Source organism: Pseudomonas sp. Marseille-Q0931 (genome assembly GCF_940789645.1).
GTDB lineage: Bacteria > Pseudomonadota > Gammaproteobacteria > Pseudomonadales > Pseudomonadaceae > Aquipseudomonas.
This window is the reverse complement of the sequence record NZ_CALNWT010000014.1, coordinates 111,807-168,263: the sequence shown is the minus strand read 5'-3', so window position 1 is coordinate 168,263 and position 56,457 is coordinate 111,807. Positions and strand designations below refer to the sequence as shown.

Here is a 56,457-nt window from a genome sequence, read left to right as displayed (position 1 = left end):
CTCCGCTTTGTGCAGGGGATGGTTGTCGGTTTGCTGAGGTTTGGTACGCAGCAGCGACAGCACCCAGACGAAGAAGATCGGCACGAAGATCACCCCAAGCATGGTTGCGCTGAGCATTCCGCCCAGTACCCCGGTGCCCAGCGCGCGCTGGCTGGCGGCGCCGGCGCCGGTGGCGATAGCCAGCGGCACCACGCCGAGCATGAAGGCCATGGAGGTCATGATGATCGGACGGAAACGCAGGCGCGCGGCTTCGATGGCAGCCTCGCGCAGCGAGTAGCCGTCCTCCCACAGGTCCTTGGCGAACTCGACGATCAGGATGGCGTTCTTCGCCGCCAGGCCGATCACGGTGATCAGGCCGACCTTGAAGTACACGTCATTGGGCAGGCCGATGGCGGTCACCGCCAGCACCGCGCCAAGGGCGCCGACCGGCACGATCAGCATCACCGTCAGCGGGATCGCCCAGCTCTCGTAGAGCGCCACCAGCAGCAGAAACACCACGGTGATGGCCAAGGCGAAGAGCATCACGGCCTGGCCGCTGGCGACCCGCTCCTGATAGGACAGGCCGGTCCATTCGTAACCGATGCCTTCCGGCAGTTCGGCGGCGATGCGCTCCAGTTCGGCCATGGCTTCGCCGGTGCTGACGCCCGGCGCGGCGTCACCGGCAATGCGGATAGACGGATAGCCGTTGTAACGGGCGATCTGCACCGGGCCTTCTTCCCATAGAGTGGTGACGAAGGCGCTGAGCGGCACCAGGCCGCCGCTGTCGTTGGGCACGTGCAGCTTGAGCACGCTCTCCGGCGTCATCCGTTCTGCCTGTTCGGCTTGTACCACCACGCGCTGCTGGCGGCCGGCATTGGAGAAGTCGTTGATCACCGAGGAGCCGAAGGCGGTGGACAGCGCACTGCTGACCGACTCGAAGCTGACACCGAGGGTGCGCGCCTGCTCCCGGTCGATTACCAGGCGCAACTGGGGGGCCTCGGCCAGGCCTTCCATCATCGCGTAGAGGAACTTCGGATTGCCGTTGACCTTGCCCAGCACCTCGTCGCGGGCGGCGAGCAACGCCTCGCGGCCAAGGCCGGCGCGATCCTGCAGGCGCAGGGCGAAGCCGCCGGAGTTGCCCAGGCCCTCGATCGGCGGTGGCGGCACGGCCATCATGGCGCCGTCGTCGAGGTTGGCGAAGTGCTCGTTCACTGCAGCCGATTCGGCCTCTGGTGATTGGGTGGCGTCACGCTCCGACCAGTCCTTAAGCAGCGGGAAGGCGATGGCGGCGTTCTCGCCCATGCCGGAGAAGCTGAAGCCGAGTACCAGAAAGGAGGTCTCGATGGCTTCGCGGCCCATCAAGAATTCCTCCAGTTCCTCGCCGGCTGCCGAGGTGCGCTCGCGGGTCGCGCCCGGCGGCAGCTGGATGTCGACGATCATGTAGCCCTGGTCTTCCACCGGCACGAAGGATTCCGGCAGGCGCAGGTAGAAGAAGCCCATCAGCACCACGATGCCCAGGTAGATGAACATCACGCGTCCAGCACGCGGCACCAGCGTGCCGTTGAGTTTCGTGTAGCGCCCGGTGAGCCCGGTGAACTTGCGGTTGAACCAGCCGAAGAAGCCGCGCTTTTCATGATGGCCGTCGGCAATCGGCTTGAGCAGGGTGGCGCACAGCGCCGGGGTGAAGGTCAGCGCGAGGAAACCCGAGAACAGGATCGACACCGCCAGCGACAGCGAGAACTGCTGATAGATCACACCCACCGAGCCGGACATGAACGCCAGTGGCAGGAACACCGCTGACAGCACCAGGGTGATGCCGATGATCGCTCCGGACACCTGGCCCATCGCCTTGATGGTCGCCGGCACCGGCGCCAGGCCTTCCTCGGCCATGATCCGCTCGACGTTCTCCACCACCACAATGGCATCGTCCACCAGGATGCCGATGGCCAGGACCATGCCGAACATGGTCATCATGTTCACCGAGAAGCCCAGCAGGTACATGAAGGTCAGCGTACCCAGCAGGCACACCGGCACGACGATGGACGGGATCAGTGTGTAGCGCACGTTCTGCAGGAACAGGAACATCACCAGGAACACCAGCACCATGGCCTCGACCAGGGTCATGATGACCTTGTCGATGGCCACGTCGACGAAGCGCGAGGTGTCGTAGGGCACCGAGAACTCGACGTTGTCCGGGAAGTTCACCGACAGTTCGTTGAGGCGCTGTTTGACCGCCTCGGCGGTCTGGATCGCGTTGGCCCCCGGCGACAGCTGCACGGCGGCGGCGACGGCCGGCTTGCCGTCCTGGCGCGAGCCGAAGTTGTAGTCCTGGCTGCCGACCTCGATGCGTGCCACGTCGCCCAGGGTCAGGCGCGAGCCGTCTCGGTTGGCGCGCAGCACGATGGCGGCGAATTCCTCGGGGTTGTCCAAAGTGCCCTTGACCGCCAGGGTCGCGGTCAACTCCTGTTCGCTGGAACCCGGCGTGCTGCCGAAGGCGCCGGCCGGCACCTGGATATTCTGTGCGCGGATGGCGTTGTTCACGTCATCGATGGACAGCCCGAAGCCGACCAGCTTCTGCGGATCGATCCACACGCGCATGGCCGCTTCGGAGGCGAAGAACTGCAGCTTGCCGACGCCGGGCACCCGGCGGATTTCATTGTTGATGTTGCGCGCGGCGTAGTCGGCCAGTGCCGTGGTGTTGTCGTCCTTGCCGCCATCCTTGTAGCTCAGCGCGTAAATCAGCAGGAAGCCCGCGGTGGCCTGCTCGGTCTGGATGCCCAGGGTGAGCACCGCTTGCGGCATGCGCGCCTCGGCCTTCTTCAGGCGGTTCTGCACGTCGACCTGGGCCAGTTCCGGGTCGGTGCCCGGCTGGAAGGTGACGGTGATCTCGGCAATGCCGTTGGCGTTGCTGGTGGACTCGAAATACAGCAGATTCTTCGCGCCGTTGAGTTCTTCCTCGATGACGCTGGTCACCGAGTCGGTCAGCACCTGCGCCGAGGCGCCGGGGTAGGTGGCGGTCACGGTGATCTGCGGTGGTGCCACGTTGGGGTACTGCGCCACCGGCAGAAACGGGATGGCCAGCAGGCCGGCCAGCGAGATGAACAGGGCGACGACCCAAGCGAAGTTGGGGCGCCGGATGAAAAACAGGGACATGAGGTTCTCTCCGGCTTACTGCGCCTGGGATTGAGGTGCGGTGGCGGCGTCTTCTTCGCGTGGAGCGACCTTGCTGCCCGGACGGATCGCCGCCAGGGAGCTGACGATCACCTTGTCGCCGGCCTCGAGGCCTTCGGTGATCTGCCAGCGCGAGCCGTGCATGGCACCGGTGGTGACCTGGCGAACCTCGACGGTGTCGTCTTCGCCGAGCAGCATCATGCTGGCCTGGCCGTCGGCGGCACGCTGCACCGCGCGCTGCGGCACCAGGATGGCGTTCTGGTTAAGCCCCTGCGGCGTCAGCACGCGTACATACATGCCCGGCAGCAGCACGCCCTGCGGGTTGTCGAAGCGGCCGCGCAACGCGATCTGCCCGGTACTGCGGTCCACCGAAATGTCGGTGAACAGCAGGGTGCCCTTGCTCTCGATATCGGTGCCGTCGACGCGCAGCGCCAGCGGCTGGTCGCCTGCGCCGGATACCTTGCCTTCGGCGATGGCTGCGCGCAGGCGCAAAGCGTCGGCGGCTGGCTGGGTGAAGTCGGCATAGACCGGATCGAGCTGATGGATGCGGGCGAGCAGGGTGGCTTCGCCCTGGCCAACCAGCGCTCCCTCGGTGACCTGAGCGCGACCGATGCGCCCGGCAATCGGCGCGCGAACTTGGGCATAGCCGAGATCCAGACGCGCGGTTTCCACGTTGGCCTGTGCCGAGCGCTTGTCGGCCTGGGCGCTTTGCAGCGCGGCCTTGGCTGCGTCGAAATCCTGCTGGCTGACGGCGTCGATTTTCACCAGCGGCTCGTAGCGCTTGACCGTGGCCTGTGCCTGGAACAGCTGTGCCTCGGCGCGGGCCAGTTCGCCCTGGGCGCGCGACAGGGCTGCCTTGAAGGGCGCCGGGTCGATCTGGAACAGCAGGTCGCCAGCCTTGACGTCGGTGCCTTCCTCGAAGGTGCGCTTGAGCACGATGCCGGCGACCCGCGCACGCACTTCGGCTACGCGCACCGGCTCGATGCGCCCCGGCAGTTCGGCGACGACGGTAAAGGGTTCGGTCCTGACGGTCAGCACGTCGACTTCGCGGGGCGGCGCCTCACCGCTTTCCTGCTCTTGCTGACCGCAGCCAGCGAGGCCGATTGCTGCCAGAAGGGTGACCATTGAAAAAACGTAACGCCCGCGAATCCTGCTCATGCCTGTCACCTGGAATTCAGATCCATTTGTCCTCGAAGGCGCGAATAATCGTGCCTTGCTTAAATTGAGTCAATATTGACTCATTCGGGTCTACTGTGAGCAAATTTGTATTCCCCTGTTGAAAATGGGGGCTCTTTCTGCACAATGCGCGCTGCCTAACCGGGAGGGCTTCGATGTCCAATGACGAAAAACTGCTCAAGGCGCTGGCCGTCGCCCTCGTCGATCGTCCACGCGCGACGCTGAAGGAGCTGGCCGAAGCTGCGGGTGTGAGCAAGGCCACCCTGCACCGTTTCTGTGGCACGCGCGATGCCCTGATCGAACGCCTGATGAACCATAGCCAGGCGGCGCTCAGCCAGGTGATCGAAGAGGCCGATCTGCAGGGCGCCGAGGTCGGGCAGGCGCTGCGCAGCCTGATCGAGAACCATCTCAGGCATCGCGAGCTGCTGGTGTTCATGATTTTCCAGTATCGCCCCGACAGCCTCGATCCGGACAAGGACGGCGCGCGCTGGATCGCCTACACCGACGCACTGGACAGCTTCTTCCTGCGTTGCCAGCAGGAGGGTTTTTTGCGCATCGATATCACCGCCGAACTGCTCACCGAGCTGTTCGTCTCGCTGGTCTATGGGGTGGTCGATGCCGAGCGCCGGGGCCGTGCCGCCAGCGCGCGCTCGCTGGCCGTACTGGAGCAGTTCTTCCTCAAGGGCGCCGGTCAGCCGAAGCCCTGATAGGTCTGTCACCAGGGCAGAGGCTGCCCGTCGTAGGCGTGGAAGCTGCCGCTGTGTTCGGGGCCGAGGCTGTCGATCACGCGCAGTATCTCGGCTGCTGCTTGCTCGGCCGGGCGTGCAGCGGCGGCGCCGCGAAAGGGGTGCGATAGCGGCGAAATCACCGTGCCGGGATGCAGGCTGAGCAGGCGCGCTCCGGGTTTGCTGCGTGCCAGTTCGATGGCGGCGGTCTTGATCAGCATGTTCAGCGCGGCCTTGGAGGCGCGATAGGCGTACCAGCCACCGAGACGGTTGTCGCCGATGCTGCCAACCTTGGCCGAGAGCATTGCCATGGCGCCCTGTTTGTCGAGCAGGGGCAGGAAGTGACGCAGCACCAGCGCCGGGCCCAGCGCGTTGACCTGGAACACCGCCTGCAGGGCGTCGGCCTCTATGGCGGCCAGGCTCTTTTCCGGGGCGATCCCGTCGCGATGCAGTAGCCCGGCAGCATGCAGAATCAGCTGGTAGGGCGCTTCATCGGCCAGCGCCGCTGCCGCTTCGGCGATGCTGGCGGGGGTTTCCAGGTCGAGCGCTGGCGAGCTGCTGCGGCTCAGCTCTCGTACACCGGCACAGTTGTCGTCGGCGCGCAGAAGCTGGCAGAACGCCTGGCCGATGGCACCACTGGCGCCGATCACCAGCGCCCGGTAGCCGGTGCCCAGGCTGTTGAGTCTCATGGCTGGGCGCCGCGGCGGAAGAACAGGGTGATCTGCCCCAGCTCGATGCCGAACTTGCTCATGCTCGAACGATTGATCAGGGTGTCGTCGTCCATCAGGTACATCCAGTCGTCAAGGTAGACCACGTAGGTGCTGTCATCCACCGGCAGGTTCAGGTGATAACGCCAGCGCAGGGCATTGCCGGCCACCTCGCCGACGGCCTGCCCGACCACATCGTCGGCCGTGCCTGTCCAGCGGCCCGGGCCGTCCGGGGTCAGCGTCCAGACCCGGCGCTGGCGGGTGCCGTCGCTGTACAGGAAGCGCTCGTCGAGGATCAGCTTGTCGCCCTCGCGGCGGCTGTCGATGTCGACCTGGAAGCGCTTGATCACTTCACCGGAGCGGTCCTGAAACATGCCCCAGGCCTGTACCGGGCCGGAGAAGAAGGTGGGCAGATCGAGTGTCGGCCGCTCGTTGGCGTAACGCTCGACCGGGACCTGGCCGCAGCTGGTCAGCAGCAGGCTGCTCAGTAGGATCAGCATTAGTCTCATGGGAACCTCAGCGGTTGAGGCCGAGCAACGCCGCCCGCAGCTTGGGGCTGCGGGTTTGCGGGTCGAGCCAGATGGAAAAGAAGGCGCGGGCGAATTCGGGGTCGTCGATGACATGCTGCAGCTTGCCGTCTACATAGAACCGGCAGCCCTCGTCGGGTAGGAACAGGCCGGTGATGCGCGTGCCGTCCTGCACATCGACGAAAGCCTGGCGCATCTGCTGCGTCCAGTCGTCCTGTTGCTCGGGGTCCAGTGGCTGGCCGTTGATGCGGCGAATCTCATCGAGGCTGGTGCCGACCAGGGTTTCCCGGCTGATGCTGCGGCGATAAGTCAGCTCCAGCGCGAAGGGCTGCTGGAAGTCGACGCGCCGCTCCGGGCTCCACAGCTTGGCGTTGTACACGGAGAAGCCGAACCAGCTGAAATCACCACTGCCGACCAGACTGGCCTGCGGCAGCCGTTCACGCCAGCCGTTCTGGGTGTTGGCCACTGCTGGCAGGCTGAGCAGCGCAAGCAGCATCAGCGCCGGAAGCAGGGGGCGAAGCAGGGCCACCATGGTCGTTCCCTCTGAGCCGGCTGGCGATGGCCGCGTCCAGCCATTGTGCGTATGCCCGGCGGCACGGGCCCCGAATAAAAAGATCCGGCAACCAGAAAGGGGGAGATGGGCGTTGCCGGATTGCGCAGTGTGTCGGGTGGTTTGCCGATGTGCGCCGGATGAGTGGGCGCCCAACGTCATACAGACCAAGTTGTCGATGAATATATGTACATAAATTTACTTTGTACAGTTCCTGTACATGTTTGCTTTCGGGTAGCGGACGAAAGGAGGGGCAGCAGCGCCCTGAAGATCAGAGCGCTGCGGATGGGCGGGCGGATCACCAGGGCAGCGAATGGCCCTGGTAGTCGAGAAAGGCGCACTGCCGTTGTCCCAGTTGCCGGTTGATCACCTGGCACAGGCCGCTGGCGCTCTGTTCCACACTCAAGGGCGCGGCATCGCCGCCCATGTCGGTGCGCACCCAGCCGGGGTGCAGGGCCAGCAGGCTCCAGGGCAACTGCGGCAGTTGCATCTGCCAGCTGCGCAACAGGCTGTTCAGCGCTGCCTTGCTGGCGCCATACAGCGGCATGTCGGCTGCGCGTGCCAGCTCCACGCTGGCCATCTGCGAACTCATAAAGGCGATCACGCCGCCGTCGATCACATGCTCGGCCAATTGCTGGGCCAGGCGAATCGGCGCCACGGCATTGGCCAGGAACAGCTGGCCGATGTCATCGAACTCGGTCTGGCGCGGGTCCTGATGGCCGGGGCCGTAGATCCCGGCATTGAACAGGGCGCAATCCAGGCGCTGGCCCTGCAGGGCCGCTTCGATGGGGCAATGGGCATCCAGGGAGTTGAGGTCACAGGTGATTATCTGCAGGGCATCGGCGTACTGGGCGCGCAGTGCCTCCAGCGGGCTGGCGGGGCGCACCTCGCGCACCACTGCATGCACCTGCCAGCCGCCTTCGAGAAAGGCGCGCACCAGGCCGAGGCCAAGCCCGCGTGATGCGCCACAGATCAGAATCTGGCGTTTCATGGCCATTGCATTTCACCTTTGAGGACTTTGGCGCTCAGTTCCAGGCTGCTTTCATCCTGTAGGTCAGGATAACGCGCCTTCATGGCCGCGATCAGGGCCTGGCTGTCCTTCGCTTTAGGCAGTTCCTCTTCCAGCGCCAAAAGGTAATCGCGGGTGAAGTGCAGGTCGGTCAGGTTCATCGCCGGCTCGCCCAGGTAGTGGCCCGGCACCAGAGTGGTCGGTTGCAGGGCTTCGAGCTCGTCCAGCGACTTCAGCCAGCTCTTGCGCGCTTCGGCAGTTTGCGAGTCGGCCACCCAGACGTGGATATTGGCGCTCGTCAGTATGCCGCCGACCACCGCCTTGATGCTGGGAATCCACAGGCTGGTGGCGTGTGCGTCGTGGCCGACCACTTCGATGCGCTGGCCTTCGAGCTCCAGCAGGTTACCTTGCAGCGCTTCGGGCACCAGGGTACGGGCCGGCGCGCTGTCTTTCAGGATCGGTCCCCAGTAGGCGAGTTTGGGAGCACGGGTTTCCTCGATATGGGCGATCGTGGCCGGGGTGGCCAGCACCTTGGCGTCAGGAAAGGCGCGGGTCAGCACGTCCAGGCCGAAGTAGTAGTCCGGATCGCCATGGCTGATGAAGATAGTTGTCAGACGCTTGCCGCTGGCCTGGATGCGTTCGACCAGTTCCTGTGCCTCGCGGTTGGAGAACTGCGCGTCGATCAAGATCGCGTCCTTCTCGCCGCTGATCAGGGTCGAGGTGACCGGGAACACGGCGGCGTCGCGCGGGTTGTAGGTTTCCAGGGTCAGCGGCTGGGCGAGGGCGGTGCCGGTTGCGGCTAGCAGGCCGAGGCCGGCGATGAAGCGAGTGACGAACGACATGGCGATCTCCGGGTAGATAAGAGTCGCGCATCCTATGCGCTATCTAGCGAGCGAAAAGCCTCGTAAGCTGGCCATGTTCATTGCGTGAATCGAGCGAATCATCTTGGATCGACTGACAGCGGCACGGGTTTTCGTCGAGGTACTGGAACGTGGCAGTCAGACCACTGCGGCCGAGGCCCTGGACATGTCGCGGGCGATGGTCTCGCGTTATCTCGCCGAACTGGAGCGCTGGGCTGGCGTACGTCTGCTGCACCGCAGTACGCGGCGTCTGAGCCTGACCGCTGCCGGCGAGCAGATGCTGCCGCAATGCCGCGAGATGATGGTCCTGGCCGAGCGCATGCAGGCCCTCGGCCAGTCTCTGGACGAGAATCCGCGCGGTACCTTGCGCATCACCTGCAGCCAGTCCTTCGCCCAGGCCTGGTTGGTACACGCGCTGCGGGCATTCACCGAGCGCTATCCGCGGGTCAGCGTCGATCTGTTGGTGGGCAGCGAAGCGGTCAACCTGGTGGAGGCCCGTATCGACCTGGCACTGCGCATCACCAACCAGCTCGACCCGAATCTGATCGCCCGGCGTCTGGCCGTGTGTCGCTCGGTGGTTTGCGCCAGCCCGGATTATCTGGCGCGGCACGGCACACCGCAGCGCCCGGAGGACCTGGCCCGGCACAACTGTCTGGCCTACGCCTACTTCGGTCGCAGCCTGTGGGAATTCGAGCACCAGGGCGAGGCCAGCGCGGTTTCGGTGTCCGGCAGCCTCAGCGCCAACGAATCGATGGTGCTGCTGGAGGCCACCCTGGCGGGTGCCGGCATCAGTCTGCAGCCGCTCTATTCGGTGGATGCGCTGTTGCGCGAAGGTCGCCTGGTGCATCTGTTGGCGGATTACCAGCCGCCGCAACTGGGCATCCATGCGCTATACGGCACGCGCAGGCAGATGCTGCCGGCCATGCGTCTGCTGCTGGATTTCATTGCCGAGCGGCTGGCCAGCGACGCGCATTGGCGACATTGAAGCGGCTTGCATTTGGCCAGCCGTCTTCGAGAATGAGAGAGAACGGACAAGGATTTTTCCATGCCAGCACTCTCGACCTTCGGCAAACGCGTTCGCCAACTCTGGCATGCAGCAGATCTGGCCCTGGTCGGACAGCGGCGCGAACGCCGCATGCGCATGCTGGCGAGCATGGTCATGGTGGTGATGGGCGTGCTGTGGGGGCTGTTCTTCGCCTCCCGCGGCTATTGGGCCATCGTGGTGATGGACATCGTCATCGTCCTCAGTGGCCTCGCCGTGTTCGCGCTGACCCTGCGCAACCGTGCCCGTGCGGCCAACCTGATCCTGTTCGGGGCGCTGATCCTGATCGTCGTCGCCTCGACGCTGCTGCTCGACCCGCCTACGCTCGTGGCGCCGCGGGCCACACATCTGTATCTGCTACCGGTCGCGGTGGGCGCGTTGATGGCCTTTCGCGACGAGCCGTTAAGGCTGCGCTACGGCGTCTCCCTGCTCAGCCTGCTGCTGTTCGTCGCGCTGGCAGCTTCCAATTGGCGGCCCACCGACCTCTACGCCTTGCCGGACGATGTACGGCTGATCGGCTCCTGGTTGCAGGGACTGGTGGCCATGGGGCTGTTCTTCGTGCTGCTGCATATCCTGCAAACCGACACGGCCGAGCGCTCGGAGCTGGATCGCGACCTGCGTGCGGCGGTGCGTGAGCAGCAGTTCGTGCTGTATTACCAGCCGCAACTCGATGACAGTGGCCGCGTGACGGGCGCCGAGTTGCTGATTCGCTGGCAGCACCCGCAACGCGGGCTGCTGGCTCCCGGCGAGTTCATCGACCACGCCGAGAACACCGGCCTGATCATCCCCATCGGCCAGTGGGTGCTGGAGCAGACGGCCGCACGCCTGCGGCAGTGGCAGGATGATCCGCTGTTTCGCGATCTGAGCCTGGCGGTGAACATCAGCCAGAAACAGTTCGGCCAGGCCAGTTTCGTTGCCGAGATACTCGGCCTGATCGAGCGCCACGGCATCGATGCCCAGCGTCTGGAACTGGAGCTGACTGAGACGCTGATCGTCCGCGACATGGAAGATCTGACCCGCAAGATGACGGCGCTGGTCGAGCAGGGGGTGCGCTTCTCCCTGGATGACTTTGGTACCGGTTTTTCCTCGCTCAGCCACCTCAAGCGTTTGCCTTTGAGCAAGCTGAAGATCGACCGCTCCTTCATCTGTGACGTGCTCACCGACGCCAACAGCGAAACCATCGTGCGCACCGTGATCGCCCTCGGCCAGAGCATGGGCATGACGGTGATCGCCGAAGGTGTAGAAACCGAGGCGCAGCGGCGCTTTCTGGCGGATAACGGCTGTTTTCGCTACCAGGGCTATCTGTTCGGTCGGCCGATGCCACTGGCGGATTTTTGCGCCTTCGTGCAGCAACACAATGCCTGAGCCGGCGTTCCGTCCATCCCTCATCGCCCGCTTCGAATGAACTCGAAGCAACGGTGCAATGTCTGTCTGCTGTCGGCCCGTACCGGCAGGAGTAGATGGCTATTGGCCGCTAGCGTGGCGCTTCGTCGCGGATTCTGTCTGGATCATGCTTGAGCTTTTGAGCGCGTGGCCGGCACGTTCATCCCGTTCGCCGGGTTCGTCTGACTGCCACGTGAAGATCGCCCCATGTTTTTATCTCGTCATGCTCCACTCCAACCCCGCATCCTCGGTGCCTGCCTGCTGCTCGGCGGCCTGCTCGGCGGCGCACAACCGGCCTTGGCCGAAGAAGCGACTGGCAACCAGCGCTGGGTCAGCGACAGCCTCAACACCTATGTGCGCAGCGGCCCCACCGATGGCTATCGCATCGTTGGCACCCTGACCTCCGGGGAGAAAGTGGAGCTGGTGCGTACTCAGGGCGACTACAGCCAGGTACGCAGCGAAAGCGGCAACACGGTCTGGATCCCCAGTCGCGACCTGCAGTCGGTGCCCGGCCAGGCCGAGCGCCTGCCGCAACTGGAGCAGAAGGTCGCTGACCTCAGCGCCGAGCTCAAGGGCATCGACGATGCTTGGAAGGTCCGCGTGCAGGGCATGCAGGAAACCATGGATTCGCGCAAAACGCTGATCGACGAGCTGCAGGCCGCCCGCGGTGCGCTGGATGCCGAGCTGACCACCACCCGCTCGCAACTGCGTGATGCCCAGGCGCAGTTGGGCAACGAGCAACAACAGGCGCTGATGCGCTACATGGCCTATGGCGGCAGCATCGCCGGCGCCGGGCTGCTGCTCGGCCTGATCCTGCCTACCATGTTGCGCGTGCGGCGCAAGCGTAACGATCAGTGGGTGTGATCTTTCACCTTTGATGTCCTGCGGCCTGGGACCTCAGGCGCGGGCCGTCAGGTGCCGGGCGATGCCCTTCTTCAGCGGCAGCAGGCCCTGAGCCACGCGCAGACCTGCGCCGCGTAGCAGGCGAGCGGGCAGGCGATCGTTGGTGTACAGCTCCACCAGCAGGTTGGTGGCCTGGTACAACGGCCAGGTGGCCAGGCGCAGCTGGCGCTCGTAGCGCGCCAGTGGCGCAGTCGCACCGATGTCCTGGCGTTTGCCATGTGCGTCGAGCAGCGCGTCGCTGAGCAGTTGTACGCCGATCAGGCCGAAATTGAAGCCGTGTGCGGTGACCGGGTGCATGCCCACGGCGGCATCGCCGAGCAGGGCGCAGCGGTTGCCGACCATGCGCCGTGCGTAGGCGCCCACCAGCGGATAGGCGTGGCGGCTGCTGACCAGTTGCATGGCGCCCAGGCGGCGATCGAAGCGCTTTTCCATCTCGCGGGTGAAAATCGCTTCGTCGAGTTTCTGCAGGCGTTCTATTTCGCGCGGCGGCAGGGTCAGCACCATCGACGATTGCTGGCCATTGAGTGGCAGCAGGGCCAGGGTCTGGCCATAGCCGAACCATTCCCAGGCTACCTGCTGATGGTCCTGTTCGTGCTGCATGCGGCACACCAGCATGGTCTTGCCGAAGTCCTTGAGTTGCGCGCCGATGCCGAGCTGGCGGCGCGTCTCGGAGAAGCGGCTGTCGGCGGCGACCAGCAGGCGTGGTTGCAACACCTGGCCGTCCTGCAGCACCAGTTTCACCTCATTCTCGCCTTGCTCGATGGCGCGCACGCTGGTTTCACACAGCAGTTGCACATCGGCGCATTCGCTCAGCGCCTGATAGGCGGCGCGGCGAATGGCCTGGTTGGCCACCAGATGGCCGAGTCGCTCGGCGCCGGCCTGTTCGGCGCGTATCTTCAGGGCGAACAGCGAGGGCCCGTTGAACACCTGGGCATCGCGCAGCTCGGCAACGTCTTCGCTGGGCAGGCGTGCCCACAGGCCGAGGCGTTCGAGCAGGGCTTGCGAGCCGTGGGTGAGGGCGATTTCGCGGCCGTCGAAGGCAGGTTCGGCTAATGCCTGTTCGGCCTGTCGCTCCAGCACGACAATGGACAGACCCTTTCCGGATAGGGCACGAGCCAGGCAAAGGCCGGCCGGGCCTGCGCCGACGATGACGATATCGGGTGACATGCTGCAGCTCTCCAGGCGAACTCGGGAAGGCTCGAGTCTAGGCGGCAGGGGGCTTGCAACTATTGTCCGGGGTCATGCCGAAGGTGGAATGCGCCATCCTCGGCGCGATTCACGCCGCCGTGGTTCTCTGTCGAATATTGTTGTTATTACTACTTTGGCCAGGTTGATCGGCGTAATTTTCGGGATTACTGTGATGCGCGTTGTATGAACTACAAAAATAATCCGAGTTGGAGTCGATAGCATGCCCCCTCACGCTTCCGAGATAGCCTGTGCGCGATGCGTCCTCGTCATGGAGGCATTCACGTGAAACTAGCGCTGGTCGGCGACATCGGCGGAACCAACGCACGCTTCGCCCTGTGGCGTGACGATCATCTGGAGGCGGTACAGGTCCTGGCGACCGCCGATTTTCCCGGGCCGGAGCAGGCCATCATGGCCTATCTGCAGGCCCAGGGCCTGCCGCTGGGGGCGATAGGCTCGGTGTGTCTGGCCTGCGCCGGCCCGGTCAGCGGTGACCTGTTTCGCTTCACCAACAACCATTGGCGCATCGATCGCACCGCCTTCTGCCAGGCGTTGCAGGTCGACGAGCTGCTGATGATCAACGATTTCTTCGCCATGTCGCTGGGCATGACCCGCCTGGCCGAGCACGAGCGGATACCGGTGTGCGAGGGCCGGGCGCAGGCAGAGCGGCCGGTGCTGGTGATTGGCGCCGGTACCGGTCTGGGCGTCGGTACGCTGCTGGAGCAGGCCGACGGCCGCTGGCTGGTGTTGCCGGGGGAGGGCGGGCACGTCGACCTGCCCATTGGCAGCCCGCGAGAAGCCGAGCTGTGGCAGATACTCCATCGGCAACTGGGACACGTAAGGGCCGAAGACGTGCTAAGCGGCAATGGCTTGCTGGCGCTATACCGCGCCATCTGCGAGCTGGACGGCCAGCCACTGCAACACGATACGCCGGCTGCGATCACGACTGCCGGCCTGGCGGGCGAGCCCGTCGCCGCCGAGGTACTGGAGCAGTTCAGTTGCTGGCTCGGGCGCGTGGCCGGCAACAATGTGCTGACGCTGGGCGCGCGTGGCGGGGTCTACATCGTCGGCGGCGTGGTACCACGTTTTGCCGAGCGTTTTCTCACCAGCGGTTTTGCCAAGAGCTTCAGCGACAAGGGCCGCATGAGCGATTACTTTGACGGCATCCCGGTGTGGCTGGTGACGGCCGAATATCCCGGTCTGACCGGCGCGGGCGTGGCCTTGCAACAGAGGGTCGAGGCCGGTTAGAACCTGCACCGACCAGGCCTGCATTGCGGCATGAATACAACAAGGACGGCGGACCATGAGCCAGCCCGGCAAGTCGATTCTGCTGGTCGATGACGACCAGGAAATACGTGAACTGCTCGAGACCTACCTGAGCCGCGTCGGCTTTCAGGTGCGCGCCGTCGCCGACGGTGGCGCCTTTCGCCAAGGCCTGTGTGCGGAGTCGGCCGACCTGGTGATTCTCGATGTGATGTTGCCCGACGAGGACGGCTTCAGCCTGTGCCGCTGGGTGCGCGAACACCAGCGCTTCGCCCAGGTGCCGATCATCATGCTCACCGCCAGCTCCGACGAGGCCGACCGGGTGATCGGCCTGGAGCTGGGCGCCGACGACTACCTCGGCAAACCGTTCAGCCCGCGCGAACTGCTGGCACGAATCAAGGCGTTGCTGCGGCGTGCCCAATTCACCCAGGAGCGCAGCGGCGAGGTGCTGGCATTCGATGACTGGCGCCTGGACATGGTCAGCCACCGCCTGTTTCATCGCGACGGCGAGGAGGTGATCCTCTCCGGTGCCGACTTCGCTCTGCTCAAGCTGTTTCTCGATCATCCGCAGCAGATCCTCGACCGCGACACCATCGGCAACGCCACTCGTGGCCGCGAGGTGATGCCGCTGGAGCGCATCGTCGACATGGCGGTGAGCCGCCTGCGCCAGCGCCTGCGTGATACCGACAAGCCGCCGCGGCTGATCCGTACCGTGCGCGGTAGCGGCTATCAGCTGGCGGCGACCGTCAGCGTGCAGGCCGGCGATGGCCGTTGAGCCAAGGCGCTGGTTCCCGCTGCCGCGTTCGCTGCTCGGGCGCATGCTGTTGCTCACCCTGTTGGCGATACTTGCGGCGCAGACGCTGTCCAGCGCCATCTGGCTGTCGCAGTTGCGTGCCACCCAACTCGAAGGCCTGGTGACCACGGCGCGCAGCCTGGCTCACTCGATGTCGGCCAGCGTGCGTTACTTCCGTTCCCTGCCGGTGAATTACCGGCCGCTGGTGCTCGACCAGTTGCGCAGCATGGGCGGCACGCGCTTCGTGGTCAGCCTCAACGACCGTCCGTTGCAGATGAAGCTGCTACCGCCCACGCCGCGCAAGCAGGCGGTGACCGAGACGGTGACCGAGGTGCTGCGTCAGGCACTGGGCAGCGCTGCCGACATCTCGGTGACCTTCGTCAGGCCGGATGATCTGCTGATCTTCAACGGCGGCCTGAAGCTCGACGAGCTGCCGCGATCCTGGGCGCACTATGCGCTGACCCTGGAGCCGCTCAACCCGCCGGTGCTGGTGACGCAGATCCAGCTGGCCCCGGGGGAATGGCTGTACATCGCCTCGCTGCTGCCCGAGCCCTACACCAACCTGGAGGAACCTTTCCTGCCCTCCCAGCAGCTGTGGTTCATCCTCCTGACCAGTGTTTTCCTGCTGGTATTCATCGGCTTGCTGGTGCACCTGCAGAGTCGCCCACTCAAGCGCCTGGCGCGCACCGCACGGCACCTGTCGCTGGGGGCGGAAGTGGAGCCGGTAGCCGAAGGTGGTGGCCGCGAGGTGGTCGAAGTGGCGCGTGCCTTCAACGCCATGCGCGAGCGCATCAGCCGTTACCTCACCGAGCGCAGCCAGCTGTTCAGCGCGATCTCCCACGACCTGCGCACGCCGATCACGCGGCTGCGCCTGCGTGTCGAACTGCTCGACGACGAGAGCCTGCAGAGCAAGTTCGGGCGCGACCTGGACGACCTGGAGCTGCTGGTCAAGGGCGCACTGCAATGCGTGAAGGACACCGACATCCACGAGAACATCGCGCCGGTCGACCTCAATCATCTGCTGCATGGGCTGATCGAGCCCTATCTCGGCACGGGACGGGTGACCCTCGATGGTGCCGCACGGGCTGTCTATCCGGGCAAGCCGCTGGCCTTGCGTCGTTGTATCGGCAACCTGCTGGACAACGCTCTGAAGTATGGCGAGCGTGCGCATCTGCACATTGAGGACGATGACGAAGCCTTCGTCCTGCATGTCGATGATGAGGGCCCGGGTGTGCCTGAGCAGAAGCTCGAGCAGGTGTTCGAGCCGCACTTTCGCCTGGCCAGCCAGCAGCAGGGCTACGGCATGGGGCTCGGCATCGCACGCAACCTGGCGCACAGCCATGGCGGCGAACTGAGCCTGCGCAATCTGCGAGATGGAGGGCTGCGTGTCACCCTCTGGCTACCGCGCCAATCCCGTTGAATTTCCGCTCGTGAGCCCTCGCGCTGGACCGCAGAATCCGCGGCGCGGTGCCTCATGTAACCTGCCCGGGCCGCTTTGTAACAGCCCGGTGACCATCCAATACCCTTTGTTACCCCCGCCGCAGTGGGGCCTGGGTAGACTCGTTCGCAATGCAAGCACCACGACTTGCTCGCGAATAACAACAACAAGGTGTCTCATCCCATGAAAGCGATCTCTCGCCTGTCCTGTGCCATCTCCGTCGCGGTCCTGCTGCCCCTTTCCGCTACTGCCGGTGAAGTCGAAGTGCTGCACTGGTGGACCTCGGGTGGTGAAAAGCGCGCCGCCGATACCCTGCAGAAACTGGTCGAAGCCCAGGGCCACAAATGGAAGGATTTCGCCGTTGCCGGAGGTGGTGGTGAAGCGGCCATGACCGTGCTGAAGACCCGCGCGGTGTCCGGCAATCCGCCCGCCGCGGCGCAGATCAAGGGGCCGGATATTCAGGAGTGGGGCGAGCTGGGCCTGCTTGCCGACCTCAACGACGTCGCTGCCGAGCAGAAGTGGGATGACCTGCTGCCACCGCAGGTGATCGAGGTGATGAAGTACCAGGGCGACTACGTGGCGGTGCCGGTCAACGTGCACCGGGTCAACTGGTTGTGGATCAACCCGCAGGTGTTCGAAAAGGCGGGTGCCACGCCGCCGACCACCCTCGACGAATTCTTCGCCGCTGCCGACAAGCTCAAGGCGGCCGGCTTCATCGCCATCGCCCATGGCGGCCAGCCCTGGCAGGACGGTACGGTGTTCGAGGACCTGGCCTTCAGCATTCTCGGCCCCGAGGGTTTTCGCAAGGCCTTCGTCGAGCTGGATCGCGACACCCTGACCGGCGACAAGATGGTCGAAGTGTTCGCTGCCCTGCAGAAGCTGCGTGGCTACATCGACGCCGACGCCGCCGGGCGCGACTGGAACAGCGCCACTGGTTTGGTGATCGACGGCAAGGCCGGCATGCAGATCATGGGCGACTGGGCCAAGAGCGAGTGGACCGCAGCCGGCAAGGTCGCCGGCAAGGACTACGAGTGCCTGGCGTTCCCGGGTACCCAGGGCAGCTTCGCCTTCAATATCGACTCGCTGGCCATGTTCAAGCTGACCAACGCCGACAATCGCAAGGCTCAGGAAGACCTGGCGCGCACGGTGATGGGCAACGAGTTCCAGGAGTTCTTCAACCAGAACAAGGGCTCGATCCCGGTGCGTATGGACCAGGACATGAGCAGCTTCGATGCCTGTGCGCAGAAATCCATGGCCGACTTCAAGGAGGCCGCCGCCGATGGCGGCCTGCAACCGAGCCTGGCCCACGGCATGGCCGCATCCAGCTACGTGCAGGGCGCGGTGTTCGACGTGGTGACCAACTTCTTCAACGACCCCAAGGCCGACCCCAAGCGCGCTGCCCAGCAACTGGCGGCAGCGATCCAGGCGGTGCAATGAGCCTGCGGGCCGCCTAGGCGGCCCTGCCCTAGGGCGGGTGTAACCCGCCGCTTTCAAGCCTTCTATCCCAGGCGCATGTGTCCATGCATGCGTCACGGGATCGGCCGCGCCGCGTTTCCCTACGGTAGGGAATGGCAGCGGCGCAATCCGCAACGACGGAGTGATCCATGACTTCAAATGCAGTCACTGCCAAAGCCTCACCGCTGGATGCCCTGCAACGCTGGCTGCCCAAGCTGGTGCTGGCGCCGAGTATGGTCATCGTGCTGGTGGGCTTCTACGGCTACATCGGCTGGACCTTCCTGCTGTCGTTCACCAATTCGCGCTTCATGCCCAGCTACAACTTCGTCGGGCTCCAGCAATACGCGCGTCTGTGGGACAACGACCGCTGGTGGGTGGCGAGCCAGAACCTACTGGTCTTCGGCGGTCTGTTCATCGCCATCAGCCTGGCCATCGGCGTGCTGCTGGCGGTGTTGCTGGACCAGCGCATCCGCCGCGAAGGCTTCATTCGCACCATCTTTCTCTATCCCATGGCGCTGTCGATGATCGTCACCGGCACCGCCTGGAAGTGGCTGCTCAACCCCGGCCTGGGCCTGGACAAATTGCTGCGCGACTGGGGCTGGGAGGGCTTTCGCTTCGATTGGCTGGTGGACCCGGATCGTGTCGTCTACTGCCTGGTGATGGCCGCCGTGTGGCAGTCCTCGGGGTTCGTCATGGCGCTGTTCCTCGCCGGCCTGCGCGGGGTCGATCAGTCGATCATCCGCGCCGCCCAGGTCGACGGTGCTAGCCTGCCGAGCATCTACCTGCGCATCGTCCTGCCGAGCCTGGGCCCGGTGTTCTTCAGCGCGCTGATGATCCTCGCTCATATCGCCATCAAGAGCTTCGACCTGGTCGCTTCGATGACCGCCGGCGGCCCCGGCTACGCCTCCGACCTGCCGGCGATGTTCATGTACGCCCACACCTTCACCCGCGGCCAGATGGGCCTTGGCGCCGCCAGCGCGATGCTGATGCTCGGCGCGGTGCTGGCGATCCTGGTGCCGTATCTGTATTCCGAACTGCGAGGCAAACGCCATGACTGATTCCGTGCTCGATGCGCGCCTGGCGCCGCGCCCCGTATCCCGGGTGAGGGCCTTCAGCCTCAGCCGCCTGGCCATCCACGCCACCCTGATCCTGGCCTGCGCAGTGTACCTGGTGCCGCTGCTGGTGATGCTGCTGACCAGCTTCAAGACACCGGACGACATCCGCAGCGGCAACCTGCTGTCCTGGCCCGACGTACTCACGGTCATCGGCTGGCTCAAGGCCTGGGACGGTGTCGGCGGCTACTTCTGGAACTCGGTGAAGATCACCATCCCGGCGGTGCTGATCTCCACGCTGCTCGGCGCGCTGAACGGTTACGTGCTGGCCATGTGGCGTTTTCGCGGTTCGCAGCTGTTCTTCGGCCTGCTGCTGTTCGGCTGCTTCCTGCCGTTCCAGGTGATCTTGTTGCCGGCGTCCTTCACCCTCGGTCAGCTCGGCCTGGCCAATACCACCGAAGGCCTGGTGCTGGTGCACGTGGTCTACGGCCTGGCCTTCACCACGCTGTTCTTCCGCAACTTCTACGTGAGCATTCCCGAGGCGCTGGTGCGGGCCGCGCGCCTGGATGGCGCCGGCTTCTTCACCATCTTCGGACGCATCCTGCTGCCGATGTCGGTGCCGACCATCATGGTCTGCCTGATCTGGCAGTTCACCCAGATCTGGAACGATTTCCTCTTCGGCGTGGTGTTCGCCAGCGGCGATACCCAGCCGATCACCGTGGCGCTGAACAACCTGGTCAACACCAGCACCGGAGCCAAGGAATACAACGTCGACATGGCCGCGGCGATGATCGCCGGCCTGCCCACCCTGCTGGTCTACGTCCTGGCCGGTAAGTACTTCCTGCGCGGCCTGACGGCCGGCGCCGTTAAAGGTTGAAAGCTACTGCGCTCGGTCATGCTGCGTTGGATTCAGGCTCGGAAGCCGCTTGCGGCTAACGCCCTTTAGGGCGGCCCGTATGGGCGAGCAATGCGAGTAATGCTCATTTAGCGGCCTAAACTCCGCTTCCTCGCCTGACTCCGCCTTGCCTGACCTTCGCTCGCGACGCTTTCAAAGTGGAGAAATGAAATGGCTACCCTCGAACTGCGCAACGTCAACAAGTCCTACGGCAGCGGCCTGGCGGACACCCTGAAGAACATCGAGCTGGCCATCGACTCCGGCGAGTTCCTGATCCTGGTCGGCCCCTCCGGCTGCGGCAAATCCACCCTGATGAACTGCATCGCCGGCCTGGAAGACATCAGCGGTGGGTCGATTCTGGTGGACGGCGCCGACATCAGCGGCATGAGCCCGAAGGATCGCGACATCGCCATGGTGTTCCAGTCCTATGCGCTGTATCCGACCATGACGGTGAAGGACAACATCGCCTTCGGCCTGAAGATGCGCAAGCTGCCGCCGGCCGAGATCGAGGCCGAGGTGGCGCGCGTGGCCAAGCTGCTGCAGATCGAGCACCTGCTGGGGCGCAAGCCCGGCCAGCTGTCCGGTGGCCAGCAGCAGCGCGTGGCCATGGGCCGGGCGCTGGCGCGGCGGCCGAAGATCTACCTGTTCGACGAACCGCTGTCGAACCTCGACGCCAAGCTGCGTGTTGAGATGCGCACCGAAATCAAGCTGATGCACCAGCGCCTGAAGACCACCACGGTGTACGTCACCCACGACCAGATCGAGGCCATGACCCTGGGCGACAAGGTGGCGGTGATGAAGGACGGCATCATCCAGCAATTCGGCACCCCGCAGGAAATCTACAACGACCCGGCCAACCAGTTCGTGGCCAGTTTCATCGGTTCGCCGCCGATGAACTTCATCCCGCTGCGCACGCAGGTGCGTGATGGCCAGTGCTTCGGCCTGCTCGACTCCGGGCAGGCGCGCTGCGAGCTGCCGCTTGGCGCGGCGGCGGAGCTGGAAGGGCGCGAGCTGATCCTCGGCGTACGTCCCGAGCAGATCCAGCTGGCCGGCGCCGCTGCGGCGCTGCCGAGCCTGCGCGCCGAGGTCGAGGTGGTCGAGCCAACCGGCCCCGACACCCTGGTGTTCGTCAGCCTCAACCAGACCAAGGTGTGCTGCCGCCTGGCGCCGGATGCTGCACCGCAGGCCGGCAGCAGCCTCGACCTGCAGTTCGATCCCACGCGCGTGCTGTTGTTCGACGCCACCAGCGGCGAGCGTCTGCGCCCGGGAAAGCGTCAGGCCACTGATAACAAGGTGGCCCAGTTCAAGCTCGGTTAGCCGTGTAGCCCGGATGCAATTCGGGGGTTGCCCAATACCCCCGCATGGCATCTGGCTACAGCTCCTCGAGACAACGAAACCCCCGTCGCTGCGGCGGTTATCCGCAGCATCGCTCAATAAAAACAATCAGGAGCAACGATGAAGACCACACAGCAAACCCTCACCTGTTCGCTCGGCGCCCCCTGCCTGCTGGCACTGGCTTTGGCCACTCCGCAAGCACTGGCCCTCGAGTTCAGCGGCTACGTGCGCAGCGGCATCGGTGGTGCCGATACCGGCGGCACGCAGCAGTGTTTCCAGTTGCCGGGCGCGCAGTCCAAGTATCGCCTGGGTAACGAGTGCGAGCAGTACATCGAGCTGGATCTGCGGCAGGACCTGTTTCGCCTGGATGACGGCTCTGTGATCAGCGTCGAGGGCATGGCCCAGCTCTACAACCAGTACGGCCACACGCCGAAGTTCACCGGCGACTACGGCTTCGCGCGGATGAATCAGATGTACGCGGAATGGAGCAACATGCCGGCGCTCAATGGCGGCTCGCTGTGGGCCGGGCGGCGCTTCTACAAGCGTAACGACATCCACATTTCCGATTTCTACTACTGGAACCAGAGCGCCACGGGCTTTGGTATCGACGAGATGAAGATCGGCGACCTCAAGTACAGCTACGTGTTCTCGCGCAAGGACAGCTACTTCCAGGAGCCCTACATCAACCGTCACGACTTCAACGTCGGCGGCTTCCAGGTCAACCCGGGCGGTGAACTGGAAGTGGGCGTCAGCTACATCGACAAGCCCGACAGCACCGACAGCCACAGCGGTTGGGCAGTGACCGCGCAGCACAAGCAGCAGGACTTCCTCGGCGGGGTCAACACCATCGCCCTGCAGTACGGGCGCGGACCGGGTACCGGCCTGGGCTATACCGGCGATCCGACGCTGGACAACAGCAACCGCAGCTGGCGCCTGGTAGAGTTCTTCGACTTCCAGATGACGCCGCGTCTCGGCGGCCAGGTGCAGCTGGTCTACCAGAAGGACAAGCGCCCGGATGGTGCCGATCAGAACTGGCTGTCCATCGGTGGCCGCACCAGCTACGCCTTCACCGAGCAGTTCAAACTGGTCGGCGAGATCGGTCGCGATCAGGTCGAGGCGCCCGGTGGCACGCGCAAGCTGACCAAGTTCACCATCGCGCCGACCTGGTCGCCCTCTGGTCCTGGCTTCTGGGAGCGTCCGGAAATCCGCCTGTACTACACCTACGCCAGCTGGAACCGCGCCGCGCAACAGGCCGCCAACCTCCTGGCCGATGGCTCGGCCTTGTCCGAGAACGGCGCCTTCGGCAGCGCACGCAACGGCTCCAACTTCGGCGTGCAGGTGGAGTACTGGTGGAAGTAACCAGTCGGTAGGGTGGATCACGCTTCACCGATCCACCGTGGGTGTCAGGTGGTGGATGAGAAAAGCGTCATCCACCCTACGAAGCTTAGACCGTGCCCGCTGCGCACCAGGACCGTAGCCCGGATGCAATCCGGGGTGATTCATGCACCGGCCCCGGATTTCATCCGGGCTACGGCAGTACGTAAGGCGCGCTGTGCGCGCCAGGCGTTAGAGCAATCCCGCTACCAGGCGCCCGAGCACTTCCATGGCCTGTTCACTGCGCGGGCTCCACGGGTGACCGTAGTTCAACCGCGCGCAGTGGCGAAAGCCCTGGCTGGCGGAGAAGATCGGCCCCGGCGCTAGGCTGATGCCCTGGGCCAGCGCCAGACGCAGCAGTTGCAGCGAGTCCAGGCGCTCGGGGAATTCGAACCAGAGGAAGTAGCCGCCCGAAGGCCTTGTGACCCGCGTGCTGGCGGGAAAGTGCCGGGCGGCGGAGGCGAGCATCGCGCTCTGCTGCATTTCCAGAGAATGGCGCAGCTTGCGCAGGTGGCGGTCGTAGCCGCCGTGCTGCAGGTAGTCGGCCAGTGCCGCCTGCGCCGGCACCGAAGGGGAAATGGTGGTCATCAGCTTGAGCCTGGCGATCTGCTCGGCATAGCGACCGCCGGCCACCCAGCCGATGCGATAGCCCGGCGCGAGGCTCTTGGAGAAGGAGCTGCAATGCATCACCAGCCCCTCACGGTCGAAGCTCTTCACCGGTTTGGGCGGGTGGCTACCGAAGTACAGCTCGGCGTACACGTCGTCCTCGATCAGCGGCACCTGATGTTCGACCAGCAGGTCGTACAGCGCCTGTTTCTTGGTCTCGCTCATGCTCGCACCCAGCGGGTTCTGCAGGCTGCTCATGAACCAGCAGGCCTTGATCGGCAGTTGCTTGAGGCTATCGGACAGGGCGCCCAGGTCGATGCCTTCGCGTGGGTGCACGGGGATTTCCACCGCCTTGAGCTGCAAGCGCTCCAGCACCTGCAGGCAGGCGTAGAAGGTCGGTGACTCGATGGCCACCAGGTCGCCCGGTTGAGTCACGCACTGCAGGCAGAGGTTGAGCGCCTCCATGGCGCCGTTGCTGATCACCAGCTCCTCCATCGGCAACATCACGCCACTGACCATATAGCGCAGGGCGATCTGCCGGCGCAGGTCGGCGTTACCGGCAGTCATGTCGGCGATGATCTCGTGCGGCGAGAGCATGCGCAGCGCGTGCGCCATGCTCTTGGCCAGACGCGGCAGGGGGAACAGGTCTGGGCTGGGGAAGGCCGAGCCGAAAGGTACGGTGTGCGGGTCTTTCAGCGAGGCGAGTACCGAGAACACCAGCTCGCTGACGCCGACCTCGGTGGTCTGCGCGGCGTGGGCGGTTAGCTCCGGCTCGTGCAGCGGACGCTTGGCGTGTTCACGCACGAAATAACCCGAGCGTGCGCGTGCCTGGATCAGGCCGCGGTCTTCCAACAGGTAGTAGGCCTGGAACACGGTAGACGGGCTGACCCCGTAGGTGCGGCTGGCATGGCGCACCGAGGGCACCTTCTCGCCGGGGCCGAGCACGCCGGTACGGATCAGCTCGGCGATCTCGTCGGCGAATTTTTCGTAGCGCTTCATCCTGTCCTGATTCACCGCTGCAAAGGGTAGGGACGAACACTTTACGGCGTGAGCGGCAGACATGGCAGTGCCTCGTGAGTGGGAGGGCATACATCGGATGTAAGAGCGGATTTATCCGCGATGAATGCGGCGCAGCGGTTTCGCGGCTGAAGCGCAATGCCGCCCAGCCGCTCCTAAAAGGCTCGTGTAGCCTGTAGCCCGGATGCAATCCGGGGACGTATCTCGAACCGCCCCGGATTTCATCCGGGCTACGACGCTTGCTCCCCTCTCCCCGAAGGAGAGAGGGGATTGATCGCGTCCGCCTTTCGTTAAGTGAATTACGCGGTTTACCGCGCCTCAACGCAGCGGCGCGAGGAAGGTGCTCTTGGTGCTGACACGGCTGCCCGAGTCGGTCTGGTCACGTACCTCGAAGCGGACGGTTTGCGGCCCAGCGCCGTTGCTCGTGGCGGTCAGCGCGACGCTTACCGGCAGGTCGCGAATCTCGCCCGGTGCCAGGTTCAGCGTGCGCGGACCGTGCAGTTCGAAGTCGCCGGCATCGACCAGCTCGATGGCATAGCTGCGCGGTTGCTGGGTCTTGTTGATGATCTTGAGGCTGTAGATGTTCTCGATCTGGCCTAGTGCATTCTCGCGGAACAGGCCACGGTCACGGGTCACGTCCAGGGAGATCAGCGGGCGTTCGGCCAGCGCCCAGGCGAAGGCGCCGATCATCACCGCCAGCATCGCCGCGTAGCCGATCAGGCGAGGGCGCAGCCAGTGGGTCTTGCCGCCGGCCAGTTCGCGTCCCGAGCTGTAACGCACCAGACCACGGTCATAGCCGAGCTTGTCCATGACACTGTCGCAGGCGTCGATGCAGGCGCCGCAGCTAAGGCAGTCGAGTTGCAGGCCGTCGCGAATGTCGATGCCGGTGGGGCAGACCTGTACGCAGATCGTGCAGTCGATGCAGTCGCCCAGGCCTTCGGCCTTGTAGTCGGCGTCCTTGCGGCGCGGGCCACGGTTTTCGCCACGGGCAGCGTCGTAGGAGATGACCAGCGTATCGCTGTCGAACATCACGCTCTGGAAGCGTGAGTAGGGGCACATGTCGCGGCACACTTTTTCCCGCAGCCAGCCGGCGTTGATGTAGGTGGCAGCCGTGAAGAACAGCACCCAGAACGCCGTGGTGGCGCCGACTTCGAAGGTCGCCAGGTCCACCGTCAGTTCGCGCACCGGGGTGAAGTAGCCGACGAAGGCCAGGGCAGTGGCCAGGCTGACCGCCAGCCACAGGCCGTGCTTGGCGCTGCGCCGGGCCAGTTTCTGCAGCGACCAGGGCGCGGCATCGAGCTTGATGCGCTGGCCGCGGTCGCCTTCGGTGATGTGCTCGACACGCATGAACACCCAGGTCCAAACGCTCTGTGGGCAGGCGTAACCGCACCAGACGCGGCCCGCCAGCACGGTGATGAAGAACAGGCCGAAGGCGGCGATGATCAGGATCGCCGAGAGCAAAATGAAATCCTGTGGCCAGTAGGTTGCGCCAAAGATGTGGAACTGACGATTCTCCAGATCCCACAGTACGGCCTGGCGACCATTCCAGTCGATCCAGGCGGTGCCGAAGAACAGCAGGAACAGCAGGCCGGCACCGAGCAGGCGCAGGTTGCGAAAGCGCCCGGTGAAGCTGCGCGTATGGATCGGGCCGCCGGCCTGGGCCGGTGTCAGGCGGATGGGTTTGGCGGTATCGAGGCTCCGCACAGGGATCAGATCGGTCATTTAGTTGCCCTCATCAGGCGTTTATCAGGCTGGCGCCATGATCCGAGGGCAACTGATCGCGAAACAGACTCAGGTTTTCGATAAAAAAGCGGATCAGATGCGTGCGTCGAGCGCAGAGGGAACGGTCGTGCAGGACGCCAGGCCGCGCCGTTTCTGACGCCTTGAGCTTTGCCGCTGGCAAGGCAGCGGTCGCCCTGCGACATCGCGCCGCGCCAATCAGCGGGCTGTGGTGGTCGCTGTCGTACCTAGCTGATCCGCTTTTTTAAGGCTTTTCTGGCGCTGTTTTCAGTGCACGTTTGGCAGGCATAGTCGACGCCCCGTGATCAGGAGGCCTGCCGGCATGTACCAATACGACGATTATGACCGCGCGCTGGTGCGCGAGCGTGTCGCCCAGTTCCGCGACCAGGTACAGCGGCGCCTGGCCGGTAAACTGAGCGAGGAGGAGTTCCTGCCGCTGCGCTTGCAGAACGGCCTGTATCTGCAAAAGCATGCTTACATGCTGCGTGTGGCGATCCCCTACGGCACCCTGTCGGCCAAGCAGATGCGCGCACTGGCGCATATCGCCCGCGAGTACGACCGCGGTTACGGGCACTTCACCACGCGGCAGAACATCCAGTTCAACTGGGTCGACCTTGAGCGCGTGCCGGACATCCTCGACTGGCTGGCCGAGCACGACATGCACGCCATCCAGACCTCCGGTAACTGCGTGCGCAACATCACCACCGAAGCCTTTGCCGGCGTCGCCGCCGACGAGTACCTCGACCCACGCACACTGGCCGAGATCCTGCGCCAGTGGTCGACGGTCAACCCGGAATTCCTCTTTCTACCGCGCAAGTTCAAGATCGCCCTGTGCGCTGCCGAGCAGGATCGCGCGGCGATCCAGGTGCACGACATAGGCCTGCAGCTGTACCGCGACGAGGCCGGCGAGCTGCGCCTGCGCGTGTTGGTTGGCGGTGGTCTGGGACGCACGCCGATCATCGCCCAGCCCCTGCGTGAAGGCCTGCACTGGCAGGACTGCCTGTCCTACGTCGAGGCCATCCTGCGCGTGTACAACCGCCACGGCCGACGCGACAACAAGTACAAGGCGCGCATCAAGATTCTGGTCAAGGCCCTCGGCATCGAATCCTTCGCCGCCGAAGTGGAACGCGAGTGGCAACCGATCAAGGACGGCCCGGCACGCCTCACCGAGGACGAGTATCAGCGCGTCGCCGCGTCTTTCCACAAGCCGGCCTACACCGCGCAGGACGGCCTGGATCTCGACTTCGGCACCCAGCTGACGAGGGATCATGCCTTCGCTCGCTGGGTCTCGCGCAACGTCATGGCGCATCAGGTAGCGGGCTATGTCAGCGTGGTGTTGTCGACCAAGCCGGGCATCAGCGCGCCGCCCGGAGACGTCACGGCCGAGCAGATGGAGGCGCTGGCCGACTGGAGCGAGCGCTACGGGTTCGGCGAGATTCGCGTCGCTCACGAACAGAATCTGGTGCTGCCCGATGTTCGCAAGGCCGACCTCTACGCGCTATGGCGGGAGGCCGAGGCGGCGGGGCTGGGCACCGCCAACGCCGGGCTGCTGACCGATATCATCGCCTGCCCGGGTGGCGACTTCTGCGCCCTGGCCAACGCCAAGTCGATCCCCATCGCCCAGGCCATCCAGCAGCGTTTCGACGATCTCGACTACCTGCACGACCTGGGCGAGCTGAGCCTGAACATCTCCGGCTGCATGAACGCCTGCGGCCATCACCATATCGGCAACATCGGCATCCTCGGCGTCGACAAGAACGGCAGCGAGTGGTACCAGCTCACCCTCGGTGGCAGCCAGGGCCAACAGGCGGCGCTGGGCAAGGTGATCGGCCCGTCGTTCGCTGCCGAACAGGTGCCCGAGGTGATCGAGTGCCTCGTGCATACCTATGTCGACCACCGCGAGGAGGGTGAGGGCTTTCTCGACACCTTCCAGCGCATCGGCCTGGAGCCGTTCAAGGCGCGTGTCTACAGCCGCGAGGAGGTGGTATGAACAATCTGATCCGTCTGGTCGAGGGCCAGGCTTGCATCGTTGACGACGATCCCTGGCAGTTGCATGAGGCCGACCAAGGCGTGCCACTGATCCTGCCGCTGGCGGCCTGGCGTGAGCGGCAGCCCGTGGAGGTGCTGGAGGGTAGGGCGATGAGTGCCGACGGTCTGCTGCTGCAGGTCGACGACGAGCCGCAAGCGCTGCAGCCATTTCTTTCCAGCCTGCCGCTGATCGCCATCGACTTTCCCAGTTTCCGAGATGGCCGCGGCTACAGCCAGGCCTACCTGCTGCGCACCCGCCTGGGTTGGCGTGGCGAGTTGCGCGCCGTCGGCGATGTACTGCGCGACCAGCTGGCGCACATGCGCCAATGCGGCTTCGACGCCTTCGCCGTGCGCGCCGATAAATCGGTGGAAGATGCAATCAAGGGCCTGCAAGGGCTCAGTGTGTTGTATGGTCGGTCGGTTATCGAGCCGCGCCCGCTGTTCCGTCGTGGGCGCCAGAAGGAGGAATCGAGATCATGATGGTGCGTGGCCTGTTCTGGCTGGTAGTGCTGCAGTTGTTCGGCGTGGCCCTCAACCATTGGCTGTTGCCGATGTTGCCGGCCTCGATCATCGGCCTGCTGTTGCTTTCGCTCTGGCTGATGTGGCGCGGTGCCGTGCCGGAGCCGCTGCAGCAGGCCGCCGGCGGCTTGCTGCCTTACTTGCCGCTGCTGCTGGCCGTACCAGCCTCGGGGATCATGACCAGCAGTGATCTGTTGCTCGGCGAGTTGCCGGTGATTGTCACAGCGCTGGTGCTGTCGTTGCTGGCGACCGTGCCGTTCTGCGGCTGGCTGCTGCAGACCCTGATCCGCCGTCAGGAGCGCAAGTGATGACGCAATTCACTCACCACTCGCTGTTCGCCATCGCTCTGACGTTGGCCGCCTTTCTGATCGCCGCCTGGCTCTATCGCCGCAGCGGTTGGCTGGTGCTGCAGCCGGTGCTGGTGTCGGTGACGCTGATCGTCACCACGCTGCTGCTGTGTGGGGTCGACTACGCCACCTATCGTGCCGGTGCCGAGCCCGTCGCCTGGCTGCTGGGGCCGGCCACCGTAGCCCTGGCGGTGCCGCTGCAACACAACATCAAGCGCATCCGCCAGTTGTTCTGGCCGGTGCTGATCACCCTGACCGCCGGCGGCGTATTGTCGGTCGCGCTGACCCTGGCCATCGGCTGGGCACTGGGCGCCGACTGGAGCGTGGTGATGAGCCTGGCGCCGAAATTCGTGACCATGCCGATTGCCATGCCGGTGGCCGAGCAGATTGGCGGCGTCGCTTCGCTGGCCGCGGTGATGGTGATGCTCACCGGGGTGATCGGCACGGCCATGGGGCCGCTGCTGCTGCGCTGGGCCGGGGTGGAGCACCCGGCTGCGCGCGGCCTGAGCTACGGTATCAACGCCCACGCCATCGGCACTGCGCATGCCCTGCAGGAGGGCGAGGAGTGCGGCGCCTTCGCCGCCCTGGCGATGAGTCTGCTGGGCATCGGCACCGCCTTGCTGTTACCGCTGCTGCTGGCTTGAGCGTGCGGAATCCCGCCACCTGAACCACCCCTGACGCCGCGCGGTGGCGACAACTCGCCACCGCGGCGCGCGTTGAGTGCCGTTGCAGGCCAGTAAAACGCCGTTGAATCCTTTCAGCGGCACGCATATTGCTCTTGCCCGTGGCGCGATCGGAATACGCCCGCCAAGAGGCCTGGAACACCCTTCCTCCCGTCGCGCCGCTGACCAGCGGCTTGTCGCCCATCTGCGGCCCAAACGGCCGCTGCCCGAAACCTTGCCTGCACGGCTCTTGTCGTCGTGCGACGATACTGGACTGTCCCATGAAGAAAATCCTGCTGACGCTGCTTTGTCTCAGCGTAATCGGTTGCTCCAAACCCCGCGAGCCCGAGAAAACCGTCGACGTGCTGCTGATCGGCGCTGGCGTGATGAGCGCCACCCTCGGCACCTACCTCCACGAGCTGCAGCCGGACTGGAGCATCGAAATCTACGAGCGCCTCGACCGCGTCGCCGGCGAAAGCTCCAATGGCTGGAACAACGCCGGCACCGGCCACTCGGCGTTCTGCGAGATGAACTACACCCCGGAAACCGCTGACGGTGGCATCGACATCAGCAAGGCGGTGGCGATCAACGAGTCGTTCGAGATCTCCAAGCAGTTCTGGGCCACCCAGGTCGAGCGCGAGGTGCTGAGCAAGCCCAGGAGCTTCATCAACATCACCCCGCACATGAGCTTCGTCTGGGGCGATGACAACGTCGAATACCTGCGCAAGCGCCACGCGGCGATGCAGCACAGCAACCTGTTCCGCGGTATGGAGTTCACCGAGGATCATGCGCAGATCGCCCAGTGGGTACCGCTGATCATGCAGGGGCGCGACCCGCAGCAGAAGGTCGCTGCGACCCGTATGGCCATCGGCACCGACGTCAACTTCGGTGAGATCACCCGTCAGCTGATCGACGCGCTGATCGGCAAGGAGCAGGCCAGCCTGCATCTGGAGCATGAAGTCCGCGACCTGCAGCGCAACGACGACGGCACCTGGCGTGTGACCGTGGCCGACCTGGCCAAGGGCGGCGCCGAGCAGAGTATCAATGCACGCTTCGTGTTCATCGGCGCCGGTGGTGGCGCGCTCAAGCTGTTGCAGAAGTCCGGCATCGAAGAAGCCGATGGCTACGCCGGCTTCCCGGTTGGTGGCCAGTTCCTGATGACGCGCAACCCGGACCTCGTTGCCCAGCACCTGGCCAAGGTGTACGGCAAGGCGTCTGTCGGTTCGCCGCCGATGTCCGTGCCGCACCTGGACACCCGCGTGATCGACGGCGAGAACGTGCTGCTGTTCGGCCCGTTCGCCACCTTCTCCACCAAGTTCCTCAAGAATGGCTCGCTGCTCGACATGTTCAGCAGCATGACCACCGACAACTTCCTGCCGATGGTCAACGCCGGCATGGATAACTGGTCGCTGAGCACCTACCTGATGGGCCAGCTGATGCTCAGTCAGGAGGACCGCATGGCCTCGCTGCGCGAGTACTTCCCCGAGGCGCAGAACGCCGACTGGGAACTAATCACCGCCGGCCAGCGTGTGCAGATCATCAAGAAGGATGCCGAGAAGGGCGGCGTGCTGCAGTTCGGCACCGAGGTGGTGACCTCCGCCGACGGCAGCCTCAGTGCGCTGCTGGGCGCCTCGCCGGGTGCTTCCACCGCTGCGCCGATCATGCTGCACCTGATCGAGAAGGCCTTCGCCGAACAGGTGGCCACGCCCGAGTGGCAGGCGCGCCTGAAGGACATCATCCCGTCCTACGGGCAGAAGCTGAACGATGACCTGGCGCTGACCAACCGCATTCGTCAGTGGAGCAGCGAGCGTCTCGAACTGCAGCACATCGAAGTCGCGCCGGACGTGGAAATGGCCGCCGAGCCCGAGCCGAAGCCGGTGACGCTGTAAGGCTTAAAACGCTGTGAAGGAACCCGCCCTGCGTGATGCGCACGGCGGGTTTTTTATTGGGCGGCCGTTCGTATTTCGTGGCGAGTAGCCCGGATGAATCCGGGGACTGTCCGCATTGATGGCCAGACTGATCGCGGCTGAAGCCGCTCCTACAGGTATTCACCCGTACCGTAGGAGCGGCTTCAGCCGCGATGATCCATCCATGCTTCGCAGCATGGATGAAATCCGGGGGCCGCTCGAGCGTCAGAAAAGCTATCGCGGCTAAAGCCCCTCCCACAGATTCCGCCGTGCCTGTGGGAGGGGCTTTAGCCGCGACTGGACATGGCCTGGCTCCCCGGATTGCATCCGGGCTACGTTCATTCCGTCAGCGTCATCAGAATATCGGCATACCAGGTGCAGTTCAGACCCAGGGCTTCGTCCTGTTCCTCGTCGCGGTCGCCGAGCAGGCGGGTGGAGTGAATGCCGAGCAGGTGCCAGGGCAGCTCGCCATCGACGCTGGCGCGCTTGACCACCGGCGCGCCGCTGATGCCGCGGTGGGTGCGGCCGTCGGTGAGGAAGTAGCCGAGCCCCTGGAAGCGCAGGCCGAAGGAGGAGGCCAGGCCGGCATGGCGCGCCACCGGCATGCGGTGCAGGTTGTCCTGAAAGCCCAGCGGGAAGCCCACCACCAATAGGGTAGAGCCGATTTCCGCATGCTCGTCGGCCTGCAGCAGGTGCTGCTCACTGAAGGCCTGGTAAACGCTGCCCGGCGGTAACGCGGAACGATCCAGCTCGATCACCGCCACGTCGATCTCGCCGGCACCATCGATGCCCTGGCGCCACAGGCGCCGCTCGCCGTCGTACAGGGCGATGGTGAAATTCGCCGTGCTGGCTAGGTTACCAGGGTCGGTGTGCAGCTCGATCTGCAGGGCGTCAGGGCGATGACCGCTGGGCTCGTCGAGCGCCACATGGCGACTGGTGACCAGGAACAGCCGGTTGTCGCGCCGGAAGAAGAAACCGCTGGCGTTGGTCAATATCTGCCCGGCCGCCAGGGTGGAGATGCGCGTCGCGCTGAGCATCAGGGAATCGATCATGGCCAAGGCCTCCTGCCGGTCTGTGGCCTAGTGCTGACCACGAAACACGGCAGGGGTTCGGCCCGCAAGGGGCGCTGCCTGGACGGCTCCACGCGAGCTTCAAGGCGCTGCCGGTTCGTCCTCGTTGCGATCCAGCGCCACTTGGCGGATCGACAGGCGAATCTCCGCCGGCAGCACGCGCTTGGCAGCGCCTTCGGCCAGTTCGCTTAGCAGCGGATGATGGCTGAGCTTGCCGGCTTCGTCCTGGCGCAGCACGCCCTGGTCCAACAGGCTCTGGATGAAGTTACGGAACAGGCTCTTGTCGAAGAACTCCGGCGCATTCAGACCATGCAGGATCGACAGGCGCTGGGCCATCACCGTGCACAGGTTCTCTAGTTCCTCGGCGCTGATCGCGTTCTGCCCAGCATTGAGCAAAAGGGCAATAGCCATGTAGAAGCGCTGCAGGGTCTGCGCCACCGAGCGCGACAGCAGGGTCAGCAGCACGAACTGGCGCGAGCTGGGCGCCGGGCGCACGTACACGTCGCCTTCGACCTTGAGCAGGCCCTGCTCGACGAACGCCGCCAGCCACTGGTCGATCACGCCTTCGAGCTCACTTTGCTCCCAGCGGATGAACAGTTCTGCCTGTAGGTACGGATACAGCGCGCCGGCGTAGCGCAGAATCTGCTCGCGGCTGATCCGTGCGCTGCTCTGGAAGAAGCTCGCCAGCAGCGCCGGCAAGGCGAAGATGTGCAGAACGTTATTGCGGTAGTAGGTCATCAGGACGGCGTTCTGCTCGTCCAGATAGAGAATCTTGCCCAGCGCATCCTTCTGCTCGGCCAGCAGGTCCATGCCCTTGACGTGCTCGATCAGCGCCGCGCCGTCGCCATCCGGCAAGGTGGTATGCGGCGAGTAGGGCACTGCTCGCAGCAATGCCAGGTAGAGGTCGAGCACACGGGCCAGGGCGCGGTCGTCCAGGGCCAGCTTGCTGGTGGACAGCAGCGCCAGGGCCACCAGGTTGACCGGGTTGATCGATGCTGCCTCATTGAGGTGGCGTGCCACACGCTCGCCCAGGCGGTTGGTGGTGTCGCTCAGCCAGGCCGGGCGGTACTGCGGGCCCAGATCCTGCTGGCGCCAGCCGGGCTGCTGCTGGTCGAGGAACTCGGCCAGCTTGATCGGCTCGCCGAAGTTCACCGAGACCTGGCCGAAGCGCTGCTTGAGCGCGCCGAGCACCTTGAACAGGTCGAAGATCGACTCCTTCTTCTTGCTCGCGCCGCGCAGTTCGCCCAGGTAGGTACGACCCTCCAGCACGCGCTCGTAACCGATGTATACCGGCACGAAGACGATGGGCAGGCGGTGGCTGCGCAGGAAGCTGCGCAGGGTGATGGCCAGCATGCCGGTCTTCGGCTGCAGCATGCGCCCGGTGCGCGAGCGCCCGCCCTCGACGAAGTACTCCACCGGGAAGCCCTTGCTGAACAGGGTGTGCAGGTATTCGTTGAATACCGCGGTGTACAGCGGGTTGCCCTTGAAGGTGCGGCGCATGAAGAAGGCACCGCCACGGCGCAGCAGGCCGCCGATCACCGGCATGTTGAGGTTGATGCCGGCGGCGATGTGCGGCGGCGTCAGGCCGTTGCGAAACAGCAGGTAGGACAGCAGCAGGTAGTCGATGTGGCTGCGGTGGCAGGGCACGTAGATCACCTCGTGGCCCTGGGCGATGTCGCGCACGCCTTCGACGTTGTGCACCTTGATGCCGTCGTAGATCTTGTTCCAGAACCAGGAGAGCACCAGTTCGAGGAAGCGAATCACCGTGTAGGTGTAGTCCGAGGCGATCTCGTTGCCATAGCGCAGCGCCTGGGCTTCGGCTTTTTCTAGGCTGATCTTTTCGCGCTCGGCTTCCTCGGCAATCGCCTGGCGCACCATCGGGTCGTGCACCAGGCCCTTGACCAGATTGCGTCGGTGCGACACGTCCGGGCCGATCACCGCCGCCTTCTGGTTGCGGAAGTGCACACGCAGGATGCGGTGCACCATGCGCAGGGTGCGCTCCTGGCCCTTGTCCTGCTCGACCAGCTCGCGCAGGTGAATCGGCGTGGAGAACTGCACGCGGGTCTTGCGTCCGAGAATCAGGATGCTGACCAGCCGGCGCAGGCGCCCGGTGACGGCCCAACTGTCGGCGAACAGCAGCTTCCAGGCGCTGGTCTCGCGGTCCGGCGACTGCCCCCAGAACACGCTGACCGGCACGATCTGCGCGTCGTCCACGGCATGCTGGCTGAGGGCAGTGACTACGCGATCGAGGGTCGGCGAGATGCCACGCTTGTCCTGGCGGCCGAACCAGTCCGGCTCCGGCGTCAGGTAGAAGAACGCCGCCGGTTCCATGTGCTCGCCGACCGCCACCGGCAGTACCGGGCGTGGCAGACCGGCCTTGGTGCATTCGCGGTCGACCACCGCCAGGTCGCTCACCGACGGCTGCTGCAGCACGTAGAACACCGGCTTGCTGCGGTCGAGCTTGAGAGTGAAGGCAGACTGGTTGATGGTTTCCGAGCGTACCCAGAGGTACAGCAGGCGGCGCAGCGCGCTGAAGGCCATGCGGCGGAAAGGGGAGCGGGTCATACGGACTCTTGAGCAATTAAACGAGCGGGTGCTCGGGAAGGGCGCTAGTGTGCCGCAAGCCCGTCTGGCCGGCAAAAAACTATCGCGTCCGGACGGTCAGTCCAGCCAGCATGCCCGCGGCGTATGACGGAAAAACACTCGACGGCTCAGCCCCCGTTGATCAACAGAACTGCAAACCGTGTCTCGGGTTCCCGAACGGAATGCTTAGTCAGATTGGGCCGATGCATGGATCGCATTCTGGCTATGTGGTTGCGCTTGGAGAGTTGGTAGGAGCGAGCTCTGCTCGCGAAGCTTTTGTGCTTGGATTCGCGAGCAGAGCTCGCTCCTACTGTCCTTATCGGGTGGGCTTCAGGCGGCACCCTTACGCCAGCTTCATCACCACCACGCCAGCGGCGATCACCACGCAGGCCAGCAGGCGAATCGGCCGCAGCGTTTCCTTGAGCAGTACCATGCCCAGCAATACGGCGAACACCACGCTGGTCTCGCGCAAGGCAGAGACCAGTGCGACCGGCGCCTGGGTCATGGCCCAGATGACGATGGTGTAGGCGGCCATCGACATCGCGCCGCCGGCCAGTCCGCCGCGCCAGTGCGGGCCCAGTTGGAGAAAGGCACGTGGCCCGCGGGCGATGGCCAATACCGCAGCCATCACCACGCCGTTGACCGTGAACAGCCACAGCGAATAGCTCAGCGCATCGCCATTGTCGCGCGCGCCCATGGCATCGCTGAGGGTGTAGCCGGCGATGAACAGCGCCGTCATCAACGCACAGAACAGCATCGCCCCCTGTGGCGCTTGCTGATGACCACCGCGCAGGGCCATCAGCCAGATGCCCATTACCAAGACCAGCAGGCCTAGCAGTTGCAGGGAGCTGAGCCCGTCGTGCAAGAGCAGCAGCGAGAGCAGGGCGACCATCAGTGGCGAGCTGCCCCGCGCAATGGGGTAGACCTGGCCCAGGTCACCATATTGGTAGGCGCGAGCGAGGAAGAAGTTGTAGCCGATGTGCAGCAGCGCTGACAGCGCGATCCATGGCCAGGCCGATACCTGCGGCAGTGCTACCAGTGGCAACGCGCACAGCGCCACCAGGCCGGCGCCGATCTGAATCAGGGTAGCGCTGAGGAAGCGGTCGAGGCCGATCTTCAGCAGGGCGTTCCAGCCGGCATGCAGGGCGGCGGCGGCGATGACGGCGAGAAAGACCGTGGTGTCCAAGAAAAGCCTCTGGCGCAGAAATTAAGCGGTGCTGGGTGAAACGTAGCAGCATCGCTGACGACTGTGACAGCAAGAGGACTGCTGGTTTTTACAGGCCGCGTCGACGCAAGCGAATGTGCGTCGGCCGCGTCGCATCAAGCGATAGCCTGTCGCCGTGTACTCAGCAGATAGAGCAGGGTGAACACGATAACCAGCACGTCCAGAACCACCGCCGCAGTAGCCTTGGCCAAATACGCCTGACCATGAACGATTAGCAGCGACACGAAGACGGCCTTGCTCAGCGCTGCAATCACGGCGCACAGCGTCCGGTGTTCTGCGTTCAATGCGCCATGGATCAACAGTACGCCCATCAGCCCGACCAGCGCCGACCAGCTGCGAATAACAAGAGATTGCAATGGCCCGTCGAAGGAGGCGCCGAACATCGATTGCAGCGCCTCTTGTGGCGCAAACAGACCGTAGAACATGGTGGCGGTAAGAACGCCGGACACCAGCATCAGCCATTTGAAGTGGCGTGCGATATAACCCATGGTGGTTCCGTCCTGTGGGGAGCGAGCGGGTGGAGCATAGCCTTGAAACGAAGGCATCACCTGAGATGAAGTTCCCATCGCGACATCGCATTTCAGCCGTTACCTGGCCCGCCCATCACGCTTGAATATCTCGTCGACGCCAGTTGCTCCAGGGGCCTGACCAGCAGGCCCGCTCATGTTTCGCTGAAGTCGAAATAGAGGATGTTTCGGGGCGCGCTCAGCAGGTCAGTGCACGGTGCTCATGCTCTGATGAAGCTTGGCCAGGTCGCTCCAGTCGCGGTCCTCGTAGAAATTGATCTCGATGGGGTAGACCGGGTGATCGCTCAGCGCCTCGTTGACGTTGGCCATGAACGCTTCGCGGTCGGCGATGTAATAGACGAACTCCTTCAGGCCGTTGCCGGTTGCCGTGTAGGCATCCAGATAGAGCGTGCCACTGCCGCCTATGGTCTCCAGCCCGTCTTCGAGCCGAATCATCTCCTTGTTGATCTGCGCCGACGGCAAACCGTTGTTTTCCGATGCCTCGTACTTCCAGGAAATGACCGTCAGCCAGGGCATCTTTTGCTGGATGTCCAAGGGCGGAGCGTCGGCGACGAATTTATAGATGATCGGTTTGCCTTCTACCGTTGCCTTGGCGACTGACCAGATGCGTTCTGTGGATTCCATGGAAGATGCTCCCGCTAGTAAAAACAACAGAAAGACGGCGATTCACATGATGTTCGTTCATACCCTTGAAGTGAAGCCTGTGCACGACCTCCCGAGCCGGTTCGCTATAGATATTTGCGCGTCATATCCAGTTTCTTGTGGCAATCCACTGTTTGCTTATCCTGTTCCCCCAGCTGTCTGGTGAAGATGGCACAGGCGATCTGCAGATGGTCGTTGGCCTGCCGGTACTGTCTGGCCAGGATCAGCGCCCAACCCATGTTGCCATTGGCGATGCCGATATTGAGATGTTCGGCCGGATAGTGCAGCTCGTCCACCTCCAGCGCTGTTCGAAGTGATTCGAGCCCTTTCTGGAACTGGCCGTCGAACATGTAGGCCTGGCCGAGGTACGTCCAGCGGCCGCCGAGGTAGGGATCATCAGGATCAAGGTTCTGGTCGATATCCAGTGCGGTCTGGAAGTAGGCAATCGACGCCGCGTAGTCCTGATTTTCCAGCAGGCGTATGCCGATCTCGTGGCTCAGAAGGGCGAGCGATTGCTTGTGCAGGTAATCGTCGGTTCTTTCCTGGTTGTAGCGCTCGATCATCCTGCCCAGCGCCTCTTCGGCCGAGGCCCAGAGGGGCAGCAGGCAGACCAGAACCAATAGCATTGCACGCATGCATCATCCTTTTGCATCGCCAAACGACCAGGCCGCGGCAGGGGCGACCGTAAAACGAGGTTGCCGGTAGAACCTATTCGATTTCCAAGGGCACTGTCCATGCCGACCCGGCGCAGTGCTGCAGACCTCGCTGTCGCCTCAAGATGTGGATTTCTCCAAACACGAATTCCTTATTCGTGACGGCAAGGGGAAGAAGGAACGCGTCACCATGCTGCAGTGCTTACCGCAACGGCGCCATATAAGACAACGATTGCGTTTGCCGAAATGTCCGGTTTTTCGCAATGCCGAAAGGCAGCGGCATGTTCAGTGGCAGGCGAAGAAAATTACGCGATCTACAGGCTAAAAACCGACAAAAAACGCTCTGAACAGCGCATCTGGCTGCGAAAAGAGTGGGCTCTAAAAAGTCCTTTTCAGTCACAATTCATGCTTTATACTCGGCCTTCGGCTCAAGCAAGAACGCGAATCGCTTTACCTGCTCCATGCTCGATTGCCGGGAGTGGCGAACGCTGAGGGAACGTTTTTACCGAGCCGTCAAAGCGCCTTCGGGGACAATAAAAACATAGCGAGTTTGGAGAAGTTGGTAATGGCAGATCGTGAGACCGGAACCGTCAAATGGTTCAATGATTCCAAGGGTTACGGGTTCATTCAACGCGAAAGCGGCGCGGATGTATTCGTTCACTACCGCGCCATCCGTGGTGATGGTCACCGTACTCTGGTCGAGGGCCAGAAGGTCGAGTTCGGCGTGACCCAGGGCCAGAAAGGCCTGCAGGCGGAAGACGTCTCCGCGCTCTGAGCTCCAGACTCCAACGAGAGGCCCGTCGATGACGGGCCTCTTCGTTTGTGCCTTTCATCCGCGGGCTGACTTCCAGCCCGTTATCAGCATTTCCTTCGGCGCGAGGACTCAGCCCGGCAGCAGTCCGTGCGCATCGGTTATCGGCCGGATCACCCGGCACGGATTTCCGGCGGCGAGAACGCCCGGCGGAATCGAGCGATTCACCACGCTGCCGGCACCGATCACGCTGTCGTCGCCAATCGTCACGCCCGGCAGAATCGATACGTCAGCCCCTATCCAGACGTTATTGCCGATGTTCACCGGCTTCGCGTACTCCAGCCCGGCATTGCGCCGCTGGGCATCCAGTGGGTGCCCGGCGGTGTAGATGCCGACGTTGGGGGCGATGAACACGTTGTCGCCCACGGTCACGCTGGCGCAATCGAGGATCACTAGGTTGACGTTGGCGTAGAAGTGCCTGCCGATGCGGATGTTGTGGCCATAGTCGCAATGGAAGGGGCCTTCGATGACGAAGCCTTCGCCAATGCTGGCGATGATCGCCCGCAGTTGTGTCTCGCGGCTGTGCACCTCGCTCGGGCAGGTGGCGTTCAGCTTGAACAACTTGATCTTGGCGCGCAGCCGCTGTGCGAGCAGTTCGGGGTCGTGATTGGCATCGTAGAGCAGGCCGGCTGCGGCCTTCTGGGCTTCGTTCATGGACGTCGCTCCGATCGAGGTTTTTTGCCAGGGCTTCAGCTTCGACCGGCTGACGTCGGGAAAGTGGCAGCTGCCGGGTTAGGGGCAGCCGCCCTGCTCGGCAGAGATACGGCGAACCCCGAGACGCCTGGTGGTAGGGTCAAATGATATTGCAGACCTGGCGTTGCAATTGAACCGGTTGCCCTGGGTGGCCTTGCGTTCAGTCCGTGCGCCAGATGATCTCGCTTTCGCCGTCGGCATCGACCTTGATCCAGCGGTCGGCTTCTTCGTCGCTCTCGTCTTCCACCCAGGTGCCAGGGGCGCAGCGCACCTGTACGCCGAGCGCGGCATGGGCGGCGCGGGCGCAGGCCAGGTCGTCGGCCCAGGGTGTAGCGTCGCTTTCCAGGTACAGGCTGTGCCATTTGCCCACGGCTTTCGGCAGCCAGGTCACCGGCACGTCGCCCGCCTGGCATTTGAAGGTCTGGCCCTTCTGCTGCCAGGCGCTGCACGGGCCGAGGGCTTCACCCAGCCATTGCGCCACGGCGTCGCGTTCGGCGTCTTTGAGGTAGATCTCGATGTCCGGTTGGCGCATTGGGTTCATTCCTGAGTTTTGACGATCCAATCGTAGCGGATGGCGACGGTAACTTCGAAGGGCTCGGCGATCACCGCTTCGCGGCGTTCGGCGCTGGCGCGCCAGCCGTGCGGGGTCATGGCCAGCAGGTCGGCGCGGGCCTGAGCCTCGGTCAGGTGCAGCGGGAACTGCAGGGTTTCGCTATGCGCCAGGTGCATGCCGGGCGGGATCAGCGCCAGGTGCTTCTCGTCGTCGTAGTCGCGCACCTCGTCATACAGCTTCTGCCGTAGTTCCATCAGGTGCACGCGGGTCGGGCCCATGCGCAGCAGGCCGCCGCCGGGGGCGAGCAGGCGCTTGGCCTCGCTCCAGTCCAGGGGGCTGAACACGCTGGCGAGCAGCTCGCAACCGGCATCGGCCAATGGTACGCGGGCCATGCTCGCCACCAGCCAACTCAGTTGCGGCGCGCGTTTGCAGGCGCGTTTGACCGCCTCGCGGGAGATGTCCAGGGCGTAGCCGTCTGCCGCCGGCAGGGCGCTGGCGATCTGCTCGGTGTAGTAGCCCTCGCCGCAGCCGATATCCAGCCAGCGTGCGGGCTGGTATTCGGCCGCCAGTGCTGCCAGGCGCGCGGCCAGCGGCGCATAGTGATCACCGTCGAGAAAACGTCGGCGCGCCTCGACCATGGCGGCGTTGTCGCCGGGGTCACGGCTGTTCTTGTGCTGCACCGGCAGCAGGTTGTAGTAGCCCTGCCGGGCGCGGTCGAAGCTGTGGCGGTTTTCGCAGGCCAGGCCGTTGCCGCTGTGCTCGAGCGGCGTCTGGCAGAGGGGGCAGATCAGGCTCATGCCAGCAGTTTCACCATCGTCTGGTAGTAGACCTCGGTCAGCAGGTCGAGGTCGCTGGCCAGTACGCGTTCGTTGATCTGGTGGATGGTGGCGTTAACCGGGCCAAGTTCGACCACCTGGGTGCCCAGAGTGGCGATGAAGCGACCGTCGGAGGTGCCGCCGCTGGTCGACGGCGTGGTCTCGCGGCCGGTGACGCCTTTAATGCTGGCAGCCACGGCATCGAGCAGTTCGCCCGGTTGGGTGAGGAAGGGCAGGCCGGACAGCGCCCACTCCAGGTGGTAATCCAGGCCGTGTTTGTCGAGGATGGCGGTAACGCGCTGCTGCAGGCCCTCGACGGTGGATTCGGTAGAGAAGCGGAAGTTGAACACCGCCTTCAGTTCGCCGGGGATGACGTTGGTAGCGCCTGTGCCGGAGTTGAGGTTGGAGACCTGAAAACTGGTCGGCGGGAAGTAATCGTTGCCATGATCCCAGTGCTCGGCGGCCAGTTCAGCCAGTGCCGGAGAAGCGAGATGAATGGGGTTCTTCGCCAGATGCGGGTAGGCCACGTGACCTTGCTTGCCGTACACGGTGAGGGTGCAGCCGAGCGAGCCCCGACGGCCGTTCTTCACCACGTCACCGAGCAGGGTGGTGCTCGACGGTTCGCCAACGATGCACCAGTCCAGGCGCTCGCCCCGTTCGCGCAGGCGCTCGACCACCGCCTTGGTGCCGTGCTGGGCCGGGCCTTCTTCGTCGCTGGTGATCAGGAAGGTGATGGCGCCCTTGTGGTTCGGATAGTCGGCGACGAAGCGCTCCACGGCGATGATCATGCTCGCCAGGCTGCCCTTCATATCCGCTGCGCCACGGCCGCAGAGCATGCCCTCTTCATCGACGCGTACGTCGAACGGCTGGTACTGCCAGGCGTCCAGCGGGCCGGTGGGCACCACGTCGGTGTGGCCGGCGAAGCACAGTACCGGGCCGTCGCCACCGCGCCTGGCCCAGAAATTCTCCACCTCTTCGATGCGCATGGGCTCGACTTCGAAGCCACAAGCGGCCAGGCGGCGCATCATCAGTTCCTGGCAGCCTTCGTCGACCGGGGTCACGGATGGGCGACGAATCAGGTCGAAGGCGAGTTCCAGGGTCGGGGAGAGGGTGGCGGTCATTACGGCTCCGGTACGGCGGCTGGCGTGAAGGTCGGCCATCTTAAAGCAAAAGTCGTTACCGATCAGGTCATCAGGCGCGCCGCGTGGCGCATTGGCTTTCATGCCGCCTGTTTCGCCAGGCGACGGTTGACCTGCACGACAGGCTTGGGTGGGCAGGGTGCTATCTCTATAATGCGCGCCGTCCAGCAGGGGGATAAATGAATACAGACGATCAGCGATTCGGCGGCATAGCCCGGCTTTACGGCCAGGAGGGCTATCAGCGCCTGGCTGCGGCGCACGTGGCGGTGGTCGGCATCGGCGGCGTGGGCTCCTGGGCGGCCGAGGCGCTGGCGCGTTCGGGGGTTGGCGAAATTTCCCTGTTCGACCTTGACGATGTCTGCATCACCAACACCAATCGCCAGGTGCATGCCGTCGAAGGGGCCGTGGGCAAGGCCAAGGTCGACGAGATGGCTGCGCGCATCCGCGCTATCAACCCGGCTTGCGTGGTACACGCCGTCGCCGATTTCGTCACCCGCGAGACCATGGCCGAGTACATCACCGAGCAGCTCGACGGGGTTATCGACTGTATCGACAGCGTGCCGGCCAAGGCCGCGCTGATCGCCTGGTGCAAGCGCCGCAAGATCCAGATCGTCACGACCGGCGGTGCGGGCGGGCAGGTCGACCCGACGCAGATTCAGGTCACCGACCTGAACAAGACCTTCAACGACCCGCTGGCTGCCAAGGTGCGCTCGATGCTGCGCCGAGACTATGGCTTTTCCCGCACGCCGGGCCGCACTTACAGCGTGCCCTGCGTGTTCTCCACCGAGCAACTGCGCTACCCCAAGCCCGATGGCACGGTGTGCCAGGCCAAGGGCTTCGTCGGTGAAGGGGTGAAACTCGACTGCGCCGGCGGCTTCGGCGCGGTGATGATGGTTACCGCCAGCTTCGGCATGGCCGCGGCGGCCAGGCTGGTGGACAAGCTGGTGGCCGGGGCGCGTCGCCCGGCAGAGCGTCAGTAGCAGTGATCTTTGCGGGCGTATGGCGCCTGTTCTTCGTGTAGCACGGATGCTTCGAGCAATGTGCATGAGGTGAGTTGTGACAGATTGGTTTGGCCGTCAGGTCGTGCGTGCAGCGTGGGCAAGGATGCTCGCTGCGCTGTTGTTGAGCCTGACTGTGAGCGCCGGCACCGCACACGAGGCGCCAAAGACTCTGCGCATCGGCACCAGCGATTGGCAGCCCTATGTCGACCGGTCCCGGCTGGACGGAGGGGCCTTGGGGCGCCTGATCAGCGCCATCTTCAACGAGGCGGGTTATCGCGTCGAATTTCTCTATTACCCCTGGGATCGTAACGTGCTGATGCTGCAGCAAGGTCAGCTGGACGCGATCATGCCCTACAGTTGCACCCCCGGCCGACTCAGCTATGCCATTTGCAGCGACCCGATGGTGCGCGGCGAGATCGTCCTGTTTCACCGCGTCGATCATCCAATGGACTGGCAGAGCATCGATGATCTGAGGCGTTACCGTGTTGGCGTCACGCTCGGCTACTCCTATGGGCCGGTTTTCGATGAGGCGCTGCAGCAGGGGCGCTTGCAGGTGGAGCAGGCGCGCAACGACGACATCGGCTTTCGGCTGTTGCAACTAGGCCGGATCGATTTGCACCCGCAGGACAGGGCGGTGGGGTATGCGATGCTGCGCCGTCTGTTTCCGCTGGAACGCGGCAGCATCGTTCATCACCCGCGTCAGCTGAATACCGAGCCACTGCGCATGCTGTTTCGCAAGGACGATCCCGAGAGCGCCCGGTTGCTGCGCCTGTTCAACGCCGGGTTGCGTACAATTGCCGAGCGTGGCGATCTGCAGCGTCTGCAGCAGGCGCTCAATTCCGGTAACGCCGATGACTGGAAACCGGGCGCCCCGGCCGAGGCGCTGCGGAACTGAGCCGCAGCTGCCGACCTTCTTCCTTCGAGAATTTTCTGCATGCTCAATAACGATGTGCTGCGCAGCCTGCGCTATCTGCTGGATGTCAGCGATGGCACGCTGGAAGCGTTCTGCCAGTTGGCGGACTATCTCGTCGAGCCGGGGCTGATCCCGGCTTGCCTGCTGCGTGAGGATGAGCCGGGTTACCGCTCCTGCAGCGATGTGCTGCTGGCTCATGTGCTCGAAGGCCTGGTGTTCCACAAGCGTGGCAAGGACGACAGCCGACCGCGTTTACCGGTGGAAAAACGCCTGAGCAACAACCTGATCCTGAAGAAGCTGCGTGTGGCTTTCGAGCTGCGCGACGATGATATTCAGGCGATTCTGCAAACCGCCGATCTGCCGATGACGAAGGCCGAACTGGGCGCCTTGTTTCGCGCGCCGGGCCACAAGCACTACCGCGAGTGTGGTGACCAGATTCTGCGCAATTTCCTGCGCGGCTTGACGCAGCGAGAGCGGGGCAAGGGCGACTCGCTCATCTGAGCGTAAGAGCTTCGCCCGCGGCGGTGCTCCTACGCGATGGTGTGTCGGCAGTTTTCCTGTAGCAGTCGCGCCTCGCGACGAATGGGTTTTAGGCTGATCGACCCGCAAGCTCGCGTATACGTTGCAGTACGGCATTGAGGCCATTGCTGCGCGAGGGCGATAGCTGGCGCTGCAGGCCCAGCTGGTTGAACCAGTCGGCTAGATCGAGCGTTGCCAACTCGGTATCGCTCAAGCCCTCGACGCGTACCAGCAGCACCGCGAGCAGACCACGCAGCAGGCGGGCATCGCTGCTGGCGCGAAAGTGCAGCCGCCCGTCGCGTCGCTCGGCAACGAGCCAGACCAGGCTTTCGCAGCCATGCACCCGATTGTGTTCCTGGCGCTCTTCATCGCCGAGTGGTTCAAGGCGCTCACCCCATTGCATCAGCAGGCGCGCGCGCTGCTCCCAGCCGGGGCAGGAAGCGAAGGCCTCGAGAGCCTGTTGGGCCTGAGCGGTCAGTGGCATGCCCTGACACTCTGCGCCGCAGCACAGCCCGAATTGTGGGAGCGGACTTGTCCGCGAATCTTGCGAATACGACATTCGCGGACAAGTCCGCTCCCACAGGGGGCGTTCGTGGTGTTCATCGAAGCAGCTCCAAAGCACTATCCAGGGCGCTGAAGAATCGCTGCAGATCTTCGCCATCGTTGTACAGGCCGAGCGAGACACGAATCGCACCACTGAGGCCCAGGCTTTTCATCAGTGGCATGGCGCAGTGGTGACCGGCCCGTACGGCGATACCCTGTTCGGTCAGCAGGTGCGCCAGGTCGGCGTTATGGATGCCGTCGACGCAGAAGCCGGCCAGCGCCAACTGCGGCTGGCCAAGCAGACGAATGCCGTCACGGGCTTGCAGACCGGCCAGCAGTTCGGCATGCAGGGCCGCTTCATGCCGGGCCATGGCCGCGTCATCCAAACCGCTCAGCCAATCCAGCGCAGCGCCCAGTGCTATCACGGCGGACACGGCCGGTGTGCCGGCCTCGAAACCGAGCGGCGCCGGGCGAAAGCGCGCGTGCTGATAGTCGGCGTCGAGCACCATCTCGCCGCCGAATTGCCAATGCCGCAGTTGGCCAAGCGCCTCGCTTCGCCCGTAAAGCAGGCCGACGCCGTCGGGGCCGTAGAGCTTGTGCGACGAGCACACGTAGAAGTCGCAGCCCAGCGCCTGCATATCATGCCGACCATGCACCGCTCCCTGGGCCCCATCCACTACAGTGAAGGTGCCTTGCGCACGCGCCAGGGCCAGCAGTTCGGGCAGCGGTTGCCAGCGACCAAGCACGTTGGACAGCTGCGAAACCGCCAGCAGGCGGGTGCGTGGGCCGATCAGTCGGGCGGCCTGATCCAGATCGATCGTCCCCGTATCATCCAGCGGCAGGATCACCAGCTCCAGATCCCGGCGCTTGGCCAGTTGCTGCCAGGGCAGCAGGTTGGCGTGGTGCTCTAGCGCGCTGATAACGATCTGCTCGCCGGGTTGCAACAGGTGCTCCAGGCCGTAGGCCAGCAGGTTCAGCGATTCGGTACTGCCGCGGGTAAAGATGATCTCCTCGGCGCTGGCCGCATTCAGCCACTGCGCAGCCTTGCTGCGTGTCGCCTCGAAGGTGCGGGTGGCGCGCTCGCCTGGCAGGTGCTGGGCACGATGCACGTTGGCAACGCCGCTGGCCAGGTAGCCGAGCAGAGCGTCCAGCACCGCCTGCGGTTTCTGCGCAGTGGCGGCGCTGTCCAGATAGGTCTGGCCTTCGGCTGCGAGAGCGAGAATGCCGGGGAAATCGGCACGCCAGGGGGAGTTGAGAGCCATGAGCTTCAAGCCGCAAGCTGCAAGTTCGAGCCGCAACGCTTGCGGCTTGTAGCTTGCAGCTTGGCGCTGCCTCTTAGTTGTGAGCGTGCAGGGCTTCGTTCAGCTCAATGGCCGACTTGTGGGTCTTGCACTCCACGGCACCGGTCAGCGAGTTGCGACGGAACAGCAGGTCTGGCTGGCCAGCCAGGTCGCGCGCCTTGACCACCTTGACCAGGGCGTTGCCCTCGTCGAGCAGGTTCACCTTGGTGCCGGCGGTGATGTACAGGCCGGCTTCCACGGTATTGCGGTCGCCCAGCGGGATACCGATGCCTGCGTTGGCGCCGATCAGGCAACCTTCGCCAACGCTGATGATGATGTTGCCGCCGCCGGACAGGGTGCCCATGGTAGAGCAGCCGCCGCCCAGGTCCGATCCCTTGCCGACGAACACGCCAGCGGAGACACGGCCTTCGATCATGCCCGGACCTTCGGTACCGCCGTTGAAGTTGACGAAACCTTCGTGCATCACGGTGGTGCCTTCGCCGATGTAGGCACCCAGGCGCACGCGAGCACTGTCGGCGATACGTACGCCAGCCGGCATCACGTAGTCGGTCATTTTCGGGAATTTATCCACCGAGAACACTTCCAGAAGCTCGCCCTTCAGGCGCGCTTCCAGCTGACGCTCGGCCAGCTCGTTCAGGTCGACAGCACCCTGGCTGGTCCAGGCGACGTTGGGCAGCAGCGGGAAGATGCCCGCCAGGCTCAGGCCGTGTGGCTTGACCAGACGATGCGACAGCAGGTGCAGCTTGAGATAGGCCTCCGGGGTGCTGGTCGGTGCAGCATCCTCAGCCAGGAAAGTGGCGACCAGCGGGTTGTGGCTTTCGGCCAGGCGGGTCAGCAGTGCCGCTTGAGCCGCGTCCACGCCTTTCAGCGCTTCAGCCAGATCGGCAGCTTGTGCAGTGCTGAAGGCGATGGCCTGGTTGCCGCCCTGATAGCCGAGCTTCTCGGCGGCCTTGGCCACCAGTTCGCTGGTCGGATTGAGCAGCGGCAGTGCATAGAAGACTTCCAGCCAGTTGCCCTGGCGGTTCTGGGTGCCAACGCCGAAGGCGATGCTGAAGAGGGAGGTGCTCATAGATGGGTTCCTTGCAACGAAATCGGGGTGAGATTGTTCAGGCCAGCGCGGCTTGGTAGTTATCCGGTTTGAAACCGACCAGGGTCTTGCCGCCCATATCGAGTACCGGGCGCTTGATCATCGACGGTTGGGCTAGCATCAGGTCGATGGCCTTGGCCTGGTCGAGGTCGGCTTTCTGTGCGTCATCGAGCTTGCGGAAAGTCGTGCCGGCGCGGTTCAGGATGGTTTCCCAGCCGTGCTCGTTGCACCACTTTTCCAGGCTGGCGCGGTCGATGCCCGCGCTCTTGTAGTCGTGAAAGGCGTAGTCGACCTTGTGCTCATCGAGCCAGGTGCGGGCCTTCTTCATGGTGTCGCAGGCTTTGATGCCGTAGAGGACGTAGCTCATTGCACTTCCTATGTTGCTGGCGCCCCACTAGGCGGGCGCGGTCTGTCTTCGAAATTTTGGCCGAGCATTATGCCATGAGCGCCGGGTAGCGTCTGCGTTGTGGCGTCGGCGGCCGGGTGGCTCGCACCAAAGGCAAGCAAGCCTCTAGAATGGGGCCTGCTCCATCGAGGTTGGTCCCATGCAACTGCTCTACACCATCCTGACCATGCTACTGGTGGTCAGTGGCACCCGTATTACCGCTCAGTTCATCCCGTTGCCGCTACCGCTGCTGCAGATATTGATCGGCGCGCTGCTGGCGATACCCGTGCTGGGGCTGCATGTGCGCCTCGAGCCTGAGCTGTTTTTGCTGCTGTTCATCCCGCCGCTGCTGTTCGTCGATGGTTGGCGAATGCCCAAGGGGCAGTTCCGCCAGTTGCGCACGCCGATCCTGTTGCTGGCCTTCGCCCTGGTGTTTTTCACCATCCTTGGCGCCGGACACTTCATTCACTGGTTGTTGCCTCAGGTGCCACTCGCTGCCTGCTTCGCGCTGGCCGCCGTGTTGTCGCCGACCGACGCCGTGGCGGTGTCGGCGATCACCCATGGGCGCCTGCCGAGCACCTTGAACAATTTGCTGCAGGGCGAGGCGCTGATGAACGACGCCTCGGGCCTGGTGGCGTTCAAATTCGCCGTGGCAGCGACCCTGACCGGGGTGTTCTCGATTACCGACGCTGGTGTGCAATTCGTGCTGGTGGCCTTCGGTGGCCTGGCCGTTGGTGTGGCCCTGAGCTACCTGCTGGGGCGTTTGCGCGCCTGGATGATCGCCCGTGGCTGGGAAGACCCAGCACCGCACGTACTGTTGCTGTTGTTGCTGCCATTCGCCGCCTATGTCGCCGCCGAGCATCTGGGGCTGTCCGGTATTCTTTCCGCAGTGGCGGCAGGGATGATGCAGAGCCGCCTCGATCTGCTGCCCAGGCAGACCTCCACGCGCCTGCTCAATCGCAGCGTCTGGACCTTACTGGAGTTCACATTCAACGGCCTGATCTTCCTGCTGCTCGGCTTGCAGTTGCCTGACATTCTCGATGCCGCGCTGGGCATGCATGAGGCGCCCTGGCTGTTCGCCCTCGAGGCGCTAGGCATGGTGGTGGCGATCTACGCGATTCTGATGCTGCTGCGTTTCGTCTGGGTCTACGGCTACTGGCGGGTTTCCGGGGCGGTGCGCCGCCTGCGTGGCGAGCCGACGCGTTTCGCCGGGCAGTCCCGTATCGCGCTGAGCGCAGTGCTGACCCTGGGCGGCGTGCGTGGGGCGGTAACCCTGGCTGGCGTGATGTCGCTGCCGTTGCTGCTCAACAGTGGCCAGGCGTTTCCCCAGCGTGATCTGCTGATTCTGCTCGCCGCCGGGGTGATCCTGCTCTCGCTGCTGGTGGCCAGTGTGGCTTTACCGCGGATATTGCCGCGCCTGCCTCAGGACAATGCGGCCTTGCGCGAGCGTGAACTCAATCGTCATCGTGCAGTGATACTGGAGTCGGCGATTCGCTACCTGGAATCCGAGGACGAGCGCGCGGCCAATGCCGAGGGCGCGATTTCCTCGGCGGAGGTCAAGGCCCGGCTGATGAGCGAATACCGCGACCTGCTCGAGCGTGCCCGCGACGGCGAGGAGTCGCGGGAGCAGCAGCGCGAAGTGGATCGTCTGGAGTACCGCCTGCGTCTGCAGGCACTGCGCACTCAGCGGCTGGAGCTGTACCGCATGCGTAAGGACAACGAGCTGGATGACGACATGCTGACCGAAATTCTGCGCGATCTGGATATCGCCGAGGCGCGTCTACACAATAGCTGAGGCGCCCGCGTTCATTCGTAGGGCGGATTCAGGCGCGAAGCGAACAATCCGCCGGGCCCTGCCTCGGCAGCGGGCAGGGGGCGGGTTGCACCCGCCCTACGGGCTCAGGCCCTCCGTATGCCAGGTTCCTGGGGGAGGGGCTTTAGCCACGACTATAGAGGGCTTCAGGCGCCGCGAATGAAGCGGGCGATGCGCTCGGCGGCCTCGATGCATTCTGCCAGGGGCGCGACCAGCGCCATGCGCACGCGTCCGGCACCCGGATTGACGCCATCGACCTCGCGCGACAGATACGAGCCCGGCACCACGGTCACGTGTTCGCTGGCGAACAGGTCGCGGGTGAACAGGGTGTCGTCACCCGGCGTGCGAGCCCACAGGTAGAAACCGCCGTCCGGGCGCTGAACGTCCATTACCGGGGCCAGAATTTTCAGCACCGCATCGAACTTCTCACGATACAGATCACGGTTGGCACGCACATGCGCCTCGTCGTTCCAGGCCGCTACGCTGGCCAGCTGGGTCTGCACCGGCATGGCACAGCCATGGTAGGTGCGGTACAGCAGGAAATCCTTGAGGATCCCGGCGTCGCCGGCGACGAAGCCGGAGCGCAGGCCCGGCAGGTTGGAGCGCTTGGACAGGCTATGGAACACCACGCAGCGTTTGAAATCGCTGCGGCCCAGCTCGGCGCAGGCGCTGAGCAGGCCCGGAGGCGGAGTATCTTCGTCGAAGTACAGTTCGCTGTAGCACTCGTCGGCGGCGATGACGAAGTCGTGTTCATCAGCCAGGGCGATCAGTTTTTTCAGAGTCTCGACCGGGATCAGCGCGCCGGTGGGATTGCCGGGCGAGCAGAGGAACAGGATCTGGCAGCGTTGCCAGACCTCTGCCGGCACTGCCTCGAAATCCGGGTTGAAGCCGTGAGCTTCCAGGCACGGCAGATAGTGCGGCTCGGCACCGGCAAGGAACGCGGCGCCTTCGTAGATCTGATAGAACGGATTGGGGCTGACTACCAGGCCCCTGGCATCGCGGTCGACCACCGTCTGGGTGAAGGCGAACAGCGCCTCGCGCGTACCGTTGACCGGCAGCACGTGGCGCGCGGCATCCAGCCAGCCTGCCGGCACGCCGAAACGGCGTTCGCACCAGTTGGCAATGCTCTGGCGCAGTTCGGGCAGGCCCAGGGTGGTCGGATACACAGCCAGCTTGTCGAGGTTGGCGGTCAGGGCCTGGCCGACGAAGTCCGGTGAGCGGTGCTTGGGCTCGCCGATCGACAGGGCGATCGGCGAGCGGTCGGCGGCAGGTTGCACGCCGGCAAGCAGGGCGCGGAGCTTTTCGAACGGGTAGGGCTGCAACTGGGCGAGGGCGTGGTTCATGATGATCCGACGGGTCCTTTATGAGGCGGCGACAAAGCTGGCGACACTAGCACGGCAGGCCCTTTGGGGAAATTCCCTTTGTCCGTCCGTTTTCCATCCGTTTAGGTCGCCAAACCGATGCCTGTGTAGCTCAAGACGGCACACGCTCAGCCGATAATCCTCATGTCACCCGTTCATCCCTTCTTCCGGCGAGTTCTCTCCATGCGCACCCTCAAATTCAGTCACAAGATCATGCTGGCTGCTTCCCTGGTGGTCATCGCGGCTTTCGCGTCATTTGCCTTGTATAACGATTACCTGCAACGCAATGCGATCCGCGACAATCTGTCCAACTATCTGAACGACGTCGGAATCGTCTCCACTGGCAACATCCAGCACTGGCTCGATGGGCGCATGCAGTTGCTGGATAACCTCGCCGAATCTGTCCAGGACGACAGCTCGCCCGAACCACTGCGCCGCAACCTGCAGCATCGCAGCATCGCATCGGCCTTCCTTTATGCCTATTTCGGCCAGGCTGACGGCACCTATACCCAGTTCCCGGCCAGCGAGTTGCCTGCCGGTTACGATCCTCGTCAGCGTCCCTGGTACAAGAGTGCGGTGGGCAGCGGCGGGCCAGGCCTTACCGAGCCTTACCTGGCGGCCGATCCGCGTGACGGTCTGCTGATCACCATCACCCGACCGGTCAGCGTTGGCGGTGCCCTGCAGGGTGTGGTCGGCGGCGACCTGAAATTGCAGACGGTTGATGACATCCTCAATTCCTTCGATCTCGGCGGCATGGGCTACGCCTTCCTGGTCGACGAGAAGGGCACGGTGCTGGTGCATCCCGACAAGAGCCTGGTGCTCAAGACCCTGGCGGACCTATTCCCCAGCGGTGCACCACGTCTGCAACCTGGCCTGCAGGATGCTTCGTCCATCGAGGGTAGCGCTCGTCTGGTCACCTTCCTGCCAGTGAAGGGGCTGTCGGGCGTGCGCTGGTACGTCGGTTTATCCGTCGATGAGGGCAAGGCGTTCGCCGCGCTCAGCGAGTTTCGCGTGTCTGCGCTGATGGTCACGATCATCGGCGTGGTTGCCATCCTGATCCTGCTTGGTGCGCTGATCCGTATCCTGCTGCGTCCGCTGCACGTGATGAGCCACGCCATGGGCGGCATCGCCGAAGGTGAGGGGGATCTGACCCAGCGCCTGACGATCGCCTCCGGCGACGAGTTCGGTGAGTTGGCGGGGGCCTTCAACCGCTTCGTCGAGCGTATTCACGAATCCATCCGCGAAGTGGCCTCGGCGACCCGCGAGGTGCATGCACGGGTCAGCACCGTGGTGCAGGCGTCCAATGCCTCCATGGGTAACTCCAGTGAACAGGCCGCGCGCACCGACAGCGTCGCCGCCGCGATCAACGAGCTCGGTGCAGCCGCCCAGGAGATCGCGCGCAATGCTGCCGATGCTTCCGTGCAGGCCAGTGATGCGCGCCGTGACGCCGAGGAAGGCCAGGGCATGGTGGAACGGACCCTGAGTTCGATGGGGGAGCTGTCGGAGAAGATCCAGGCTTCCGGTCGGCATATCGAACTGCTCAGCGAGAAGAGCAACGACATCGGCCAGATTCTCGATGTGATCAAGGGCATTTCCGAGCAGACCAACCTGCTGGCGCTCAACGCCGCCATCGAGGCGGCGCGTGCCGGTGAGGCCGGGCGAGGTTTTGCCGTGGTCGCCGATGAGGTGCGCAACCTGGCGCAGCGCACGCAGAGCTCGGCGCTGGAGATCCAGCAGATGATCGAGCAACTGCAGGCTGGAGCCCGTGACGCCGTGGCGACCATGGCCGAGAGTCGTCGCTTCAGTGACGACAGTGTGCGCATCGGTGGGCAGGCCGGCGAGAACCTGCGCGGGGTGACCCATCGCATCGGTGAAATCGACGGCATGAACCAGTCAGTGGCCACCGCCACCGAGGAGCAGACCTCGGTGATCGAGAGCCTGAACATGGACATCACCGAGATCAACACGCTGAACCAGGATGGCGTGCGCAACCTGCAGTCCAGCCTCAGCGCCTGTACCGAGCTGGATCAGCAGGTCCGCCGCCTCAAGCAACTGGTGGACAGCTTCAGGATCTGACTCCGGTCCAGGGTGCGGCGCCCGCCGCATCCAGCTGCTCAGAAGGTGATCTGCGTCGTGCTCGGGGCACTTGGCTCGGCGAGCTTGGCGATGATCGCTTCCTGCAGGCGCGCGCAGAACTCGGGGTCGGACAGCGGCTGGCCTTTGTCGTCGGTAATGAAGAATACGTCTTCGACGCGCTCGCCGAGGGTGGCGATTTTGGCGTTCTGCAGCGACAGATCGTATTCGAGGAAGATGCGTCCGATCCGTGCCAGCAGGCCGGGGCGGTCCGGGGCGGTCAGCTCGAGGATGGTCACCGGCCGCTGCGCGTCGTTATGAATGGTCACCTGCGGGGCGAAGGCGAAGTGCTTGAGCTGGCGCGGTACCCGGCGCTGGATGATGGTCGGGTAGTCGTCGGGGTTCTTCAGTGCTTCGATCAGGCCGGCGCGGATCTGCTGGATTCGCGCCGGGTTGTCGCCGATCGAGCCACCGTCGGCATCCAGCACGACATACGTATCCAGGGTGAACTGGCTGGTGGAAGTGATGATCCGCGCGTCATGAATGTTCAGGTTGAGCTGGCTCATCGCCGCCACGGTCACGGCGAAGAAGTCATGCTGGTCCGGTGCGTAGATGAAGATCTGCGTACCGCCCTCGAATTCGCGCTGGGTGGTTTCCTTCATCAGTACCAGCGGGCCGCCATCGTTGGGATGCTGGAGAATGGCATCGGTATGCCAGGCCACGTCGCTGGCGGTGTGGCGCAGAAAGTAGTCGTCGCCGAGCTGGCTCCATAGCTGCTCGGCGTCGTCCGGGTCGGTACCGCCGCGCACCAGGATGTCCAGGGCGGCGCTCTGCGTCTGGCGAATCTGTTCTTCGCGATCCAGCGGGTTTTCCAGGCCGCGGCGCAGGGCGCGCTTGGTCTCGGTGTAGAGCTGACGCAGCAGGCTGGCGCGCCAGGAATTCCACAGGCTGGGGTTGGTGGCGTTGATGTCGGCCACGGTCAGCACGTAGAGGTAATCCAGGTGCGTCTGGTCGCCAACGAACTGGGCGAAATCGTGGATCACCTGCGGGTCGGAGAGGTCCTTGCGTTGCGCGGTGGTGGACATCACCAGGTGATGCTGCACCAGCCAGACGATCAGTGCGCCGTCCCAGGCCGGTAGATGATGGCGGCGGGCGAAGGCTTCGGCATCCACCGCGCCGAGTTCGGAGTGATCGCCGCCGCGGCCCTTGCCGATATCGTGGTAGAGGCCGGCGAGGTAGATCAGCTCCGGCTTGGGCAGCTTTTCGATCAGCTTGCTGGCCAGCGGAAATTTCTCCGCCAGCTCCGGCCAGCGGAACTTGCGCAGGTGCTTGATCAAATTGAGAGTGTGCGCATCGACCGTATAGATGTGGAACAGGTCGTGCTGCATCTGCCCGACGATATGGCCGAACTCCGGCAGGTAGCGGCCGAGAATGCCGTAGCGGTTCATCCGCCGCAGGTTGCGGTGAATACCTTCCTTGCACTTGAACAGTTCGATGAACAGGCTGGTGTTGCGAATGTCCTTGCGGAACTCGTCATCGATCAGGTGGCGGCTGTCACGTAGCAGGCGGATGCTGTCGGCGCGTACGCCCTTGATCTCCGGGTGCTGCGCCATCAGCACGAAGATTTCGATGATGGCGAACGGCGTGCGTTTGAAGACGTTCGGGTGGGTGACCTCGATGTAGCGGTCGCGCACTTGGAAGCGACTGTTCAAGGGCGTTGCCGGGCCACTTTCGCCGGCACGCAGGATGACTTCCTCGAAGTGCTGGTTGATCAGATCCGACAGTTCGGAGATGGCCATCACCACGCGGTAGTACTTCTGCATGAAGTGTTCGATGCTGCGCTTGCCGTCGCCGTCCTGATAGCCGAACAGAGCGGCGATCTTCGCCTGGTAATCGAACAGCAGGCGGTCTTCGGCGCGCCCGGCCAGCATGTGCAGGGCGTAGCGCACCTTCCACAGGAACTCCTGGCTGGAGGAGAGCAGGGCGTATTCGCTCTCCAGCAGAAAGCCCTGGCCGACCAGGGCTTGCAGATTGAGGGTGTCGAACTGGCGGCGGGCCACCCACAACACGGTCTGGATGTCGCGCAGGCCGCCGGGCGAGCCCTTGACGTTGGGCTCGAGGTTGTATTCGGTGTCGTTGTACTTGGCGTGGCGCGCTCTGCGCTCGTCGCGCTTGGCCTGGTAGAAGTGCTTGCTCGGCCACATCTGCTCTGTGCTGGTGACCTGCTGCATGCGCTGGCGCAGGCGTTCCGGGCCAGCAATGGTGCGGCTTTCCATCAGGTTGGTGATCACCGTCAGGTCGGCGCGCGCTTCTTCGGCGCATTCATCCACCGAGCGCACGCTCTGGCCGACTTCCAGGCCAATATCCCAAAGCAGGGTGAGGAAGCCTTCGATGGGCTCGCGGAACACCTCGTGATCGTCGCTGCCGAGCAGGATCAGCAGGTCGATATCCGAGTAGGGGTGCAGTTCGCCGCGGCCGTAACCACCGACGGCGAGCAGGGCGATATCGGCGTCCTCGCTCCAGGCGAAGCGCTTCCATGCCTCCTGCAGGATCTGGTCGACGAACCAGGCGCGATCCTCGACCAGGCGGCGAATGTCGCGACCCTCGCGAAAGCGCGCATCAAGGACTTCACGCGCGCTGCGGATGGCCTTCTTGAATGCAGCGATGGGGCTGGACTTGAGCGCCAGCTCGGCCTGGAACTGACCTCGGTCAAACAGTTCGGGGTCCATCTGCGGCATGCAATTGCCTTCCTTTATATAGGGCATAGGGTGCGACTTGCGCACCGTTGCGGTTGTGTTTCAGGCGGACGTGCGCGGCAGAGTGTCGTCACTGCGCAGGGTCAGGATCTCGTAGCCATCGGCGGTGACCAGCACGGTATGTTCCCACTGTGCGGAAAGCTTGCGGTCCTTGGTGATCGCAGTCCAGCCGTCGCCGAGCAGGCGGGTTTCCGCGCGACCCTGGTTGATCATCGGTTCGATGGTGAAGGTCATGCCTTCCTTGAGCTCCATACCGGTGCCGGCCTTGCCGTAGTGCAGCACCTGCGGCTCCTCATGGAACACGGCGCCGATGCCATGGCCGCAGTATTCGCGGACCACGGAGAAA

50 protein-coding genes (2 of these 50 running past the window's edge) are annotated in these 56,457 nt (G+C 64.2%); 23 read left to right on the top strand and 27 right to left on the bottom strand.

Features of this window, described 5'->3' with window-relative positions; genetic code table 11:
- Positions 1-3,132, bottom strand: the 5' portion of a protein-coding gene (gene tmexD / locus P3C50_RS20570; RefSeq protein WP_275547382.1) for a multidrug efflux RND transporter permease subunit TMexD. 3 nt of this gene lie to the left of the window's left edge; only the first 3,132 of its 3,135 coding nucleotides appear in the window; its start codon is at positions 3,130-3,132; its stop codon lies off the left edge, out of view.
- 15 nt (positions 3,133-3,147) lie between these two features.
- A complete protein-coding gene (locus tag P3C50_RS20565) occupies positions 3,148-4,308 on the bottom strand; it encodes an efflux RND transporter periplasmic adaptor subunit (RefSeq protein ID WP_275547381.1) in 1,161 nt (386 codons plus the stop codon).
- 173 nt (positions 4,309-4,481) lie between these two features.
- Between P3C50_RS20565 and P3C50_RS20560 the strand changes: the two genes are divergently transcribed.
- Positions 4,482-5,033 (top strand): TetR/AcrR family transcriptional regulator, encoded by a 552-nt coding sequence (locus tag P3C50_RS20560; RefSeq protein WP_275547380.1) that lies wholly within the window; start codon positions 4,482-4,484, stop codon positions 5,031-5,033.
- Positions 5,034-5,041: 8 nt separating this feature from the next.
- On the opposite strand, the gene P3C50_RS20555 is transcribed toward P3C50_RS20560, so the two are convergent.
- From P3C50_RS20555 to P3C50_RS20535, 5 genes are all read right to left on the bottom strand, one after another.
- Complete coding sequence (locus P3C50_RS20555; RefSeq protein ID WP_275547379.1) at positions 5,042-5,740, bottom strand: SDR family NAD(P)-dependent oxidoreductase; 699 nt, start codon at positions 5,738-5,740, stop codon at positions 5,042-5,044.
- The gene (locus P3C50_RS20550; protein ID WP_275547378.1) at positions 5,737-6,267 is read right to left on the bottom strand and encodes a DUF3833 domain-containing protein; all 531 of its coding nucleotides are present in this window, start codon (positions 6,265-6,267) and stop codon (positions 5,737-5,739) included. Before P3C50_RS20550 ends, P3C50_RS20555 begins: the two co-directional genes overlap by 4 nt.
- A 7-nt stretch (positions 6,268-6,274) precedes the next feature.
- Positions 6,275-6,781, bottom strand: a complete 507-nt coding sequence (locus P3C50_RS20545) for a chalcone isomerase family protein (protein ID WP_275547389.1) — start codon at positions 6,779-6,781, stop codon at positions 6,275-6,277.
- A gap of 352 nt (positions 6,782-7,133) precedes the next feature.
- A complete protein-coding gene (locus P3C50_RS20540; RefSeq protein WP_275547377.1) occupies positions 7,134-7,832 on the bottom strand; it encodes an SDR family oxidoreductase in 699 nt (232 codons plus the stop codon).
- Complete coding sequence (locus tag P3C50_RS20535; protein WP_275547376.1) at positions 7,823-8,686, bottom strand: MBL fold metallo-hydrolase; 864 nt, start codon at positions 8,684-8,686, stop codon at positions 7,823-7,825. The genes P3C50_RS20540 and P3C50_RS20535 overlap by 10 nt, the downstream gene beginning before the upstream one ends.
- Before the next feature lie 103 nt (positions 8,687-8,789).
- On the opposite strand from P3C50_RS20535, the gene P3C50_RS20530 reads away from it, so the two are divergent.
- From P3C50_RS20530 to P3C50_RS20520, 3 genes are all read left to right on the top strand, one after another.
- Positions 8,790-9,689, top strand: coding sequence for a LysR family transcriptional regulator (locus P3C50_RS20530; protein ID WP_275547375.1), 900 nt, complete (start codon positions 8,790-8,792; stop codon positions 9,687-9,689).
- A 60-nt stretch (positions 9,690-9,749) separates the two neighbouring features.
- Positions 9,750-11,111, top strand: coding sequence for a putative bifunctional diguanylate cyclase/phosphodiesterase (locus P3C50_RS20525; protein WP_275547374.1), 1,362 nt, complete (start codon positions 9,750-9,752; stop codon positions 11,109-11,111).
- A 225-nt stretch (positions 11,112-11,336) separates the two neighbouring features.
- The gene (locus P3C50_RS20520; RefSeq protein WP_275547373.1) at positions 11,337-11,993 is read left to right on the top strand and encodes a TIGR04211 family SH3 domain-containing protein; all 657 of its coding nucleotides are present in this window, start codon (positions 11,337-11,339) and stop codon (positions 11,991-11,993) included.
- A 33-nt stretch (positions 11,994-12,026) separates the two neighbouring features.
- Here the strand turns inward: P3C50_RS20520 and ubiM are convergent, their stop codons facing one another.
- On the bottom strand, positions 12,027-13,199 hold the full coding sequence (gene ubiM, locus P3C50_RS20515) for a 5-demethoxyubiquinol-8 5-hydroxylase UbiM (protein WP_275547372.1): 1,173 nt from the start codon (positions 13,197-13,199) through the stop codon (positions 12,027-12,029).
- A 303-nt stretch (positions 13,200-13,502) separates the two neighbouring features.
- On the opposite strand from ubiM, the gene P3C50_RS20510 reads away from it, so the two are divergent.
- The 8 genes from P3C50_RS20510 to P3C50_RS20475 all read left to right on the top strand — a co-directional run bounded on the left by P3C50_RS20510 (position 13,503) and on the right by P3C50_RS20475 (position 22,807).
- Positions 13,503-14,465 (top strand): glucokinase, encoded by a 963-nt coding sequence (locus P3C50_RS20510; RefSeq protein ID WP_275547371.1) that lies wholly within the window; start codon positions 13,503-13,505, stop codon positions 14,463-14,465.
- Positions 14,466-14,520: 55 nt separating this feature from the next.
- The gene (locus P3C50_RS20505) at positions 14,521-15,255 is read left to right on the top strand and encodes a response regulator (RefSeq protein ID WP_275547370.1); all 735 of its coding nucleotides are present in this window, start codon (positions 14,521-14,523) and stop codon (positions 15,253-15,255) included.
- Complete coding sequence (locus P3C50_RS20500) at positions 15,245-16,693, top strand: ATP-binding protein (protein WP_275547369.1); 1,449 nt, start codon at positions 15,245-15,247, stop codon at positions 16,691-16,693. The genes P3C50_RS20505 and P3C50_RS20500 overlap by 11 nt, the downstream gene beginning before the upstream one ends.
- A 201-nt stretch (positions 16,694-16,894) precedes the next feature.
- Complete coding sequence (locus P3C50_RS20495; RefSeq protein ID WP_275547368.1) at positions 16,895-18,148, top strand: ABC transporter substrate-binding protein; 1,254 nt, start codon at positions 16,895-16,897, stop codon at positions 18,146-18,148.
- 167 nt (positions 18,149-18,315) lie between these two features.
- A complete protein-coding gene (locus P3C50_RS20490; RefSeq protein ID WP_197859383.1) occupies positions 18,316-19,224 on the top strand; it encodes a carbohydrate ABC transporter permease in 909 nt (302 codons plus the stop codon).
- On the top strand, positions 19,217-20,095 hold the full coding sequence (locus P3C50_RS20485; protein ID WP_275547367.1) for a carbohydrate ABC transporter permease: 879 nt from the start codon (positions 19,217-19,219) through the stop codon (positions 20,093-20,095). Before P3C50_RS20490 ends, P3C50_RS20485 begins: the two co-directional genes overlap by 8 nt.
- Before the next feature lie 189 nt (positions 20,096-20,284).
- A complete protein-coding gene (locus P3C50_RS20480; RefSeq protein ID WP_275547366.1) occupies positions 20,285-21,430 on the top strand; it encodes an ABC transporter ATP-binding protein in 1,146 nt (381 codons plus the stop codon).
- Between the two features lie 138 nt (positions 21,431-21,568).
- Positions 21,569-22,807: a carbohydrate porin gene (locus P3C50_RS20475; protein ID WP_275547365.1), complete on the top strand. Its 1,239-nt coding sequence runs from the start codon at positions 21,569-21,571 to the stop codon at positions 22,805-22,807.
- A gap of 207 nt (positions 22,808-23,014) precedes the next feature.
- Here the strand turns inward: P3C50_RS20475 and mapR are convergent, their stop codons facing one another.
- Positions 23,015-24,427 (bottom strand): GntR family transcriptional regulator MpaR, encoded by a 1,413-nt coding sequence (gene mapR / locus P3C50_RS20470; protein WP_275547364.1) that lies wholly within the window; start codon positions 24,425-24,427, stop codon positions 23,015-23,017.
- A 336-nt stretch (positions 24,428-24,763) separates the two neighbouring features.
- On the bottom strand, positions 24,764-26,167 hold the full coding sequence (gene ccoG, locus P3C50_RS20465; protein WP_275547363.1) for a cytochrome c oxidase accessory protein CcoG: 1,404 nt from the start codon (positions 26,165-26,167) through the stop codon (positions 24,764-24,766).
- 340 nt (positions 26,168-26,507) lie between these two features.
- Here ccoG and P3C50_RS20460 point away from each other — a divergent pair, with 340 nt between their 5' ends.
- From P3C50_RS20460 to P3C50_RS20440, 5 genes are all read left to right on the top strand, one after another.
- Complete coding sequence (locus tag P3C50_RS20460) at positions 26,508-28,175, top strand: nitrite/sulfite reductase (protein WP_275547362.1); 1,668 nt, start codon at positions 26,508-26,510, stop codon at positions 28,173-28,175.
- Positions 28,172-28,693 (top strand): DUF934 domain-containing protein, encoded by a 522-nt coding sequence (locus tag P3C50_RS20455; protein ID WP_275547361.1) that lies wholly within the window; start codon positions 28,172-28,174, stop codon positions 28,691-28,693. The genes P3C50_RS20460 and P3C50_RS20455 overlap by 4 nt, the downstream gene beginning before the upstream one ends.
- Complete coding sequence (locus P3C50_RS20450; protein WP_275547360.1) at positions 28,690-29,040, top strand: CidA/LrgA family protein; 351 nt, start codon at positions 28,690-28,692, stop codon at positions 29,038-29,040. Before P3C50_RS20455 ends, P3C50_RS20450 begins: the two co-directional genes overlap by 4 nt.
- The gene (locus P3C50_RS20445) at positions 29,040-29,723 is read left to right on the top strand and encodes an LrgB family protein (protein WP_275547359.1); all 684 of its coding nucleotides are present in this window, start codon (positions 29,040-29,042) and stop codon (positions 29,721-29,723) included. Before P3C50_RS20450 ends, P3C50_RS20445 begins: the two co-directional genes overlap by 1 nt.
- A gap of 299 nt (positions 29,724-30,022) precedes the next feature.
- Complete coding sequence (locus P3C50_RS20440) at positions 30,023-31,630, top strand: malate:quinone oxidoreductase (protein WP_275547358.1); 1,608 nt, start codon at positions 30,023-30,025, stop codon at positions 31,628-31,630.
- A gap of 356 nt (positions 31,631-31,986) precedes the next feature.
- Here P3C50_RS20440 and P3C50_RS20435 read toward each other — a convergent pair whose 3' ends face one another.
- The 6 genes from P3C50_RS20435 to P3C50_RS20410 form a co-directional block, all read right to left on the bottom strand.
- Positions 31,987-32,700, bottom strand: a complete 714-nt coding sequence (locus P3C50_RS20435; RefSeq protein WP_275547357.1) for a trypsin-like peptidase domain-containing protein — start codon at positions 32,698-32,700, stop codon at positions 31,987-31,989.
- Between the two features lie 99 nt (positions 32,701-32,799).
- Positions 32,800-35,283 carry a glycerol-3-phosphate 1-O-acyltransferase PlsB gene (gene plsB, locus P3C50_RS20430; protein WP_275547356.1) on the bottom strand — a complete coding sequence of 828 codons (2,484 nt, stop codon included), beginning with the start codon at positions 35,281-35,283 and terminating at the stop codon, positions 32,800-32,802.
- 361 nt (positions 35,284-35,644) lie between these two features.
- Positions 35,645-36,487, bottom strand: a complete 843-nt coding sequence (locus P3C50_RS20425) for an EamA family transporter (RefSeq protein WP_197857819.1) — start codon at positions 36,485-36,487, stop codon at positions 35,645-35,647.
- Positions 36,488-36,621: 134 nt separating this feature from the next.
- On the bottom strand, positions 36,622-37,014 hold the full coding sequence (locus P3C50_RS20420; RefSeq protein ID WP_197857820.1) for a hypothetical protein: 393 nt from the start codon (positions 37,012-37,014) through the stop codon (positions 36,622-36,624).
- 225 nt (positions 37,015-37,239) lie between these two features.
- Positions 37,240-37,677 (bottom strand): DUF695 domain-containing protein, encoded by a 438-nt coding sequence (locus tag P3C50_RS20415; protein ID WP_197857821.1) that lies wholly within the window; start codon positions 37,675-37,677, stop codon positions 37,240-37,242.
- Positions 37,678-37,781: 104 nt separating this feature from the next.
- The gene (locus P3C50_RS20410) at positions 37,782-38,330 is read right to left on the bottom strand and encodes a tetratricopeptide repeat protein (protein WP_275547355.1); all 549 of its coding nucleotides are present in this window, start codon (positions 38,328-38,330) and stop codon (positions 37,782-37,784) included.
- Positions 38,331-38,913: 583 nt separating this feature from the next.
- On the opposite strand from P3C50_RS20410, the gene P3C50_RS20405 reads away from it, so the two are divergent.
- The gene (locus P3C50_RS20405; protein ID WP_197857822.1) at positions 38,914-39,123 is read left to right on the top strand and encodes a cold-shock protein; all 210 of its coding nucleotides are present in this window, start codon (positions 38,914-38,916) and stop codon (positions 39,121-39,123) included.
- A 108-nt stretch (positions 39,124-39,231) separates the two neighbouring features.
- On the opposite strand, the gene P3C50_RS20400 is transcribed toward P3C50_RS20405, so the two are convergent.
- The 4 genes from P3C50_RS20400 to dapE all read right to left on the bottom strand — a co-directional run bounded on the left by P3C50_RS20400 (position 39,232) and on the right by dapE (position 42,341).
- Complete coding sequence (locus P3C50_RS20400) at positions 39,232-39,813, bottom strand: sugar O-acetyltransferase (protein ID WP_275547354.1); 582 nt, start codon at positions 39,811-39,813, stop codon at positions 39,232-39,234.
- A gap of 199 nt (positions 39,814-40,012) precedes the next feature.
- On the bottom strand, positions 40,013-40,384 hold the full coding sequence (locus P3C50_RS20395; protein ID WP_275547353.1) for a hypothetical protein: 372 nt from the start codon (positions 40,382-40,384) through the stop codon (positions 40,013-40,015).
- Positions 40,385-40,389: 5 nt separating this feature from the next.
- Entirely contained in the window at positions 40,390-41,202 is an 813-nt protein-coding gene (locus P3C50_RS20390) for a putative RNA methyltransferase (protein ID WP_275547352.1), read from the bottom strand.
- Complete coding sequence (gene dapE, locus P3C50_RS20385) at positions 41,199-42,341, bottom strand: succinyl-diaminopimelate desuccinylase (RefSeq protein ID WP_275547351.1); 1,143 nt, start codon at positions 42,339-42,341, stop codon at positions 41,199-41,201. Before dapE ends, P3C50_RS20390 begins: the two co-directional genes overlap by 4 nt.
- Positions 42,342-42,538: 197 nt before the next feature.
- Between dapE and tcdA the strand changes: the two genes are divergently transcribed.
- From tcdA to P3C50_RS20370, 3 genes are all read left to right on the top strand, one after another.
- On the top strand, positions 42,539-43,339 hold the full coding sequence (gene tcdA / locus P3C50_RS20380) for a tRNA cyclic N6-threonylcarbamoyladenosine(37) synthase TcdA (RefSeq protein WP_275547350.1): 801 nt from the start codon (positions 42,539-42,541) through the stop codon (positions 43,337-43,339).
- A 76-nt stretch (positions 43,340-43,415) separates the two neighbouring features.
- A complete protein-coding gene (locus P3C50_RS20375; protein WP_275547349.1) occupies positions 43,416-44,255 on the top strand; it encodes a substrate-binding periplasmic protein in 840 nt (279 codons plus the stop codon).
- Between the two features lie 39 nt (positions 44,256-44,294).
- Positions 44,295-44,774: a DUF1456 family protein gene (locus P3C50_RS20370; RefSeq protein WP_275547348.1), complete on the top strand. Its 480-nt coding sequence runs from the start codon at positions 44,295-44,297 to the stop codon at positions 44,772-44,774.
- An 88-nt stretch (positions 44,775-44,862) separates the two neighbouring features.
- On the opposite strand, the gene P3C50_RS20365 is transcribed toward P3C50_RS20370, so the two are convergent.
- The 4 genes from P3C50_RS20365 to P3C50_RS20350 all read right to left on the bottom strand — a co-directional run bounded on the left by P3C50_RS20365 (position 44,863) and on the right by P3C50_RS20350 (position 48,090).
- Positions 44,863-45,276, bottom strand: a complete 414-nt coding sequence (locus P3C50_RS20365; protein ID WP_275547347.1) for a SufE family protein — start codon at positions 45,274-45,276, stop codon at positions 44,863-44,865.
- Positions 45,277-45,391: 115 nt separating this feature from the next.
- Complete coding sequence (locus P3C50_RS20360; protein ID WP_275547346.1) at positions 45,392-46,597, bottom strand: aminotransferase class V-fold PLP-dependent enzyme; 1,206 nt, start codon at positions 46,595-46,597, stop codon at positions 45,392-45,394.
- A 73-nt stretch (positions 46,598-46,670) separates the two neighbouring features.
- Entirely contained in the window at positions 46,671-47,705 is a 1,035-nt protein-coding gene (gene dapD / locus P3C50_RS20355; protein WP_275547345.1) for a 2,3,4,5-tetrahydropyridine-2,6-dicarboxylate N-succinyltransferase, read from the bottom strand.
- A 37-nt stretch (positions 47,706-47,742) separates the two neighbouring features.
- Positions 47,743-48,090: an ArsC family reductase gene (locus tag P3C50_RS20350; RefSeq protein WP_013716430.1), complete on the bottom strand. Its 348-nt coding sequence runs from the start codon at positions 48,088-48,090 to the stop codon at positions 47,743-47,745.
- 178 nt (positions 48,091-48,268) lie between these two features.
- Between P3C50_RS20350 and P3C50_RS20345 the strand changes: the two genes are divergently transcribed.
- Positions 48,269-49,903 (top strand): Na+/H+ antiporter, encoded by a 1,635-nt coding sequence (locus P3C50_RS20345; protein WP_013716429.1) that lies wholly within the window; start codon positions 48,269-48,271, stop codon positions 49,901-49,903.
- A 164-nt stretch (positions 49,904-50,067) separates the two neighbouring features.
- Here P3C50_RS20345 and dapC read toward each other — a convergent pair whose 3' ends face one another.
- Positions 50,068-51,264: a succinyldiaminopimelate transaminase gene (gene dapC, locus P3C50_RS20340; protein ID WP_275547344.1), complete on the bottom strand. Its 1,197-nt coding sequence runs from the start codon at positions 51,262-51,264 to the stop codon at positions 50,068-50,070.
- A 201-nt stretch (positions 51,265-51,465) separates the two neighbouring features.
- Between dapC and P3C50_RS20335 the strand changes: the two genes are divergently transcribed.
- Positions 51,466-53,358 carry a methyl-accepting chemotaxis protein gene (locus P3C50_RS20335; RefSeq protein WP_275547343.1) on the top strand — a complete coding sequence of 631 codons (1,893 nt, stop codon included), beginning with the start codon at positions 51,466-51,468 and terminating at the stop codon, positions 53,356-53,358.
- Positions 53,359-53,396: 38 nt separating this feature from the next.
- Here P3C50_RS20335 and P3C50_RS20330 read toward each other — a convergent pair whose 3' ends face one another.
- Both P3C50_RS20330 and map read right to left on the bottom strand, forming a co-directional pair.
- Complete coding sequence (locus tag P3C50_RS20330; protein ID WP_275547342.1) at positions 53,397-56,093, bottom strand: [protein-PII] uridylyltransferase; 2,697 nt, start codon at positions 56,091-56,093, stop codon at positions 53,397-53,399.
- A 60-nt stretch (positions 56,094-56,153) separates the two neighbouring features.
- Positions 56,154-56,457, bottom strand: partial view of a type I methionyl aminopeptidase gene (map, locus tag P3C50_RS20325; protein ID WP_275547341.1) — the 3' end only. It continues 479 nt past the right edge of the window; 304 of the gene's 783 nt are visible here — the last part of the coding sequence; the start codon falls outside the window, past its right edge; the stop codon is at positions 56,154-56,156.

Bases quoted from the DNA above. Each gene is read 5' to 3' on its own strand.
- mapR (WP_275547364.1), bottom strand. From the start codon at position 24,427: ATGAAGCGCTACGAAAAATTCGCCGACGAGATCGCCGAGCTGATCCGT.
- P3C50_RS20335 (WP_275547343.1), top strand. From the start codon at position 51,466: ATGCGCACCCTCAAATTCAGTCACAAGATCATGCTGGCTGCTTCCCTG.
- P3C50_RS20450 (WP_275547360.1), top strand. From the start codon at position 28,690: ATGATGGTGCGTGGCCTGTTCTGGCTGGTAGTGCTGCAGTTGTTCGGC.
- P3C50_RS20410 (WP_275547355.1), bottom strand. From the start codon at position 38,330: ATGCGTGCAATGCTATTGGTTCTGGTCTGCCTGCTGCCCCTCTGGGCC.
- P3C50_RS20405 (WP_197857822.1), top strand. From the start codon at position 38,914: ATGGCAGATCGTGAGACCGGAACCGTCAAATGGTTCAATGATTCCAAG.
- dapC (WP_275547344.1), bottom strand. From the start codon at position 51,264: ATGAACCACGCCCTCGCCCAGTTGCAGCCCTACCCGTTCGAAAAGCTC.
- P3C50_RS20360 (WP_275547346.1), bottom strand. From the start codon at position 46,597: ATGGCTCTCAACTCCCCCTGGCGTGCCGATTTCCCCGGCATTCTCGCT.
- dapE (WP_275547351.1), bottom strand. From the start codon at position 42,341: ATGACCGCCACCCTCTCCCCGACCCTGGAACTCGCCTTCGACCTGATT.
- P3C50_RS20445 (WP_275547359.1), top strand. From the start codon at position 29,040: ATGACGCAATTCACTCACCACTCGCTGTTCGCCATCGCTCTGACGTTG.
- P3C50_RS20535 (WP_275547376.1), bottom strand. From the start codon at position 8,686: ATGTCGTTCGTCACTCGCTTCATCGCCGGCCTCGGCCTGCTAGCCGCA.
- P3C50_RS20395 (WP_275547353.1), bottom strand. From the start codon at position 40,384: ATGCGCCAACCGGACATCGAGATCTACCTCAAAGACGCCGAACGCGAC.
- P3C50_RS20455 (WP_275547361.1), top strand. From the start codon at position 28,172: ATGAACAATCTGATCCGTCTGGTCGAGGGCCAGGCTTGCATCGTTGAC.
- P3C50_RS20370 (WP_275547348.1), top strand. From the start codon at position 44,295: ATGCTCAATAACGATGTGCTGCGCAGCCTGCGCTATCTGCTGGATGTC.
- P3C50_RS20330 (WP_275547342.1), bottom strand. From the start codon at position 56,093: ATGCCGCAGATGGACCCCGAACTGTTTGACCGAGGTCAGTTCCAGGCC.
- ccoG (WP_275547363.1), bottom strand. From the start codon at position 26,167: ATGACCGATCTGATCCCTGTGCGGAGCCTCGATACCGCCAAACCCATC.
- P3C50_RS20495 (WP_275547368.1), top strand. From the start codon at position 16,895: ATGAAAGCGATCTCTCGCCTGTCCTGTGCCATCTCCGTCGCGGTCCTG.
- dapD (WP_275547345.1), bottom strand. From the start codon at position 47,705: ATGAGCACCTCCCTCTTCAGCATCGCCTTCGGCGTTGGCACCCAGAAC.
- P3C50_RS20485 (WP_275547367.1), top strand. From the start codon at position 19,217: ATGACTGATTCCGTGCTCGATGCGCGCCTGGCGCCGCGCCCCGTATCC.
- P3C50_RS20500 (WP_275547369.1), top strand. From the start codon at position 15,245: ATGGCCGTTGAGCCAAGGCGCTGGTTCCCGCTGCCGCGTTCGCTGCTC.
- P3C50_RS20400 (WP_275547354.1), bottom strand. From the start codon at position 39,813: ATGAACGAAGCCCAGAAGGCCGCAGCCGGCCTGCTCTACGATGCCAAT.
- P3C50_RS20365 (WP_275547347.1), bottom strand. From the start codon at position 45,276: ATGCCACTGACCGCTCAGGCCCAACAGGCTCTCGAGGCCTTCGCTTCC.
- P3C50_RS20475 (WP_275547365.1), top strand. From the start codon at position 21,569: ATGAAGACCACACAGCAAACCCTCACCTGTTCGCTCGGCGCCCCCTGC.
- P3C50_RS20555 (WP_275547379.1), bottom strand. From the start codon at position 5,740: ATGAGACTCAACAGCCTGGGCACCGGCTACCGGGCGCTGGTGATCGGC.
- P3C50_RS20550 (WP_275547378.1), bottom strand. From the start codon at position 6,267: ATGAGACTAATGCTGATCCTACTGAGCAGCCTGCTGCTGACCAGCTGC.
- P3C50_RS20520 (WP_275547373.1), top strand. From the start codon at position 11,337: ATGTTTTTATCTCGTCATGCTCCACTCCAACCCCGCATCCTCGGTGCC.
- P3C50_RS20505 (WP_275547370.1), top strand. From the start codon at position 14,521: ATGAGCCAGCCCGGCAAGTCGATTCTGCTGGTCGATGACGACCAGGAA.
- P3C50_RS20435 (WP_275547357.1), bottom strand. From the start codon at position 32,700: ATGATCGATTCCCTGATGCTCAGCGCGACGCGCATCTCCACCCTGGCG.
- P3C50_RS20545 (WP_275547389.1), bottom strand. From the start codon at position 6,781: ATGCTGCTTGCGCTGCTCAGCCTGCCAGCAGTGGCCAACACCCAGAAC.
- P3C50_RS20540 (WP_275547377.1), bottom strand. From the start codon at position 7,832: ATGGCCATGAAACGCCAGATTCTGATCTGTGGCGCATCACGCGGGCTT.
- P3C50_RS20560 (WP_275547380.1), top strand. From the start codon at position 4,482: ATGTCCAATGACGAAAAACTGCTCAAGGCGCTGGCCGTCGCCCTCGTC.
- P3C50_RS20440 (WP_275547358.1), top strand. From the start codon at position 30,023: ATGAAGAAAATCCTGCTGACGCTGCTTTGTCTCAGCGTAATCGGTTGC.
- P3C50_RS20420 (WP_197857820.1), bottom strand. From the start codon at position 37,014: ATGGGTTATATCGCACGCCACTTCAAATGGCTGATGCTGGTGTCCGGC.
- P3C50_RS20350 (WP_013716430.1), bottom strand. From the start codon at position 48,090: ATGAGCTACGTCCTCTACGGCATCAAAGCCTGCGACACCATGAAGAAG.
- tcdA (WP_275547350.1), top strand. From the start codon at position 42,539: ATGAATACAGACGATCAGCGATTCGGCGGCATAGCCCGGCTTTACGGC.
- P3C50_RS20565 (WP_275547381.1), bottom strand. From the start codon at position 4,308: ATGAGCAGGATTCGCGGGCGTTACGTTTTTTCAATGGTCACCCTTCTG.
- P3C50_RS20525 (WP_275547374.1), top strand. From the start codon at position 9,750: ATGCCAGCACTCTCGACCTTCGGCAAACGCGTTCGCCAACTCTGGCAT.
- plsB (WP_275547356.1), bottom strand. From the start codon at position 35,283: ATGACCCGCTCCCCTTTCCGCCGCATGGCCTTCAGCGCGCTGCGCCGC.
- P3C50_RS20480 (WP_275547366.1), top strand. From the start codon at position 20,285: ATGGCTACCCTCGAACTGCGCAACGTCAACAAGTCCTACGGCAGCGGC.
- ubiM (WP_275547372.1), bottom strand. From the start codon at position 13,199: ATGTCACCCGATATCGTCATCGTCGGCGCAGGCCCGGCCGGCCTTTGC.
- P3C50_RS20490 (WP_197859383.1), top strand. From the start codon at position 18,316: ATGACTTCAAATGCAGTCACTGCCAAAGCCTCACCGCTGGATGCCCTG.
- P3C50_RS20345 (WP_013716429.1), top strand. From the start codon at position 48,269: ATGCAACTGCTCTACACCATCCTGACCATGCTACTGGTGGTCAGTGGC.
- P3C50_RS20460 (WP_275547362.1), top strand. From the start codon at position 26,508: ATGTACCAATACGACGATTATGACCGCGCGCTGGTGCGCGAGCGTGTC.
- P3C50_RS20415 (WP_197857821.1), bottom strand. From the start codon at position 37,677: ATGGAATCCACAGAACGCATCTGGTCAGTCGCCAAGGCAACGGTAGAA.
- P3C50_RS20390 (WP_275547352.1), bottom strand. From the start codon at position 41,202: ATGAGCCTGATCTGCCCCCTCTGCCAGACGCCGCTCGAGCACAGCGGC.